At 49.7% G+C, this 57,671-nt stretch carries 46 protein-coding genes, 1 pseudogene and 1 other annotated feature (1 of these 48 only partly in view); of the genes and pseudogenes, 22 read left to right on the top strand and 25 right to left on the bottom strand.

Annotated elements, in window-relative coordinates:
• Positions 1 to 313, bottom strand: the beginning of a protein-coding gene (locus A8F97_RS08985) for a LysO family transporter (RefSeq protein WP_033071359.1). The gene continues 587 nt to the left of window position 1, outside the view; 313 of the gene's 900 nt are visible here — the first part of the coding sequence; it begins with the start codon at positions 311 to 313; the stop codon falls past the left edge of the window.
• A gap of 233 nt (positions 314 to 546) precedes the next feature.
• Between A8F97_RS08985 and A8F97_RS08980 the strand changes: the two genes are divergently transcribed.
• Positions 547 to 2,211 (top strand): ATP-dependent endonuclease, encoded by a 1,665-nt coding sequence (locus A8F97_RS08980; protein ID WP_014699640.1) that lies wholly within the window; start codon positions 547 to 549, stop codon positions 2,209 to 2,211.
• A gap of 114 nt (positions 2,212 to 2,325) precedes the next feature.
• On the opposite strand, the gene cspD is transcribed toward A8F97_RS08980, so the two are convergent.
• Positions 2,326 to 2,547 carry a cold shock-like protein CspD gene (gene cspD / locus A8F97_RS08975; RefSeq protein ID WP_005967383.1) on the bottom strand — a complete coding sequence of 74 codons (222 nt, stop codon included), beginning with the start codon at positions 2,545 to 2,547 and terminating at the stop codon, positions 2,326 to 2,328.
• Between the two features lie 548 nt (positions 2,548 to 3,095).
• On the opposite strand from cspD, the gene clpS reads away from it, so the two are divergent.
• Positions 3,096 to 3,416, top strand: coding sequence for an ATP-dependent Clp protease adapter ClpS (gene clpS / locus A8F97_RS08970; RefSeq protein WP_005967385.1), 321 nt, complete (start codon positions 3,096 to 3,098; stop codon positions 3,414 to 3,416).
• 29 nt (positions 3,417 to 3,445) lie between these two features.
• Positions 3,446 to 5,719, top strand: coding sequence for an ATP-dependent Clp protease ATP-binding subunit ClpA (clpA, locus tag A8F97_RS08965; protein ID WP_014699641.1), 2,274 nt, complete (start codon positions 3,446 to 3,448; stop codon positions 5,717 to 5,719).
• A gap of 111 nt (positions 5,720 to 5,830) precedes the next feature.
• Here the strand turns inward: clpA and A8F97_RS08960 are convergent, their stop codons facing one another.
• The 6 genes from A8F97_RS08960 to trxB form a co-directional block, all read right to left on the bottom strand.
• Positions 5,831 to 6,211, bottom strand: a complete 381-nt coding sequence (locus tag A8F97_RS08960) for a VOC family protein (RefSeq protein ID WP_014699642.1) — start codon at positions 6,209 to 6,211, stop codon at positions 5,831 to 5,833.
• Between the two features lie 585 nt (positions 6,212 to 6,796).
• Positions 6,797 to 7,015 (bottom strand): translation initiation factor IF-1, encoded by a 219-nt coding sequence (infA, locus tag A8F97_RS08950; protein WP_002211347.1) that lies wholly within the window; start codon positions 7,013 to 7,015, stop codon positions 6,797 to 6,799.
• A 113-nt stretch (positions 7,016 to 7,128) separates the two neighbouring features.
• Complete coding sequence (aat, locus tag A8F97_RS08945; RefSeq protein WP_014699644.1) at positions 7,129 to 7,833, bottom strand: leucyl/phenylalanyl-tRNA--protein transferase; 705 nt, start codon at positions 7,831 to 7,833, stop codon at positions 7,129 to 7,131.
• A 34-nt stretch (positions 7,834 to 7,867) separates the two neighbouring features.
• Positions 7,868 to 9,607: a heme ABC transporter ATP-binding protein/permease CydC gene (cydC, locus tag A8F97_RS08940; RefSeq protein ID WP_033071361.1), complete on the bottom strand. Its 1,740-nt coding sequence runs from the start codon at positions 9,605 to 9,607 to the stop codon at positions 7,868 to 7,870.
• Positions 9,607 to 11,373: a heme ABC transporter permease/ATP-binding protein CydD gene (gene cydD, locus A8F97_RS08935; protein ID WP_033071362.1), complete on the bottom strand. Its 1,767-nt coding sequence runs from the start codon at positions 11,371 to 11,373 to the stop codon at positions 9,607 to 9,609. The genes cydC and cydD overlap by 1 nt, the downstream gene beginning before the upstream one ends.
• Positions 11,374 to 11,610: 237 nt before the next feature.
• Positions 11,611 to 12,573 (bottom strand): thioredoxin-disulfide reductase, encoded by a 963-nt coding sequence (trxB, locus tag A8F97_RS08930; protein ID WP_014699647.1) that lies wholly within the window; start codon positions 12,571 to 12,573, stop codon positions 11,611 to 11,613.
• 584 nt (positions 12,574 to 13,157) lie between these two features.
• On the opposite strand from trxB, the gene lrp reads away from it, so the two are divergent.
• From lrp to A8F97_RS08900, 6 genes are all read left to right on the top strand, one after another.
• Positions 13,158 to 13,652 carry a leucine-responsive transcriptional regulator Lrp gene (lrp, locus tag A8F97_RS08925; protein WP_005967536.1) on the top strand — a complete coding sequence of 165 codons (495 nt, stop codon included), beginning with the start codon at positions 13,158 to 13,160 and terminating at the stop codon, positions 13,650 to 13,652.
• Positions 13,653 to 13,766: 114 nt separating this feature from the next.
• Positions 13,767 to 17,204, top strand: coding sequence for a DNA translocase FtsK 4TM domain-containing protein (locus A8F97_RS08920; protein WP_033071363.1), 3,438 nt, complete (start codon positions 13,767 to 13,769; stop codon positions 17,202 to 17,204).
• Positions 17,205 to 17,452: 248 nt separating this feature from the next.
• Positions 17,453 to 18,064, top strand: a complete 612-nt coding sequence (lolA, locus tag A8F97_RS08915; RefSeq protein ID WP_014699649.1) for an outer membrane lipoprotein periplasmic chaperone LolA — start codon at positions 17,453 to 17,455, stop codon at positions 18,062 to 18,064.
• A gap of 7 nt (positions 18,065 to 18,071) precedes the next feature.
• Entirely contained in the window at positions 18,072 to 19,415 is a 1,344-nt protein-coding gene (locus tag A8F97_RS08910) for a replication-associated recombination protein A (RefSeq protein ID WP_014699650.1), read from the top strand.
• A 103-nt stretch (positions 19,416 to 19,518) separates the two neighbouring features.
• The gene (gene serS, locus A8F97_RS08905) at positions 19,519 to 20,814 is read left to right on the top strand and encodes a serine--tRNA ligase (protein ID WP_014699651.1); all 1,296 of its coding nucleotides are present in this window, start codon (positions 19,519 to 19,521) and stop codon (positions 20,812 to 20,814) included.
• Positions 20,815 to 21,129: 315 nt separating this feature from the next.
• Positions 21,130 to 22,284 carry an MFS transporter gene (locus A8F97_RS08900; protein ID WP_033072006.1) on the top strand — a complete coding sequence of 385 codons (1,155 nt, stop codon included), beginning with the start codon at positions 21,130 to 21,132 and terminating at the stop codon, positions 22,282 to 22,284.
• Here the strand turns inward: A8F97_RS08900 and A8F97_RS08895 are convergent.
• A complete protein-coding gene (locus tag A8F97_RS08895) occupies positions 22,270 to 23,211 on the bottom strand; it encodes a LysR family transcriptional regulator (RefSeq protein ID WP_033071364.1) in 942 nt (313 codons plus the stop codon). The genes A8F97_RS08900 and A8F97_RS08895 overlap by 15 nt on opposite strands.
• Positions 23,212 to 23,484: 273 nt before the next feature.
• Between A8F97_RS08895 and A8F97_RS08890 the strand changes: the two genes are divergently transcribed.
• From A8F97_RS08890 to A8F97_RS08880, 3 genes are read left to right on the top strand one after another with little or no spacing between them, the layout of a single operon-like run.
• Positions 23,485 to 24,816, top strand: a complete 1,332-nt coding sequence (locus tag A8F97_RS08890; protein ID WP_033071365.1) for a cytosine permease — start codon at positions 23,485 to 23,487, stop codon at positions 24,814 to 24,816.
• A 26-nt stretch (positions 24,817 to 24,842) separates the two neighbouring features.
• Positions 24,843 to 25,952, top strand: coding sequence for a DUF917 domain-containing protein (locus tag A8F97_RS08885; RefSeq protein WP_014699656.1), 1,110 nt, complete (start codon positions 24,843 to 24,845; stop codon positions 25,950 to 25,952).
• A gap of 10 nt (positions 25,953 to 25,962) precedes the next feature.
• Positions 25,963 to 27,531, top strand: coding sequence for a hydantoinase/oxoprolinase N-terminal domain-containing protein (locus tag A8F97_RS08880; protein WP_033071366.1), 1,569 nt, complete (start codon positions 25,963 to 25,965; stop codon positions 27,529 to 27,531).
• A gap of 86 nt (positions 27,532 to 27,617) precedes the next feature.
• Here the strand turns inward: A8F97_RS08880 and pflA are convergent, their stop codons facing one another.
• From pflA to ycaO, 4 genes are all read right to left on the bottom strand, one after another.
• Complete coding sequence (pflA, locus tag A8F97_RS08875; protein WP_033071367.1) at positions 27,618 to 28,358, bottom strand: pyruvate formate lyase 1-activating protein; 741 nt, start codon at positions 28,356 to 28,358, stop codon at positions 27,618 to 27,620.
• A 269-nt stretch (positions 28,359 to 28,627) separates the two neighbouring features.
• The gene (pflB, locus tag A8F97_RS08870; RefSeq protein ID WP_005967554.1) at positions 28,628 to 30,910 is read right to left on the bottom strand and encodes a formate C-acetyltransferase; all 2,283 of its coding nucleotides are present in this window, start codon (positions 30,908 to 30,910) and stop codon (positions 28,628 to 28,630) included.
• Positions 30,911 to 30,966: 56 nt separating this feature from the next.
• The gene (gene focA / locus A8F97_RS08865) at positions 30,967 to 31,827 is read right to left on the bottom strand and encodes a formate transporter FocA (protein WP_014699658.1); all 861 of its coding nucleotides are present in this window, start codon (positions 31,825 to 31,827) and stop codon (positions 30,967 to 30,969) included.
• A gap of 427 nt (positions 31,828 to 32,254) precedes the next feature.
• Positions 32,255 to 34,018: a 30S ribosomal protein S12 methylthiotransferase accessory factor YcaO gene (ycaO, locus tag A8F97_RS08860; RefSeq protein WP_014699659.1), complete on the bottom strand. Its 1,764-nt coding sequence runs from the start codon at positions 34,016 to 34,018 to the stop codon at positions 32,255 to 32,257.
• A 388-nt stretch (positions 34,019 to 34,406) separates the two neighbouring features.
• Here ycaO and serC point away from each other — a divergent pair, with 388 nt between their 5' ends.
• The 5 genes from serC to ihfB all read left to right on the top strand — a co-directional run bounded on the left by serC (position 34,407) and on the right by ihfB (position 39,917).
• Entirely contained in the window at positions 34,407 to 35,492 is a 1,086-nt protein-coding gene (gene serC / locus A8F97_RS08855) for a 3-phosphoserine/phosphohydroxythreonine transaminase (RefSeq protein WP_033071368.1), read from the top strand.
• Positions 35,493 to 35,574: 82 nt separating this feature from the next.
• A complete protein-coding gene (gene aroA / locus A8F97_RS08850; protein WP_033071369.1) occupies positions 35,575 to 36,864 on the top strand; it encodes a 3-phosphoshikimate 1-carboxyvinyltransferase in 1,290 nt (429 codons plus the stop codon).
• Between the two features lie 209 nt (positions 36,865 to 37,073).
• Positions 37,074 to 37,751, top strand: coding sequence for a (d)CMP kinase (gene cmk / locus A8F97_RS08845; protein ID WP_014699662.1), 678 nt, complete (start codon positions 37,074 to 37,076; stop codon positions 37,749 to 37,751).
• A gap of 116 nt (positions 37,752 to 37,867) precedes the next feature.
• A complete protein-coding gene (gene rpsA / locus A8F97_RS08840; RefSeq protein WP_025918975.1) occupies positions 37,868 to 39,541 on the top strand; it encodes a 30S ribosomal protein S1 in 1,674 nt (557 codons plus the stop codon).
• A 91-nt stretch (positions 39,542 to 39,632) separates the two neighbouring features.
• A complete protein-coding gene (gene ihfB / locus A8F97_RS08835; RefSeq protein WP_005967571.1) occupies positions 39,633 to 39,917 on the top strand; it encodes an integration host factor subunit beta in 285 nt (94 codons plus the stop codon).
• A gap of 116 nt (positions 39,918 to 40,033) precedes the next feature.
• On the opposite strand, the gene hisIE is transcribed toward ihfB, so the two are convergent.
• From hisIE to hisL, 9 genes are all read right to left on the bottom strand, one after another.
• The gene (gene hisIE, locus A8F97_RS08830; protein ID WP_033071370.1) at positions 40,034 to 40,666 is read right to left on the bottom strand and encodes a bifunctional phosphoribosyl-AMP cyclohydrolase/phosphoribosyl-ATP diphosphatase HisIE; all 633 of its coding nucleotides are present in this window, start codon (positions 40,664 to 40,666) and stop codon (positions 40,034 to 40,036) included.
• Positions 40,660 to 41,436: an imidazole glycerol phosphate synthase subunit HisF gene (gene hisF, locus A8F97_RS08825; RefSeq protein WP_005967575.1), complete on the bottom strand. Its 777-nt coding sequence runs from the start codon at positions 41,434 to 41,436 to the stop codon at positions 40,660 to 40,662. Before hisF ends, hisIE begins: the two co-directional genes overlap by 7 nt.
• Positions 41,418 to 42,155, bottom strand: coding sequence for a 1-(5-phosphoribosyl)-5-[(5-phosphoribosylamino)methylideneamino]imidazole-4-carboxamide isomerase (hisA, locus tag A8F97_RS08820; RefSeq protein WP_014699664.1), 738 nt, complete (start codon positions 42,153 to 42,155; stop codon positions 41,418 to 41,420). Before hisA ends, hisF begins: the two co-directional genes overlap by 19 nt.
• 6 nt (positions 42,156 to 42,161) lie before the next feature.
• Entirely contained in the window at positions 42,162 to 42,752 is a 591-nt protein-coding gene (gene hisH, locus A8F97_RS08815) for an imidazole glycerol phosphate synthase subunit HisH (RefSeq protein WP_014699665.1), read from the bottom strand.
• Positions 42,752 to 43,819, bottom strand: coding sequence for a bifunctional histidinol-phosphatase/imidazoleglycerol-phosphate dehydratase HisB (hisB, locus tag A8F97_RS08810; protein WP_014699666.1), 1,068 nt, complete (start codon positions 43,817 to 43,819; stop codon positions 42,752 to 42,754). The genes hisH and hisB overlap by 1 nt, the downstream gene beginning before the upstream one ends.
• A gap of 15 nt (positions 43,820 to 43,834) precedes the next feature.
• On the bottom strand, positions 43,835 to 44,908 hold the full coding sequence (hisC, locus tag A8F97_RS08805; RefSeq protein WP_033071371.1) for a histidinol-phosphate transaminase: 1,074 nt from the start codon (positions 44,906 to 44,908) through the stop codon (positions 43,835 to 43,837).
• Positions 44,905 to 46,233 (bottom strand): histidinol dehydrogenase, encoded by a 1,329-nt coding sequence (gene hisD / locus A8F97_RS08800; protein WP_033072007.1) that lies wholly within the window; start codon positions 46,231 to 46,233, stop codon positions 44,905 to 44,907. Before hisD ends, hisC begins: the two co-directional genes overlap by 4 nt.
• Positions 46,234 to 46,238: 5 nt before the next feature.
• A complete protein-coding gene (gene hisG / locus A8F97_RS08795; RefSeq protein WP_014699669.1) occupies positions 46,239 to 47,138 on the bottom strand; it encodes an ATP phosphoribosyltransferase in 900 nt (299 codons plus the stop codon).
• Positions 47,139 to 47,187: 49 nt separating this feature from the next.
• Positions 47,188 to 47,308 (bottom strand) — a sequence feature (His leader region).
• On the bottom strand, positions 47,284 to 47,331 hold the full coding sequence (gene hisL, locus A8F97_RS24080; protein WP_106389040.1) for a his operon leader peptide: 48 nt from the start codon (positions 47,329 to 47,331) through the stop codon (positions 47,284 to 47,286). Its footprint overlaps the feature before it by 25 nt.
• A 278-nt stretch (positions 47,332 to 47,609) precedes the next feature.
• On the opposite strand from hisL, the gene A8F97_RS08790 reads away from it, so the two are divergent.
• From A8F97_RS08790 to A8F97_RS23855, 5 genes and pseudogenes are all read left to right on the top strand, one after another.
• Complete coding sequence (locus A8F97_RS08790; protein ID WP_033071372.1) at positions 47,610 to 48,452, top strand: SDR family oxidoreductase; 843 nt, start codon at positions 47,610 to 47,612, stop codon at positions 48,450 to 48,452.
• A gap of 349 nt (positions 48,453 to 48,801) precedes the next feature.
• Positions 48,802 to 51,063 carry a type VI secretion system Vgr family protein gene (locus A8F97_RS08785; RefSeq protein ID WP_033072008.1) on the top strand — a complete coding sequence of 754 codons (2,262 nt, stop codon included), beginning with the start codon at positions 48,802 to 48,804 and terminating at the stop codon, positions 51,061 to 51,063.
• A 12-nt stretch (positions 51,064 to 51,075) separates the two neighbouring features.
• Positions 51,076 to 51,405, top strand: coding sequence for a hypothetical protein (locus tag A8F97_RS08780; RefSeq protein ID WP_014699672.1), 330 nt, complete (start codon positions 51,076 to 51,078; stop codon positions 51,403 to 51,405).
• Between the two features lie 235 nt (positions 51,406 to 51,640).
• Positions 51,641 to 52,027 carry a DUF3592 domain-containing protein gene (locus tag A8F97_RS08775; RefSeq protein WP_033071373.1) on the top strand — a complete coding sequence of 129 codons (387 nt, stop codon included), beginning with the start codon at positions 51,641 to 51,643 and terminating at the stop codon, positions 52,025 to 52,027.
• A 57-nt stretch (positions 52,028 to 52,084) separates the two neighbouring features.
• A pseudogene (locus A8F97_RS23855) lies at positions 52,085 to 52,216 on the top strand (IS630 family transposase); the annotation flags it as partial.
• 67 nt (positions 52,217 to 52,283) lie between these two features.
• Here the strand turns inward: A8F97_RS23855 and A8F97_RS08770 are convergent.
• The 3 genes from A8F97_RS08770 to A8F97_RS08760 all read right to left on the bottom strand — a co-directional run bounded on the left by A8F97_RS08770 (position 52,284) and on the right by A8F97_RS08760 (position 57,632).
• Complete coding sequence (locus A8F97_RS08770; RefSeq protein WP_015730342.1) at positions 52,284 to 54,236, bottom strand: methyl-accepting chemotaxis protein; 1,953 nt, start codon at positions 54,234 to 54,236, stop codon at positions 52,284 to 52,286.
• A gap of 283 nt (positions 54,237 to 54,519) precedes the next feature.
• Positions 54,520 to 56,454 carry a methyl-accepting chemotaxis protein gene (locus A8F97_RS08765; protein WP_015730343.1) on the bottom strand — a complete coding sequence of 645 codons (1,935 nt, stop codon included), beginning with the start codon at positions 56,452 to 56,454 and terminating at the stop codon, positions 54,520 to 54,522.
• A 476-nt stretch (positions 56,455 to 56,930) separates the two neighbouring features.
• Complete coding sequence (locus tag A8F97_RS08760) at positions 56,931 to 57,632, bottom strand: response regulator (RefSeq protein ID WP_014699677.1); 702 nt, start codon at positions 57,630 to 57,632, stop codon at positions 56,931 to 56,933.
• Between the last annotated feature and the right edge of the window lie 39 nt (positions 57,633 to 57,671).

Raw genomic sequence — 57,671 nt, 5'->3', positions numbered from 1 at the left:
TCATATGCAGGCGGGAAAGCGGGGCGGCGTTTTTAAATTTGCTGTGCCATACGCTACGTTTTTCCCACAGCCACAGTGCAATGCCGTTTGCTACGAGAATGCAAAATGCGAAGACGGCGGCGTAGCGAAAGATCAGTAATAAATTGCTGCTGAGGTCTTCCAGAAAGGCCAGGCTCATTCCCATCAAAAACAGAATAACGTACACCATCCAACCCAGTAATTGGTTAACCAACTGTAATGCTTTTTTGGCACGCAGCGGCACCAGATAGCCAATGATGAGCGGCAATAAAATAATTAATAATCCTGAATACATCACAGAATTGATGTCCTTACGCGAGAAAAACGGTGTTAACCCGTATGTTAAGGTTGCCGGGGTTGCCGCCGTCAGACATGGGATTCATCGGCTACACTTGGCGGGAAGAAATACGATAATCTATTAAAATTAAACAAATTATCGGAGTGAGTAAAGCGCTGTTTGGCAGGATGTTCTACACAATGGCCATCCTGACAGCAGAAAACCGCAGGCAGTCGCTACAGGAGAGAAGGATGCATCTGGAAAGTATTGAAATCCTGGGATTTCGGGGAATCAATCGTCTGTCACTGATACTGGACGAGAATAATGTGCTGATTGGTGAGAACGCCTGGGGGAAATCCAGTCTGTTGGATGCGCTTTCGCTGCTGCTGGCACCCACATTGCCGCTTTACCATTTTGATATGCAGGACTTTCACTTCACCCCGGGGGATGAAAACAGTCGGGAAAAACACCTTCAGGTTATTTTCACTTTTTGTGAAACCGCTCCCGGTCATCATCTCTCTCCTCGTTATCGTTCGCTGAGCCCCGTTTGGGTGGAAGGCGACGCGTCGCTATATCGCGTTTTTTATCGGCTGGAGGGGGAGGTGGATGAAAGCCAATCGGTATTCACCTGGCGCAGCTTTCTGGACGCCAATGGGCACCCGATACCGCTAGATGATATTGATGAACTGGCCAGAGAAATCGTCCGCCTGCATCCAGTACTGCGGCTGCGCGATGCGCGTTTTATGCGGCGTTTGCGTTCTGGGACGTTGGCGGCGACGTTAGATAACAGTAATGAAAAACTGGCCCAGCAGTTTGAGCAACTGATGCGAGAGTTGGTGCAAAATCCGCAGAAATTGACGGATAAAGAATTGCGTCAAGGCTTGGTGGCGATGCGGCAACTGCTGGAGCACTATTTTTCCGAGCAGAACGCCACGGGTAACGATCGCCGTCATCATCGTCATGCGCGAACACACAATGGTAAATCGTGGCGATCGCTGGACAACATTAACCGCCTGATTGCCGATCCCAACAGCCGCAGTCGCCGAATTATCCTGCTAGAACTGTTCTCCACGCTGTTACAGGCGAAAGGTTCCGTAGCGTTGGATCCGCACGCGCGTCCGCTCTTGCTGATTGAAGACCCGGAAACCCGGCTGCACCCGATTATGCTGTCCGTTGCCTGGGGACTCCTGACGCAACTGCCGCTCCAGAAAGTGACGACGACCAACTCAGGGGAATTACTGTCGTTGGTGCCGATGGAACAGGTGTGTCGTTTGGTGCGGGAATCTTCACGCGTTGCGACATATCGTATTGGCCGTCAGGGAATGAGCGCGGAGGACAGTCGACGTATCGCTTTTCACATTCGCCTGAATCGACCGGCTTCGCTTTTTGCCCGTTGCTGGCTGTTGGTTGAAGGAGAGACAGAAGTCTGGATGTTGAATGAACTGGCACGCCAGTGCGGCCATCATTTTGAGGCGGAAGGGGTGAAAGTGATTGAGTTTGCCCAGTCAGGTATCCGGCCATTGTTGAGGTTCGCACACCGTATGGGAATTGAATGGCATGTGCTGGTCGATGGCGATGATGCAGGGAAAAAATATGCGGCGACGGCAAGAAGCCTGCTATCTGCGCAGAACGAGAGTGAACGCGATCATCTGACCGTCTTGCCAGCATCGGATATGGAGCACTATATGTATCGCGAGGGATTTAGCCAAGTTTATCACCGCATCGCACAGTTGCCGGAGAAAGTACCGCTGTCGATGCATAAAATCATCATCAAGGCGATCCATCGTTCATCCAAGCCTGATTTGGCGATTGAAGTCGCGATGGAGGCGGCGGCCATGGGCAGCGATGCGATCCCTCCGCTCATTCGTAGCATGTTCTCTCGCGTGCTGTGGCTGGCTCGTGGGCGTGCAGATTAATGTGATGCAATGATAAAAATGCCGTTCAGTAGGTGAACGGCATTTGTCGCATCGTATTAATTTTTACTGGTTATCGTCGCGTGTTCTGTATAGATGTGTAGGGTGTGGAAGGAGTCAGGATATGGCCTCGACGATTTGTGGGACGATCAGGCAAGCGTGATTGCCTTTCGGCCCTTGATGTACGTCAAACCTGACAACCTGTCCGGCTTTTAGCGTTCGGTAGCCATCCATCTGAATAGTTGAGTAGTGTGCGAAGATATCGTCACCGCCCCCTTCTGGACAGATAAAACCAAACCCTTTGGCATTATTGAACCATTTAACAGTACCTGTCTCCATGCATTGACATCCTTCGCAAGAGTATTCTTTTTCAGTAAGGTGTGGTTATTTGGTTACTACGAATACGAATTGATTAAAACCTCATCAATTCATCCGTACACTTTAGTGAAATCGATCCCGACGTCAAGCAATCTACCGTGTGGTGGGTGAGGGAGTTTGTCAAAGTTTGATGCAGATAACGCTATTGGCGTCCCCGCGATCGCGGGGCGTAATCACGATATCGAGTGTTGCCCTTGAATTTTACTTTCCGGGAACCATTTATTCCCTCAGGTGGTAAAATAAAAAGTAGACGTGCTACTGTAAATGTAGAGATACCCGTAATGTCGATCGTTTAAGGATCGAGATACCGGGGGCTACCACGGTGCGAGGCATCCCTACGGGAGCCTCATCCCCGTGTTTCCCCCTAAAACCAGACTTAAATGGCCAGCATTAAGAGATACCCGTCATCTTTCAAGTCGCAGGTGCTCATTTCCTGCTTCTCGGATTTATTGGGAATAAACAGACCAATGTCGTGAGTCACGATATTCGTTACATGATGTGGATAGAGAATGGGAAACAACAGCACGTGGTCACAATCTGAGAACCTGACCGCTGATAAACAGAAAGAAAAATTGCAGCCGCCATCCATGTATAACGTGGTGTTGAATAATGATGATTACACCCCGATGGAATTTGTTATTGACGTTCTGCAAAAGTTCTTTTCTTATGATATTGAACGTGCCACACAGCTTATGTTAACTGTGCATTATCAGGGTAAAGCAATTTGTGGCGTATTCAGCGCTGAAGTGGCTGAGACCAAGGTCGTACAAGTCAATCGTTATGCCAGAGAAAACGAGCACCCGCTGCTCTGTACGCTGGAAAAAGCCTGAAGTCAGGCGATTTATTGGGAGAGGTGCCTATGCTCAATCAAGAACTGGAACTCAGTCTCAACATGGCTTTCGCCAGAGCGCGTGAGCACCGACACGAGTTTATGACCGTGGAGCACCTGTTGCTGGCTCTGCTCAGTAATCCGGCCGCGCGTGAAGCGTTGGAGGCCTGTACGGTAGATTTAGCCGCACTGCGCCAGGAACTGGAAGCCTTCATTGAACAGACCACACCAACATTACCGCAGAGTGACGATGAGCGTGAGACTCAGCCGACGCTCAGCTTCCAGCGCGTATTGCAACGCGCCGTCTTTCATGTGCAGTCTTCTGGCCGCAGCGAAGTGTCTGGTGCCAACGTTCTGGTTGCCATTTTTAGCGAACAGGAATCTCAGGCCGCCTATCTGCTGCGCAAGCATGACGTTAGCCGTCTGGATGTTGTGAACTTTATTTCTCACGGTACGCGTAAAGAAGAAACCGATCAGGCACCGAACCCTGAAAGTCCCGTCAATGAAGAGCAGGCAGGAGGGGAAGATCGTATGGAAAACTTCACCACCAATCTGAATCAACTGGCTCGCGTTGGCGGTATCGATCCGCTCATTGGCCGGGAGAAAGAACTGGAGCGCACGATTCAGGTATTATGCCGCCGCCGTAAGAATAACCCGCTGCTGGTCGGTGAATCCGGCGTGGGTAAAACCGCGATTGCAGAGGGGCTGGCCTGGCGTATTGTGCAAGGTGATGTACCGGAAGTGATGGCGGAATGCACTCTGTATTCGCTGGACATTGGTGCGTTGCTGGCAGGCACCAAATATCGCGGTGACTTTGAAAAACGATTCAAGGCGCTGTTGAAACAACTGGAACAGGATAAAAATAGCATCCTGTTCATTGATGAGATCCACACAATTATCGGTGCGGGTGCCGCATCAGGTGGTCAGGTGGATGCCGCAAACCTGATTAAACCGCTACTCTCCAGCGGTAGGATCCGCGTCATTGGATCCACCACCTATCAGGAGTTCAGCAATATCTTTGAAAAGGATCGGGCGCTGGCGCGTCGTTTCCAAAAAATCGATATCACTGAACCCAGCGTGGAAGAAACCATACAAATCATCAATGGCCTGAAGCCGAAATATGAGTCTCACCATGATGTCCGCTATACCTCAAAAGCCGTTCGTGCTGCGGTAGAGTTGGCGGTGAAATATATCAATGACCGCCATTTGCCGGATAAAGCCATCGATGTGATTGATGAAGCAGGTGCGCGTAGCCGTCTGATGCCAGCCAGCAAACGTAAGAAAACGGTCAACGTGAGCGATATCGAATCGGTCGTCGCCCGTATCGCCCGTATTCCAGAGAAAACGGTTTCTGCCAGCGATCGTGACGTGCTGAAGAATCTCAGCGATCGCCTGAAAATGCTGGTGTTTGGACAGGATAAAGCAATTGAAGCGCTGTCTGAGTCCATCAAAATGAGCCGTGCAGGGTTAGGCCAGGAGCGTAAGCCGGTAGGGTCCTTCCTGTTCGCGGGCCCTACAGGTGTCGGTAAGACGGAAGTGACGCTGCAATTGGCGAAGGCGCTGGATATTGAGCTGCTGCGCTTTGATATGTCCGAATACATGGAGCGTCATACCGTCAGTCGCCTGATTGGTGCGCCTCCAGGTTATGTTGGCTACGATCAGGGCGGTCTGCTGACGGATGCGGTGATCAAGCATCCTCATGCGGTGCTGCTGCTGGATGAGATCGAGAAAGCGCACCCTGACGTCTTTAACCTGCTGTTGCAGGTGATGGATAACGGTACGCTGACGGACAACAATGGTCGCAAAGCGGATTTCCGCAATGTCATTGTTGTTATGACGACCAATGCGGGCGTGCGGGAAACACAGCGTAAATCCATCGGTATCATCCATCAGGACAACAGTACGGATGCGATGGAAGAGATCAAGAAGGTGTTTACGCCGGAATTCCGTAACCGTCTGGATGGAATTATCTGGTTCAACCACCTATCGACCGACGTTATCCAGCAGGTTGTCGATAAATTTATCGTTGAACTTCAGGCGCAGTTGGATGCGAAAGGCGTATCACTGGAAGTCAGTGATGAAGCGCGAGATTGGCTGGCCGAGAAAGGCTATGACAAAGCGATGGGTGCCCGGCCAATGGCGCGCGTGATGCAGGAAAGCCTCAAGAAACCGCTGGCCAACGAGCTGCTGTTTGGTTCGCTGGTGGATGGGGGTTCTGTTACGGTGGAATTGGATAAAGAAGCGCAACAGTTGACGTATGGCTTCCAGAGTGCGCAGAAACGTAAAGCGGAAAGCGTTAATTAATTGATACTGCGTGTTACCTAAAAGGGATGCTGATGCATCCCTTTTTTATTGGCAGATGCGCATTGTCATAGAATACACAGAGCAATACACCTATCTACAGGTTGCCTCTGGCTAGGAAATGTTGCTTGTATCCGTCGCGCAGACTCTCAGTCGATGCCCATCAGGATCTATGGCAACAAAGGTATAACCGAACTCAAGATTTATTGGTTCGAGTTCAAATTTTACGCCTAACTTTTTCCATTCCTGATATATCGTGTCTACAGCATCAGGGGTGACATCTGACAGGCAAATTTCAAACCCACCAAATTGGGCTTGAGGTTTTGGATCAATTCCCGATTTAGACTGAATGCCTAAAATAAACTCGGAGGCGAGAGGAAAAACAGAAAATTCCTCATAGGTTTCTAATGGGTCTGATTTTAATATTTTTTTATAAAATTCAGTACTTAATGAAACATCTTCAACATAAATGATTAAGCTATTCGGTTTAAACATGTCACGTCCTTATATGAGCATTTCATCAATCGTATCGTTAATTTATATCCATACTAACTATACTCGTCATACTTCAAATTGCACGTGCGTTGGCTACGTTCAAATACTCGCCCCGAAGGGCCGCCGCAAGCAGCGTTCAAATCTGCTCCCGGCAGATTTGTCACCTGAATCACTTACTTGAGTAAGCTCATCGGGATGAAATGAGAGATATCCTGTCTCTCACCGGAGGCCAGCCGTTGGCTGGTCAAATTCGTTCCCGACGAATTTGTCCTTCTCTTGCCGCGTTACGATGCTCATGGCTGAGCATCGCCCTAAAGGGCCAACGCTTCGCGTTGTTCAAAACGTTAACGTTTTGTCCTGAAACTCGAATTATTTGGAGTATATATGCCAATTATGTTTGCAAAAGAGATGATTTTATTTGGCACGATCGTTGAGTCAGGATTGAAAGGCGATGGGCAAGATGACGCTAGCGTGAAGATAGGGACGGAAAATGTCTCAGAAAACAAAAGCCCTTACCACGAGGGAAAGGGCTGGAGAAGGAGTCACATCCTCATTTATCGCTGTTATGAGCGATGAGCGAACCGGTTAACGGCTGCGGAAGACAATGCGGCCTTTACTCAGGTCGTACGGGGTTAACTCTACAGTGACTTTGTCACCCGTCAGGATGCGGATATAGTTTTTACGCATTTTACCGGAGATATGAGCGGTAACCACGTGCCCGTTTTCCAATTCAACGCGGAACATGGTGTTGGGCAGCGTATCAAGCACGGTGCCTTGCATTTCAATATTGTCTTCTTTGGCCATCGAATCCTCTAGGTCTAACTACCTTTATTTTTTAACCGCAAGATAATGCCGAAAAACCGACATTATGTAAAGAAGCGTTCACGTTTGGAGCGTTATTTACCCGGTTTCCTTTATCACCATGTCGGTTCGGCGAGCTGTTGTGGTAACCAACAACCGCCATCGACTGCGATATCCTGCCAGTGGGAAAGCTGCTGCAGAAAGCGATCTCGGGGAATTTCACTCACGCCCAGCGAGGCTGTGTGGGAATTTAACACCTGACAGTCAATCAACTGGCCGCCATGGCGAAAAAAATGCTGCTGAAACACCAACAGCGCGTATTTTGAGGCGTTATCCGTGCGGCTGAACATTGATTCGCCGCAAAATAATCGCCCTTGTTCAATACCATATAACCCACCAACCAGTGCGCCATTGTGCCACACTTCGACGGAATGTGCTTTCCCAACCTGATGAAGTTGACGATAAGCTGAAATTATATCCGGCGTAATCCAGGTGCCGTCATGGTGCTCGTGCGCACAAGCGTGAATGACATCATCAAATGCCTGATTTAGCGTGGCGATAAAAGCGTGGCGCTTCAGAAATTTTTTCATACTACGGCTGAGGTGAAATTCGCCGGGAAACAGGACTGCGCGCGGATTTGGAGACCACCATAAGATCGGTTCACCGGGGGAGAACCAGGGGAAAATTCCCTGCCGATAGGCCGCGTTTAGCCGGGGGACGGAGAGATCGCCGCCAACGGCCAGCAGGCCATTGGGGTCGTCCAGCGCATGATTCGGGTCAGGAAACTGAAGCGATTGAGACGATAGCTGATATAGGCGCATGTTTTTCAAACGTTGTATTGCAACGACGCTTCCCTTAAACGTGTTGGCGGAATTGCCAATAACGACCTTGTTGTGCCATCAACGTCTGATGGCTGCCCTGTTCGAGCACTTTACCATCGTCCAGAATACAGATGCGATCCATTGATTCTAAACCGTATAACCGATGGGTGATAACGATCAGCGTCTTATTGGCACAGTGCTGGCGGAGTAGCTGCAGAATACGTTTTTCTGTTTCTGCGTCCAGCCCCTCTGTGGGTTCATCCAACAGAACTAATGGCGCATCATGCAATAGCGCACGCGCTAACGCGATGCGACGCTGTTCACCACCGGAGAGTTGACGACCGCCTTCTCCTAGCCAAGCATTCAGCCCCTCATTTTCCAGCAGCTTTTCCAACCCGACCTGTTGTAATACCTCTGCCAGTTTTTCATCTCGTGCAGTCGGTGCTGCCAGTAACAGGTTATCACGGAGCGTTGCGCTGAAAATGTGCACACGCTGTGGTACGACGCTCATCATGGCGCGGAGATCGTCTTCCCGCCAATTGGCAAGCGGGTGTCCATTGAGCGTAATGTCTCCGTATTCACAATCCCATGCCCGAGTCAGCAATTGTAATAGCGTCGATTTCCCGCATCCGGTGCGCCCCAGCAGCGCCAGATGTTCGCCTGCTTGAATCGAGAGCGTGATATTTTGCAGCACGGGCTGTGGCTGACCGGGATAAGTGAAGTTGACATGTGAGAGTTCAAGTAAAGCTGTGCGAGAGGTTTCCGGGCCACGCGTTGGGAACGTGACGTCAATAGGCTGACGAATGATTTGATCGACCCTTGCGGCGGAAGCAATGACTTGTCCCATATGCTGGAAGGCCACTGTGACCGGTGCCAGTGCTTCGAAGGCAGCAAGTGACGCGAACACGAACAGGGCGATTAACGCACCGGGCTGTGTGTTGCCGCCAACACCATCGGCGGCGAGCCACAGAATCAGCGTAACGGTTAGGCCACTGCATAAAATCATCACCGCCTGAGACAGACCGGTAAGGTTGGCCTGCTGGCGCTGGCGACGCAGCCAGTTAATTTCCACCAGTGCCAACTGTTGACGGACGCGATCTAGTGCGCCAAAAACGGTTAACTCCGCCTGACCTTGCAGCCAGGTGGTTAGCAGCAGGCGGTATTGCGCGCGCAGTGCGGTCAAATCCTGCCCAATGCCGTTACCTGCCCGATAAAACACCATAGGCAGACAGAGCAAGAGCACCAGCATGATGGCACCAAGCGTCAGAGCCAATGCGGCATCAATGAAGCTCAGACCGTAACAGACGATGAGAATGACGGCCAACGCGCTGACAATAGGTGAAATAACGCGAAGGTAGAGGTGGTCAAGTGTATCAACGTCTGCCACAAGTCGGTTTAGCAGTTCAGCCTGACGAAACTGTGCCAGCCCGCCTGGAGAGAGCGGCAGAATGCGAGAAAAGGTGAAAACGCGCAGACGTAGCAGAACACGAAATGTCGCATCGTGGCTGACGACTCTTTCCCCATAACGCCCTGCGGTACGGGCGATAGCGGCACCCCGCACGCCTGCAGCGGGTAGCATGTAGTTAAAAGTGAGTAGCCCGACAATCCCTGCCAGTGCGGCCCCAGCGAGAAACCAGCCGGATAGGGCGAGCAGGCCGATGCTGGCCAGCAATGTGGCGATTGCCAGTACCACGCCTAAGCTTAAGCGCCAAATGTGCTGACGATAAAGTGCCAGAAATGGTTTTAATACTCGCATCGTTTTTATCTGAGCCATTACAGCACCCCCTGTCGTTGTGCCAGCAGTGCCGCGAAAGGGCCTGTTTCGGCGCGAAGTGTTTGATAGTCCCCCTGCTGGACCAGGCGACCCTCGTCCATCACCCAAATCGCGTCATACTCGGTGATATCGTTGAGTTGGTGCGTGACCAGCAGCGTGGTCTGGGAACGTGCTGCCGTGTTCAGTGCGGCCATAACCAACTCCTCACTATGGGCATCGAGGCTGGCTGACGGTTCATCCAGTAGTAATAAGTTGCAAGGATGGATAAGCGCACGGGCGACGGCGATGCGCTGCGCCTGACCGACGGATAAACGGGCAGCACCATCGCCGATCGTTGTTTCCAGCCCTTGTGGGAGTTGCAGTAGAAATTCCTGCACATAGGCACGCTCAATCGCCTGCTGTAACGCCACAATGCTGGCCTGCGGGTTACCGAGCAGAATATTGCTGCGCAGCGTTGGTTCCGGCAAATGGGGATTTTGCCCGACCCAGCTCAATTGTTTACGCCACGATTCAGGCGTAAGTGTGTTTAGCGCTTTGCCATTAACGGTTAATGAGCCGCGATAGGGCAGGAACCCTAGCAGAGCATTAAGCAGTGAACTTTTTCCTGCTCCGCTGATACCGACCAACGCGATACGTTCGCCAGCACGGATATTGAACGTTAACGGTTGGGTTAATGGCGTGCCATTGGGTGCGAGTACAACCAAGTCTTCCGCGCGGATGGCAATCGCGGTATCGCTGCTGAATTCATGTGTGCCAAAGCCAACCGATTCGCCTTCCTCGGCTAAAAAGGTCACCAGTGATTCCGCTGCACCGATAGCTTGAGCTTTGGCATGGTAGAAGGTGCCCAGATCGCGTAAAGGTTGAAAGAATTCCGGCGCAAGAATCAGCACGAGAAAACCGGCGAAGAGCGTCACGCCCATTCCATAATGGCCAAAATCCAGCTCACCGAGATAAGAGAAACCGAAATAGACGGCGACAACCGCGATCGAAATAGAGGCGAAAAATTCCAGCACGCCCGAGGAGAGAAATGCCATACGCAGCACTTCCATGGTGCGGCTACGGAAATCTTCGGAAGCATGGCGGATTTGTTCGGTTTCAGCCTGACCGCGATGAAACAGGCGTAGAGTTTCCATCCCGCGCAGGCGATCGAGGAAGTGCCCGCTCAGGCGAGCCAACGCCAAAAAATTACGGCGGTTGGCATCCGCTGCGCCCATGCCGACCAGTGCCATAAACAGAGGGATGAGCGGTGCAGTCAGAAACAGAATCAGACCCGCAGCCCAGTTGAGCGGAAAGATGGTGATCAAGATAAGCAGCGGGATCAGTGCGGCAAGATACATTTGCGGCAGATAGCGGGCGTAATAGTCCTGCATATCATCCACCTGTTCAAGGATAATCGTTGCCCAACTGCCGGCGGGCTTACCCTGAACCCAGGCTGGGCCAAGCTGTTGTAGTCGATCCAGTACCAGTTTGCGAATGTGCTGCCGAACCGCTTGTCCGCAAAGAAAACCGACACGCTCACGTAACAGGCTGTTAAGCGCACGCAGAATAAATGTAGCGATCAGCAGAAGGAAAGGAGAAAACAGGGACTCTCGGGGGGCATGTTCAATGATCAAGGCATGAAGCAGAGTAGCTAATAGCCAGGCTTGCGCCACGATTAACGCACCGCTCAGGAACCCAAGCAGCAGTGAAAGGCGTAACCAACGTTGTGCCAGCTTGCTTTGTTGTTTCAGCCAAGCGGTTAGTTCTTGCTGTCTGGTTTTTTTCATCGGGGACCAGTTCGTTATGTTGCAGAAATGGACTTAATAGAAAATAACGCTTATGTAACCGTTGGGTAACAAAATTATCTTCTATCATACAGAATGCCGCCATGTTACCGCGACAGGAACGCGCTGCAAACGAAAAGGAGAGGGGAAATGAGGGAGGCGATCAATTTTTGTGTTGCGACAGGCAAATCGGAAGGAAGAAAACGGAACGGCCGCCGCCGCTCCGTTTCAGCTATCGTTCTACTTGTTGATGGTCAATCCATCCAGATAACGTTCAGCATCCAGTGCAGCCATACAACCGGTACCTGCGGAGGTAATAGCCTGACGGTAAATGTGATCCATTACGTCGCCTGCGGCAAAGACGCCAGGAATGCTGGTTTGCGTCGCGTTACCATGAATACCGGATTGCACTTTGATATAGCCGTTTTCCAGTGCCAGTTGGCCACCAAACACGGCAGTATTCGGGCTGTGGCCGATAGCGATAAACACGCCAGCCAGCTCCAATTCTTCAGCGGCATCGCTTTGCGTATCACGGATACGCACACCCGTTACGCCCATGTTATCGCCCAGCACTTCGTCCAGCGTGCGGTTGGTGTGTAGGATGATGTTGCCGTTTTTGACTTTGTCCATCAGACGGTCGATCAGGATCTTCTCTGAACGGAACGTCTCGCGACGGTGGATCAAATGGACTTCCGCAGCGATGTTAGACAAATACAGGGCTTCTTCGACAGCGGTATTCCCGCCGCCAACGACGGCAACTTTTTGATTCCGATAAAAGAATCCATCACAAGTCGCACAGGCGGAAACGCCTTTGCCTTTAAACGCGTCTTCAGACGGTAGGCCAAGGTAGCGAGCTGATGCGCCCGTGGCGATAATTAGTGCATCACAGGTGTATTCATCGCTGTCGCCGAATAAACGGAATGGACGGTTCTGCAAATCAACACGTTCAATATGATCAAAAATCACTTCGGTATTGAACTTGGTCGCATGTGCGTGCATACGCTCCATCAACAGCGGGCCGGTTAAATCGTCGGCATCGCCCGGCCAATTTTCTACTTCGGTCGTGGTCGTCAGTTGACCGCCTTTTTCCATACCCGTGATTAATACTGGCTGTAAATTCGCGCGTGCAGCATACACTGCGGCGGTGTAGCCAGCGGGGCCTGAGCCCAGAATCAATAACTTGTGATGTTTAACGGTACCCATGCTTTCCTCATTTCATGACGGCGGATAATGTTCATAGAACCAGCCTTTACGACAAACACGTTTCTTTAGCAACGAACATATCTACCACGAACAATGAGAACGATTGTAAGGAAATTACAAGAGTAAAAAAAGTATGCAGAAAAGTTGCTGGCTATTTGTTTAATCGTTAATGACGATGGAGATAATAAATTGCTGAAAAATCAGACGCATTCATAAGTAAAATGATTGAGCTTACCCCAGTGAATGGCTCTGGCTTATCGAATCTGGCAGTTTCTTCTGATTTTCGTTGTTTTACTTTGACAATCGGCTGTGCATTTGCGAAAACATCTAGGTAAGAGGAAATTTTTTGTATGTGGACAGTTAAAAGCTCGGCTTTTTTATTCGTTTTTGCGCAGGTAGGCCTTTGGGCCACGGATATGACGTGATGGTCTTCTTCGCGGGTGAGCAATACGTGGGGCGAGAGCGAAAAGTTAATGACTGTTGATAGACAAAATAGGCAGCGTGTCTTCTTTAAGGGTAACTCTGATACATGAGGTCTATCGGGGTAAAGCGGGTGCAGGGAAAAGTGAAGAGAGACAATAATAATGGTAGACACTAAAAAGCGACCAGGAAAAGATCTCGATCGTATTGATCGTAACATCCTGAACGAATTGCAAAAAGATGGGCGTATTTCCAATGTCGAGCTTTCCAAACGGGTTGGGCTGTCGCCAACACCTTGTCTGGAGCGTGTGCGTCGTCTGGAAAGACAGGGTTTCATTAATGGCTACACAGCGCTGCTAAACCCGCATTATCTGGATGCGTCACTGCTGGTTTTCGTTGAAATAACGCTAAATCGCGGTGCGCCTGATGTGTTTGAACAGTTTAACTCTGCGGTGCAGAAGTTGGAAGAAATTCAGGAATGCCATCTGGTTTCCGGTGATTTTGACTACCTGTTGAAAACGCGCGTACCGGACATGTCCGCTTACCGTAAACTCCTGGGCGAAACGCTGCTGCGTTTGCCGGGTGTAAACGACACCCGTACTTACGTGGTGATGGAAGAAGTGAAGCAAAGCAACCGTCTGGTCATTAAGACTCGATAAACGCGTGGGTGCAAAACCCGATAAATTCAGCTACACTCCTGTGAATTTATACAGTCCCAGCGCCGGGTTTTCTCGGCGCTTTGTCATAAACCTTACAGGCCCCTGGAGAGACTCTTGAGCCAGGAATATACAGAAGATAAAGACGTTACCCTGAAAAAACTCAGCGGAACACGTCGTTTGCTTGAAGCGATTTTAATCGTTGTGGCACTTTTTGCAGTTTATCTCAGTGTCGCATTGCTTAGTTTCAGCCCCTCCGATCCCAGTTGGTCGCAGACTGCGTGGCATGAGCCTATCCATAACGTTGGTGGTGTGGCAGGTGCCTGGCTGGCGGATACGCTGTTCTTTATTTTTGGTGTTCTGGCCTATGCCATTCCGCCGATTATGTTATCCCTGTGCTGGGTGGCTTTCCGCCAGCGCGATAACCACCAATCCATTGAATACTTTACTTTTTCACTTCGCCTGATTGGAACGTTGGCGCTGATCCTGACCTCTTGTGGTCTGGCGGCGTTGAATATTGACGATCTCTACTATTTTGCTTCCGGTGGTGTATTGGGAAGCCTATTGAGCAGCTCAATGATCCCACGTTTTAATAGCATGGGGGCGACGCTGGTTCTGCTGTGTGTCTGGGGCGCAGGGTTAACGTTGTTTACCGGCTGGTCATGGTTAACGATCGCCGAAAAAATTGGCGCTGGTGTATTGGGTTGTCTGACATTCATGTCAAACCGTTCACGTCGCGATGAGGACTATCGTGATGAGGATTATCGCGAAGAGGATGAGAACGATGTGCTTAACCTACCTCACGATGAAACCTCCCGTGAGGCGATAACGCAACCGCGAGATGACGATGACGTTCTGTTTTCTGCGCCTTCCGTTGCTGATGCCGTACACGACACGGTAGCGGACAACGCGATAGAAGAAGCATCATCTTTAATTGAAAACGTGCCGACTGCTACACAACCGATGCTCTCGGCAGAAACGCCAGTAGCATTGTCTGATTCGCCATTGCCTGGCATTGTGCCGCCCGTTACCCCATCTGTGATTGACTCAACGCCATCGCTGAATCCGCCGCTGTATTCGTTTGAGATCCCTGAACCTCCTGTAGCGGTGCAGGAGAACGTAACCACGCCTGAGCCCTACGGTAGTGCGTCTATGTCTTACGGGAGTGCTTACGGAAATAGTGTCGTACCGGCGATCGTAACGCCGCCAGTGGTTCAACCGTCTGCTGAGCCGTCACAATCTGCACACGATATCGATTTCAACGCGAATAACACCTTTATGCCGGCGTTCAGCGCTGATGCAGATGATAATCCGCAGATTAAACGCGGTGTAGGGCCGGAATTGCCACGCCCTAATCCGGTACGGATTCCAACTCGGCGCGAGTTGGCATCATATGGAATAAAGTTACCGTCGCAGCGACTGGCCGAAGAGCAAGCAAGGCTACAGGCGCAGAGCGATAGCGTAGAAACGGAATTGACGAACGACGTGTATCAGGAAGAGACACCGGATGACATCGCGCAGCAAGAAACTGCGCTGCAACAAGCGTATCTGGACCAGCAGCGTCAGCGCTATGGTGAAGCATACCCGTTACAGGAAGACGATGAAGACGCACTTCTGCAAGCACAGTTAGCCAGAGATTTCGCTGCACAGCAGCAGTCCCGTTATGACGCCAGCGCGTCGCAGCCTGATGAGGAAACCCCTGTTTCGCTAGCGTCACCTGCGGTCAGTGAGCCTGTTCATCCAACCCCTCTGGCTCCGCATAACGCCTTTTCGTTCTCGCCGTTTAGCGCGGAGAATGAGCACGAATCTGCACCGCATACGTTTAGCGAATCCGAATCCCCGTATTCACAGCAGTCCTATCGTGCCGAGCCAACGTTCCCGCCGATGCATGCTGGTGAAGATGAGGATGACGACGATGAGCGCAGCCCGCAGATGTTTGGTCAACCAGTGCAACCGACGTCAGCGCCTGTTGAGGACGTGAAACAGGAAAATACACTAGCGCACCATCCAGCAATGGATGGCCTGATTCATCCGTTCCTGGTGCGTAATGAACAACCGCTCCAGAAACCGACAACACCGCTGCCAACGTTGGATTTGTTGACCCCGCCTCCCGCCAGCGAAGCGCCTGTTGATAATTTCGCGTTGGAACAGACTGCGCGATTGATTGAAGCGCGTCTGGCTGATTTTCGGGTAAAAGCGGATGTGGTCGATCACTCTCCGGGTCCGGTAATCACGCGTTTTGAACTAGATTTAGCACCGGGCGTTAAAGCGGCGCGTATCTCGAATTTGTCACGCGATTTGGCACGGTCACTGTCAGTTGTTGCAGTGCGTATTGTTGAGGTGATTCCTGGTAGACCGTATGTTGGGCTGGAATTACCAAATGCGCATCGTCAGACGGTGTATCTGCGAGAAGTGCTGGACTGTGACGCATTCCGACATAACCCTTCACCGCTGGCAATCGTGTTGGGGAAAGATATTGCAGGCGAACCCGTCGTTGCCGATCTGGCGAAAATGCCGCACCTACTGGTTGCAGGTACCACGGGATCGGGTAAGTCAGTCGGCGTCAACGCTATGATCATCAGTATGTTGTATAAAGCCACGCCAGAAGACGTGCGCTTTATCATGATCGATCCAAAAATGCTGGAACTTTCCGTGTACGAAGGCATTCCACATTTGTTGACGGAAGTTGTGACCGACATGAAGGATGCGGCAAATGCGCTGCGCTGGTGTGTCGGTGAAATGGAGCGTCGCTATAAGCTGATGTCAGCGCTTGGTGTGCGTAATCTGGCGGGATACAACGAACGCGTGATGACAGCAAATGCGATGGGGCGTCCAATTCCCGATCCGTTCTGGAAACCGGGCGACAGTATGGATATGACGCCGCCAGTGCTGGAGAAACTGCCGTATATTGTCGTCATGGTCGATGAATTTGCCGATCTGATAATGGCGGTGGGTAAGAAGGTTGAAGAACTGATTGCCCGATTGGCACAAAAAGCGCGAGCCGCGGGGATTCACCTGGTACTGGCGACGCAACGTCCTTCCGTTGACGTGATCACTGGGCTTATCAAAGCAAATATCCCGACACGTATCGCATTTACCGTTTCCAGCAAAATCGACTCACGGACTATCCTCGATCAAGGGGGGGCTGAATCGCTCTTGGGAATGGGGGATATGCTTTATATGGCTCCCAACTCCTCGATCCCTGTCCGTGTGCATGGGGCTTTTGTGCGCGATGAGGAAGTCCATGCCGTGGTTCAAGACTGGAAAGCACGTGGTCGCCCTCAATATATTGATAATATCGTCAGCGGTGGCGACGATGGGGAAGGTGGGGGGCTCGGTCTTGATGGCGATGAAGAACTCGATCCTTTGTTCGATCAGGCCGTAGGATTTGTGGTCGATAAACGTCGTGCATCAATCTCCGGCGTACAGCGTCAGTTCCGAATCGGCTATAACCGCGCCGCGCGAATCGTTGAGCAAATGGAGGCACAGGGCATCGTCAGCTCTCCTGGACACAATGGTAACCGCGAGGTGTTGGCACCACCATCAATGGAATAACCACGCGGTATCCGTTGAAATCACTCCATCATAAGGGCTGCGTGTGCAGCCCTTATGCAAAGAAGCGTAAAAGCGCTAATAAGCAGATAATTCATCTACCATTGTCCGAGTGGGTTCAGATAACATAGATTCATAAATATCAATGGTTCACAAATAACCGTGATCTACAAAGAACATCGGCGTAACACTAAGCGTTTGGCCTTGACAAAAAAGGTCTGTTATATCAGGAAATTCAAAGGATTATGCGTATGAAAAAGTGGTTAGCTATCAGTTGCCTGATTACGGGAATGACGTCAACCGCTGTCTATGCAGACGCGGCAAAAGATTTGCAGGGACGACTCAATAAAGTAAACAGTTTCCATGCAAATTTCAGCCAGACCGTCACCAGCGCGGATGGCGCAGCGGTGCAGGAAGGGGAAGGGGAACTGTGGTTAAAACGCCCTAACTTATTTAACTGGAAAACGATATCACCTGATGAAAGTGCATTGATTTCTGATGGAAAAACGCTCTGGTTCTACAATCCCTTTGTTGAGCAAGTCACCGCGACCTGGTTGAAAGATGCGACGGGTAATACGCCGTTCATCCTGATTACGCGTAACGATACCGGCGATTGGGATAAATACGATGTACGGCAGAAGGGCGATGATTTCGAGCTTACACCGAAGTCAGCGAGCGGTAATCTGAAGCAGTTTGCGATTAATGTGACGACAAACGGCACGATCAAGCAATTTACTGCGACGGAACAAGATGGGCAGCGCAGTACCTATGTGCTGAAAAATCAGCAAAATGGCGCTGTTAATGCCGCGCGATTTACATTTACGCCACCGAAAGGCGTCACGCTGGACGATCAGCGTCAGTGAGGCCAGCGTGAGCAACCTGTCACTTGATTTTTCCCATAATGAATTCCAACCGCTGGCCGCGCGTATGCGGCCAGCAACATTGGCGCAATATATTGGTCAACAACACCTATTAGGCGCTGGTAAGCCACTGCCACGAGCCATTGAGGCCGGGCAGTTGCACTCGATGATCCTCTGGGGGCCGCCAGGAACGGGAAAAACCACGCTGGCAGAATTAATTGGGCATTACGGGCAGGCGGATGTCGAGCGCATTTCTGCCGTGACGTCCGGCATCAAAGAAATTCGTGAAGCGATTGAGCGTGCTCGGCAAAATCGAAATGCAGGGCGACGTACCATTTTGTTTGTTGATGAAGTTCATCGTTTCAACAAAAGCCAGCAGGATGCGTTTCTGCCACATATTGAAGATGGGACAATCACCTTCATTGGCGCAACAACGGAAAACCCTTCTTTTGAACTCAACTCCGCGTTGTTATCACGCGCCCGCGTCTATTTACTAAAAGCGTTGACGGCAGAAGATATCGAACAGGTGTTATTACAGGCAATGAATGACCGCGAGCGCGGATATGGTGAGCAGAATATTGCCCTGCCTGCTGAAACCGGTCGAATGCTGGCTGAGTTGGTCAATGGTGATGCCAGACGTGCGTTGAATAGTCTGGAAATGATGGCGGATATGGCGGAAATTGATGCGCAGGGGATGCGTGTCCTGACGCCGGCTCTCCTCAATGAAATTGCTGGCGAACGCAGTGCCCGTTTTGATAACAAGGGCGATCGCTATTACGACCTGATTTCGGCTTTGCATAAATCGGTGAGAGGGTCTGCGCCGGATGCAGCACTTTATTGGTACGCTCGAATCATCACCGCGGGCGGCGATCCGCTGTATGTTGCGCGGCGACTGTTGGCGATTGCCTCAGAAGATGTCGGTAATGCCGATCCGCGTGCGATGCAGGTGGCTATCTCTGCCTGGGATTGTTTCACTCGCGTTGGGCCGGCAGAGGGGGAACGTGCTATCGCACAGGCTATCGTTTATCTCGCCTGCGCCCCTAAAAGTAACGCGGTATATAGCGCTTTCAAAGCAGCGATGCAGGATGCGCGTGAGAAACCAGATTATGATGTTCCCGAACATTTGCGCAATGCGCCTACCCGGTTGATGAAAGAAATGGGACTTGGAGCTGAGTATCGGTACGCGCACAACGAACCTAACGCCTATGCGGCAGGAGAGAGTTACTTTCCCCCGGAAATGGCTGATACGCACTATTACGTGCCTACCTCGCGTGGCCTTGAGGGCAAAATTGGTGAAAAGCTCGCCTGGCTAGCGACTCAGGATCAAAATAGCCCGACAAAACGCTACCGTTGAACTAAGCGTTGCGGTAAGGTTGTCGAGATATTTTCTGAAGCCGGCCGCGTAGCGCGCCGTGTACGCCACCATTTCATTTGATAATCATAAGCACAGGATTAGCATGCTCGATCCCAATTTACTGCGTAATGAGCTAGACGCAGTCGCCGAAAAGTTACTGGCTCGCAGGGGCTTTAAGCTGGATGTTGAGACCCTGCGTAAGCAGGAAGAACGTCGTAAAGTATTGCAGGTAGAAACCGAAAATCTGCAAGCCGTGCGTAACTCCCGATCGAAAGAGATTGGCGCAGCGAAAGCGCGCGGTGAAGATATCGAGCCTTTACGTCGTGAAGTTAACACATTAGGCGAAGAACTGGATGCCGCGAAAGCAGAACTGGATCAGTTGCAGAATGAAATTCGCGATCTGGCGCTAACGATCCCAAACCTGCCGGATGATTCTGTGCCGTTAGGTAAAGATGAGACACAAAATCAGGAAGTTGCCCGCTGGGGTGAGCCGCGTAAATATGATTTCCCTGTACGCGATCATGTTGAACTCGGTGAGATGGCTGCCGGACTGGATTTTGCTGCCGCAGTGAAACTAACGGGTGCGCGTTTTGTCGTGATGAAAGGGCAGATTGCTCGTCTACATCGTGCGCTCGCTCAGTTCATGCTTGACTTGCATACACAACAGCATGGTTATCAGGAAGCGTATGTACCCTACCTGGTAAACCACGCCACGCTATACGGCACGGGCCAGTTACCTAAGTTTGGTGAAGATCTGTTCCACACCAATCCTTTAAGCGAAGAAGCAGACAGCAGCCAATATGCGCTGATCCCGACGGCTGAAGTCCCGCTGACTAATCTGGTGCGTGACGAGATTCTTGATGAAGAATCCTTGCCATTGAAAATGACCGCACACACGCCTTGTTTCCGTTCTGAAGCAGGGTCGTATGGTCGTGATACGCGTGGATTGATCCGTATGCACCAGTTTGACAAAGTTGAACTGGTACAAATCGTCCGCCCTGAAGATTCTATGCAGGCCTTGGAAGAATTGACGACCCATGCTGAAACGGTGCTGCAACTGCTGAAGTTGCCTTACCGTAAAGTTTTGCTGTGCACGGGGGATATGGGTTTTGGTTCCACCAAAACTTACGATCTGGAAGTGTGGTTACCAGCGCAGGACACGTATCGTGAAATCTCTTCCTGCTCTAACATGTGGGATTTCCAGGCACGTCGTATGCAGGCCCGCTGCCGTAGCAAGTCCGATAAGAAGACTCGGCTGGTTCACACGTTGAATGGTTCTGGTCTGGCAGTCGGTCGGACACTGGTGGCTGTTCTGGAAAACTACCAGCAGGCTGATGGCCGAATTGAAATTCCTGAAGCGCTGCGTCCGTATATGGGCGGGTTGGAATTTATTGGCTAAACTGCGGTTATCTGAATCAAGCGCCTTAGGGCGCTTTTTTTACGTCCCGTGTTCGGTAATATTTTTTTATCGTAAAAATAGCTTATCTATCCCATATCGCTTTTGTTACTTAATGTCTAAGCTGAAAATGTTTTAAAATCAGATGAGTAGTAACCTTCTGTTTTCAAAACAATGGCCCTTTTTGTGAGTATTGATTAATTCTTTCAATCCATAATCTAAGAAAGAAGTTTTAGCACTTTTGCCCGGATTGACTTTTATAGTCGCAGTGTCATGATGCGCTCACTCTTCTCCGGTTGTTTGGTTATCCACTTCGCTATGTCTGCTTATTCCCGCCCAGTGCTGTTATTGCTCTGCGGACTTCTGCTGCTGACGGTTTGTATTGCGGTATTAAATACACTGGTTCCACTTTGGTTGAGTTATCAGGCTCTGCCCGTCTGGCAGGTGGGCCTGGTTGGCTCATCCTATTTCGCTGGCAATCTGATTGGAACGCTATTCGCCGGCAAATTAATCAAACTTTATGGGTTTAACCGCAGCTATTATTTCGCAGCTTTATTATTTAGCGTTGCGATTGTGGGGCTTGGCATTTCTACGGATATTGGCAACTGGTTATTCTGGCGTTTTCTTGCCGGGATTGGTTGTGCATTGATCTGGGTTGTGGTCGAAAGTGCCTTGTTGTGCAGTGGAACATCTGCACAGAGAGGGCAACTACTGGCTGCTTATATGATCGCTTATTACCTCGGCAGTGTGATTGGACAACTGTTGCTTAGCGTGTTGCCTACGTCATTATTGAGCGTGCTGCCGTGGATGGCTGCATTAGTTATTTTAGCGGTATTACCGCTGTTGTTTACTCGTCTCCCCGCTCCGCCAAAACAGCATGAAAAACCTGTCAATATGTGGAAAATGCTGTCGTATCGCAGTGCACGTTTAGGCATACACGGTTGTATTATTTCCGGCGCAATTTTAGGCTCATTGTATGGCCTGATGCCGCTGTATCTTTCCCATCAGGGAATGAATGATGCACAGGTTGGATACTGGATGGCGCTGTTAATCAGCTCCGGTATCATCGGTCAATGGCCTGTTGGGCGACTGGCGGATCGCTATGGTCGATTGTTGGTTCTGCGGGTGTTGGTTTTTGTGGTGATTGTGGGTTGCATTGCCATGCTAAGTATCAGCCACTATGCGATGGCTCCGTCGCTGTTCCTGCTGGGATGCGCGGGGTTTACGCTGTACCCCGTTGCCATGTCGTGGGCATGCGAAAAAGTGAGCCCTGATGAACTCGTGGTCATGAACCAAGCGCTGCTCCTCAGCTACACGCTTGGCAGCCTTTGTGGGCCAAGCGTTGCTGCAGTATTGATGCAAAGCTACTCCGATCGGTTGCTGTTTGTTCTGATTGCAGCCATTGCCATGATCTACCTGATGCTGTTGCTCAGAAAAGCCAATCACCATCCAACGCCGTTAGCTACTGCTTGAGTCAGCGGCATCGAGGCTGGCCAGCGAACTTTGTCCCGCTTCGACCATATTATTCCACAGCGCTTCGGCTACTGGGCTAAGGCGCTGTTTTGCATTTCGCACTAGATAAAATGTGCTGGTTAGCTTTAAGCGATCCGGAGCAACTACCGCTAGTTTCCCTTTTTCCACCCAAGATGCGGCATAATGGTCGGGAAGATAACAAATATGCGTTCCCGCTAGCACGAGTAATAGACTACCTTCAAGATGCCATGCTGTTTGGTGGTAGCCTTGTTTTGCTACGGGACCGAGTTGTTTAGATATTTCGTTGAAGGCATGCCCACCGATTATTACTCTACGAGGATTTAATTCACCATTGAGCCATTCGCGCTCTATAATTTCAGCATTTTCTGCTAGTGAATAAAAGTAACTGTGTTCAACGAATACAGGTTCATAAAAAATATCTGCCGGAATGTCATCAGGCAAAGCGCTTAGAACAATATCGAGATGTCCATTTTTCAACCGTTCCATGAGCGGCAGGTATTCCATAATATCAAGTTCGACATTGACTTCGGGACTTTGGGCATAAAGCCGGGTTATCGCCTGAGATATAACATTATTGGGGTGGGTAGCGACATTATCTAGACAGCCTAACTTTACTTTACCTATAAGCTGATGCTTTATGCGGGCTAACCTGTTAGCAAAATCATCAAGTGTGGAAATGACAGACTTTGCTTCCTGGTAGACAACCTCCCCCTCAGTTGTTAAGGCAAAGCCACCACGTCCGCGTTCGCACAAAACAAGACCAAGCGTATCCTCAAGGCGAGATAGATAGTGGCTTAACACGGGTTGGCTCAGACCCGTTGCAGTTTGTGCGTTGGTAATTCCTTGTTTTTCAACGATTTTGCAAAATAGCTTTAACCAGCGAATCTCCAGTTTATCTAAGCGCATAGCATTTCCTTCGCATACATTACATATCTGAATGTTAACATCAAAATATATCTGTATTAATCGATATGAAACCCATTTATCGTGTTGTTACGCCGCACCATTGGTGTGGTTGCCACAAAAGAGCGTGGTTTTATGCGTCACATCAGGGTCTCCCATAGACACAATGGTGTTGTCAGCTTGCTGACGACACCATTGTTCTATACGCCGCCAGGCAACCTCTATAAAATATCACACGATACAATAATTATTTGCTGCTTATTTGATGGAGGGATGATGTCTCAAGGAAATGTTGTACCTGGAAAACAACAACAGGAACGGAAAATCTATGATTATGAATACGAACCTGTCCCTGTAGAAGTGAGAAAAAGCTGGTATGTCATTGCTTTAATATGGTTGGCTTTGGGAATCGATATTTCTGGCTTGTTTCTAGGGTCTTTTCTAAGTAGTGGGCTGCCGTTTTCTCAGGCTATCAGCGCCACGATTATCGGCTCCGTCTTGCTGGGTATTCTCGCCGCATTATGTGCTAACGTCGGTTATGGCTGCGGGTTATCAACAACGCTGCTCAGCATCTCCGTTTTTGGGCGACTAGGTGGGAAAATGATTGGCGTATTTTCCGCCATCTCGATGGTTGGTTGGTTCGCTTTTCAACTCGATTTTTTTGGCGTAATGCTGCAAAAAGCGCTCTTACATTATCAACTTGAACCTGGGCGTTTTTTTGTCTTGCTGTTCGGCATGGCATTAATGGCACTGACAGCCATTTGGGGAGTTAGGTCGCTAGGGAAATTAAGTATATTAAGCGTCCCGCTAATGCTCATACTCATTGTCTCAGGTATATATCTCGCAGCCAGCGGCCATTCTTCGCCCACTGAGGTTGCCATTAAAAACCCAATAAGCTTAGGAAGTGCGGTTTCTTACGTTGTTTCTATCTGGATAGTGGCGGCAAGTATTGTATCACCGGATATTGCCCGTTATTCCAGAACACGTAAAGACGCTATGCTAGGGTCAGGTTTGGGTTTTTTACTGGGGAACAGTTCCACGATTCTTGTTGCACTCATATTAACCCATATGGTTGGTAGCGACGATTTGGTTGAAATATTTTTTAGTATTGGACTTGGTGTGTCAGCCATTGTGATTTTAATTTTTGCTCAATGGACGACGAATAGTTCTAATCTAATTTCAGCTTCACTAGGTTTATCTGTCGTCATCAGAGCAATACCTCGACCAATACTCGTTGTGGTGATGGCATTTGCTGGTTTGCCTCTTGCCTATAACGGCATGATTAATAATTTTACTCAATTTTTGTCGCTAATAGGCGTTCTGATTTCCCCTATTGCAGGGGTTTACCTTGCTGAATATTACTTTTTTGATTCCTCGCGTCTCAAACAGGACGAATCACCACCGCCATTGCTGAATATTTGTGCATTCATCGCGTGGCTCTCCGGCAGTTTTGTAAGCTTAGCAACGGCTACAGATTTCTTTGATTTGTTTACAATCACATCCGTTTCTACATTGGATGGCATAATAATCAGCCTGGTGATGTATATCGCTATGCGGAAAATGTTCCCGCAGTTGGTAACGTCTGCCCATTCGTTCTCTAAATCCTAGGTTATTCAGTGGTTATTGGGTAAGTAATGAACCGTTATATTGATTCTGAAACAATAGATGATATTGCACTGGGGGCGTCAGTTCTCGGTACTGGGGGTGGGGGCGACCCTTATCTTGGTTCGCTGATTGCCAAGAATGCATTACGTAATACTCGGCCTGTTGTTCTGATGAATCTCGATGATGTCGAAGATAATTCGCTTTTTTTTCCATGTAGCGCAATGGGCGCGCCTACGGTTTCTGTGGAGAAAATTATTTCACAGCGCCAAATTCTGTTGGCCTTCGATACGATGGAATCGGTGTTAGCGGAATCATCTTCAGGAACATTTTCAATCGAAGTTGGTGGAATTAATTCCCTCATTCCATTTGTTGTTGCGGCTAAAAAAGGGTTGCCGGTTATTGATTGTGATGCAATGGGGAGAGCCTTCCCCGAAGCACAGATGGTGACCTTTTTCCTTGATGGTTTATCTTCGGCACCCAATACGCTGGCTGATGAGAAAGGTAACTCGGTTATCCTCAATCCGATTGATGGAGTGTGGTCTGAACGGCTAGCCAGAGTCATTACGGAGCAGATGGGGGGAGCCTCCGCGATGTGTGATTATCCGCTCCGTGGACACGAACTCAAACGTAGCGCGATTAAAGGGACACTTACACTGGCGCAGAATATCGGGAAAACGCTGCGGGAGTCTCATCAGTCGGGCAGCCATCCGGTACAGTCTCTGCTTACCGTGTTGAATGGCCATGTTGTTGCATCAGGAAAGATTGTTGATGTTGCTCGGCGTACAACCGGCGGTTTTGCACGGGGTAAAGTGGTGCTGGATGGTATGGGGAGCGACAAAGGCGAATCGTTTACGGTGCTTTTCCAGAACGAGCTATTGTTGGCGTATCGTTCATCACAGACGGCCGACCCTACGCAGGATAATCTGCTGGCGGTGGTTCCTGATTTAATTTCTATAGTCGACAGTGAAACCGGACGCCCGATTATTACGGAGCATTTACGGTATGGGCAGCGAGTTGATGTTATTGCCTATCCGTGCAATGACAAATGGCGAACGCCGAAAGGGATTGACGTTGCAGGACCTGGATATTTTGGTTATCCGGTGCAGTATGTGCCGATAGAACAGCTTGCAAATCGCTAAGGCTTTCCCGATGTTACATAATCATGATTACCGACTCGGGATTGATGTCGGCGGCACAAACACGGATGCGGCAATTTTAGATGCTGACCTACGCTGTATTGCGACGGCCAAATGCCCTACCAGTATAGATATCTACAGCGGTATCGAACGGGCGATTGCTGAAGTATTGGCGCAGTCTGGCATCGCGTCGCAGCATATTCGCTATGCGATGTTAGGTACAACACAATGTACTAATGCGATTGTTGAGCGGAAAGGGCTGGATCGCGTCGGATTATTGCGCCTGAATTTGCCAAGCAGTGATAGCGTCCCACCGCTGTTTGGCTGGGATGACGAGTGGCAAAAGACGTTAGGCAAACATTTCTACCAGCTTCACGGCGGCTATGAATTTGATGGTCGTGAGATCCATCCCATACTGAGGGATGAGGTGCTGGCGGTTTGTGACAAGATGCGTGGTCATGTCGATAGCGTGGCAATCTGTGGCGTATTTTCCCCTGTAAACAATGAGCAAGAGTTGCGGGTTGCCCAGTGGGTGAACGCGGCATTGCCTGATGTTTCTCTGTCGTTATCCCACCGGATAGGCAGCACGGGATTACTGGAAAGAGAAAATGCGACAATCCTGAATGCGTCGTTGCAAAGCACCGCCATCCGTTTTGTTAACGGCTTTACGCAAGCGTTAATGCGGCACGGTATCAAAGCTACGCCATTCTTTGGGCAAAATGATGGCACATTGATGTCCGAAAGTATGGTGAAGCAATATCCGATTCTGACGATGGCCTGTGGGCCAACGAACTCTATTCGTGGAGCGTGCCACCTTTCGGGATTGGATAATGCATTGATTATTGATGTCGGCGGTACGACAACCGATATTGGCGTGTTGGTGAATGGCTTTCCGCGTGAGTCGGCAATCGCCGTTGAAGTGGGTGATGTGCGGACGAATTTCAGGATGCCGGATATCATTTCTATCGGTATTGGTGGTGGAACCTGTGTTCGCCAGTCTCCGGATGGGGCGCTCATCCTTGGGCCTGACAGCGTCGGCTATCGTCTTCTTGAGCAGGGCATCAGCTTTGGCGGGGAGACGTTAACGCTCAGCGATATCATGCTGCGCCTTCATCGTGAGCGATGGACATCCACACTTCCTCGTCCGCTACCTGAACTGGATAAAGCGCTTTGCCAGCAGGCTTATCGTCAGATGATTGATAAAGTGGAAAGTGCTATCGACCGGATAAAATCGTCAAGTGCGGCTATTCCTGCGGTGCTTGTTGGCGGCGGAAGTATTTTACTGCCTGACGTTTTATCTGGTGTCAGCCAGGTTATGCGTCCGTTGAATTTCGATGCGGCAAATGCGGTGGGGGTGGCGTTAGGGAAGGTGGGGGCGCAGATCGAGCGTGTGGTTAAAATGCCGGATCACGATCGTGAAGAGGTAAAAAAGGAATTACAGCAGCAAACTATTTGTCTTGCTGAAGAGACGGGAGCCATGCCGGGTAGCGTTGAGATCATCGACTATCAGGAAATTCCTTTGGCCTATCTGCCGGGGAATTCGGTGCAGGTAAAAATCAAAGCGGCAGGGAATCTGGCTTAGCGCAGTGTAACGATTTAATGATGGTAATCTGCTGGAATGAAAATAGCGCGCCGTGAGCGCGCTATTTTTGCAGAAAGCATCAAAGGTTAGTAGATTACTTTGTGGCCGTAGCTTTCAAGAATTGATTTAACGCGATCCATCGTATCGGCCTTCGGCGGTTTAACACCGTCCAATTTGTACTCTTCGCCCATTGCGATCCACTTATGTTTGCCAAGCTCGTGGTAGGGCAGAAGTTCAATTTTCTCGATGTTCGTCATATCCTTAGTGAACTCACCCAGTTTGTGCGCGGACGCATCGTCGTCAGACCAGCCAGGCACCACCACATAACGTATCCAGGTACGCTGGTTACGTTTTGCCAGATAGCGAGCGAAATCCAGAGTTCGGTGATTCGATACGCCAACTAAATTCTGATGTATATCATCGTTCATTTGCTTCAGGTCGAGCATCACTAAATCGCTGACGTCCAATAGCTCGTCGATGACGGGATCGTAACGGCGCACGAATCCGTTAGTGTCCAGACAGGTATTGATACCTTCTGCTTTACAGGCGCGGAACCAGTTGCGTACAAACTCAGCTTGCAGTATGGCCTCACCGCCCGATGCTGTTACGCCGCCGCCGGATGCATTCATAAAATGGCGGTAGGTCACGACTTCTTTCATGAGTTCTTCAATTGTCACTTCTTTGCCACCGTGTGTATCCCAAGTATCACGGTTATGGCAATACAGACAGCGCATCAGGCAACCCTGGAAGAAGATGATGAAGCGGATGCCTGGGCCATCGACAGTGCCGCAGGATTCAAAGGAGTGGATGCGACCGATTACTGACATTGCGAGGTTTTCTCCAAATTTGACCGGACAATAGCGGTCTTTATGAGCGCAGTCATAAGAAAGCGGGTATCGATCTGGCAGACGTTTCCTGGCAGAAAAACACCGTATGACAGATGCTGCGTCGAATCTGTTTTGCCAGCCCGCCACATGATAGGGCAGCATGGCGAGCTGGCAAAACAGGCTAACAGTCTGAACGACAAGCGAGGGTAAGAAAAAGGCCCCACTGACGTGGAGCCTTCATTTTACGTCTTTTCAGACAGTCATGGAAATTAGATTGACTGTGTGAAGGTACGGGTGATGACGTCTTGCTGCTGTTCTTTCGTCAGTGAGTTGAAACGCACTGCATAGCCAGATACACGGATAGTCAACTGCGGATATTTTTCCGGGTTTTCCATCGCATCAAGTAGCATTTCACGGTTCATGACGTTGACGTTCAAGTGCTGGCCGCCTTCGATGCTGGCTTCATGATGGAAGTAACCATCCATCAGGCCTGCAAGGTTAGCTTTACGCACGTTATCGTCTTTACCCAACGCGTTAGGCACGATGGAGAAGGTATAAGAAATACCATCTTTCGCGTAAGCAAACGGCAGTTTGGCAACAGAAGTCAGAGAAGCAACGGCACCTTTCTGGTCACGACCGTGCATTGGGTTAGCACCTGGTCCGAATGGTGCACCTGCGCGGCGACCGTCTGGCGTGTTACCTGTTTTCTTACCATATACCACGTTAGAGGTGATGGTAAGAACAGACTGAGTCGGGGTTGCGCCACGGTAGGTATTCAGTTTCTGAATTTTCTTCATGAAACGTTCAACCAGGTCACAAGCCAGTTCATCTACGCGAGCATCGTTGTTACCGAATTGCGGATATTCGCCTTCGATATCAAAGTCGATAGCCAGGCCATCTTCATCACGAATCGGCTTAACTTTGGCATATTTGATGGCAGACAGGGAGTCAGCAGCAACAGACAGACCTGCGATACCACACGCCATGGTGCGGAACACGTCACGGTCGTGCAGTGCCATCAACGATGCTTCGTAGCTGTATTTGTCATGCATGTAGTGGATGACGTTCAGCGCGGTGACATATTGCTTAGCCAGCCAATCCATGAAGTGATCCATGCGATCCATCACTTCGTCGAAGTTCAGAACGTCGCCTTTGATTGGTTCTGATTTAGGACCAACCTGCATTTTCAGTTTTTCGTCCACGCCGCCATTGATAGCGTACAGCATGGTTTTCGCCAGGTTTGCACGGGCACCGAAGAACTGCATTTGTTTACCAACGATCATCGGGCTTACGCAACACGCAATCGCGTAGTCGTCGTTGTTAAAGTCAGGGCGCATCAGATCGTCATTCTCGTATTGCAGAGAAGAGGTATCGATGGAGACTTTAGCCGCATAGTTTTTAAAGCTTTGTGGCAGTTTTTCAGACCACAGAATGGTCATGTTCGGCTCTGGAGACGGCCCCATGGTGTACAGGGTGTTCAGGAAGCGGAAGCTGGTTTTGCTCACCAGTGTACGACCATCCAGACCCATACCAGCCAGAGATTCTGTTGCCCAGATTGGGTCACCAGAGAACAGCTCATCATACTCAGGTGTACGCAGGAAACGCACCATACGCAGTTTCATGACCAGGTGGTCAATCATTTCCTGAGCTTCTTCTTCCGTGATTTTGCCGGCTTTCAGATCGCGATCGAGGTAGATATCCAGGAAGGTGGAGACACGTCCGAAGGACATTGCCGCACCATTCTGTGATTTCACCGCAGCCAGGTAACCGAAGTAAGTCCACTGAACGGCTTCTTGGGCTGTCGCTGCTGGGGCAGAAATATCGCAGCCGTATTTCGCTGCCATTTCTTTAATTTGGCTCAGTGCATGGTGCTGATCGGCAATTTCTTCACGCAGACGGATTGTTGCTTCCAGATCTTCGCCGTTTTCCAGTTTGGATTGCAGAGAAGTAAACTGAGCAAACTTGTCTTTCATCAGATAGTCGATACCGTACAGCGCAACGCGACGGTAGTCACCGATGATACGGCCACGGCCGTAGGCATCTGGCAGACCAGTCAGAACGCCAGACTTACGACAACGCAGGATGTCTGGGGTGTAAACATCGAATACGCCCTGGTTGTGCGTTTTGCGATATTCAGAGAAGATTTTTTTCAGTTGAGGATCCAGTTCACGGCCGTAAACTTTGCATGACCCTTCAACCATTTTGATACCACCAAACGGAATCAACGCACGTTTTAACGGCGCATCAGTCTGCAGACCAACGATTTTTTCCAGACCTTTGTTGATGTATCCCGCGTCGTGAGACGTGATAGTCGCAGCAACATGGGTATCAAAATCAACAGGGGCGTGAGTGCGGTTTTCCTGTTTGATGCCTTCCATGACGCTGTCCCACAGCGCTGAGGTCGCTTTGGTTGCGCCAGCAAGGAAAGACTCATCACCTTCATACGGCGTGTAGTTTTTCTGGATAAAGTCACGAACGTTGACGTTATCCTGCCATTCACCTTTGCTAAAGCCTTGCCATGCATTGGCCAATTTTTCATTCAGCTCGGTCATTTTACACCTACCTTTGATATGGATTTCTTAAACCCGACGTTGCGGCCGATTGCACCTTAGTGGTGCTTGTCTCCACCGCGCAAATAAATTACCCAATATGTTAAACCAACCATTATACCGCCGCCGATGATATTCCCTAGGGTGACGGGAATCAGATTATCGGTAATGAAGTGACTGACGGTTAAATGTTCAAACTGAGACGGCGCCATGCCAATGGCATTCCAGAATTCTGGGGCCGCAAAATTTTTGATAACGATGCCCATAGGAACCATGAACATGTTGGCGATACTGTGCTCAAAACCACTAGAAACGAACATGGCGACTGGCAGGATCATGGCAAACATTTTATCGGTAAGCGTGCGGCCTGAATAGCTCATCCACACAGCCAGACAGACTAGCAGGTTGGCCAGGATCCCCAGACACAGTGCTTCAACAAAGGTGTGTTCAAGTTTGTGTTCCGCTGTTTGCAGGACGTTAAGGCCCCATGCGCCGTTTGCGACCATATGCTCGCCAGAGAACCAAATAAGCCCAACGAAGAAAAGCGCACCAATCAGGTTGCCGACATAAACATTAGCCCAGTTACAGGCTAGTTGCTTCCAGGTAATACGTCCACTGGCTTTGGCAATTACGATGAGAACGGTCGAGGTAAACAAGTCCGCACCGCAGACGACAACCAACATGAGGCCAAGGGAGAAACAGATACCTCCGATCAATTTCGCGATACCAAAAGGAATCGTCGATGTTCCTGTCGTGGCCGTAATATAGAAGACGAAGGCGATCGAAATAAATACACCCGCAGTGATCGCTAAATAAAACGTCGTACACGGTTGTTTGGTCGCTTTATAGACTCCGGCGTCTTCAGCAACTTTTGCCATCGCGGCCGGTAGTAATAGAGTGAAGGGGTTGTCAGCTTTCACACTAACTCTCTCTTAAAATTTATCAGCGTTGAGATACTAACAAAGCAGTATACGGCAAAATTTGACGTGGATCATATTGCAAGAAATTAATAGGTCGGTAGGTAGGGCGGAATACCTAGGTTTTGTGGTTAATTCATTGAATTGTATAATGAAAAAATATTTTAATTTTTGCAAAAAGAGTTGAATGGCATAGGTTAAACCTACCGATTTAGCGTTAATAAAAATCATGTTTTGTAGAATTTCAGTACCACCTTGTCGAGGTAATTTAATTAAAAATTCACCATTCAATAACAATATTCTGATGATGTATCACGAATAATAAATTATTGTCCTTTGGACAATAAAATAGCCCTTTAAAATAAAGGGCTATTTGCAACAGATCGCTGTCATCAATATAAGGCTGCACGATGACTGCATCACGTAGACATTATTTTGACTGCCAATAACGACGTTTGGCCTGCTGCAGCTTTTCATAAGCAGCCAGCAACGACTGATGCGCAGGTAAAGAGGTAAAGGTATCGTCTATGGCAAACAGGCCGTAGAAGCACGCTTCTCCAGCAACGGCGGCACTGGCGGCATCGACTGTCTCACTGCCGTACATTTTAGTGAAGGCATCGTAGTATTCAGCGGGATCGCGCTCAGGCTCGAGTGCCAGCAGCAGCAGGGTTTGCAGGCAACGGTAGTAATTGCTGCGCTGTGCGCTGAAGACCGAATCGTTGAAATCCTGTGTCCATTCTGTCCAGGTCAGCGCCTGCTCCAGGTCGCCGCCGGCCAGCGCCAACATAGCTTTTAATTCTCCAACGCGTAGAGTAAGCCAGCCATTATCTTTGCCAGTGGCAATACCAAGCAGCTCGCGCACGCGGGTGAAGTCATCCAATCCTTCGTCATCCAACTGTTGCAACAGCGCCAGGTAGTCTTCTTGTTCCCATTTGTTGTTTGGTAGCGTCAGCAGCGTGTCGCGCAGGTGAGCACCCATGCTGTTATTGGCCAACAGCAGATCGTCGGCAGGGTAGATGTCTGACATGCCTGGAACGATGATGCGACAGGCATAAACGGCCAGATGCTCATAATCGGCAATATAAACTTCTTTATCTTCCTGCTTGAAGATCGCCATCAGCGTTGCAAATTCTTCTTCTGTCGACCCTTTAAAGCTCCAGTCGGCAAATTCATAATCAGCCTGCTTCTTGAACATATCCCAAGAGATCAGACCGCTAGAATCGATAAAGTGGGTTTCCAGATTAGCGTGCTCAGCCACTTCCTCATCATCAAACGTCGGTGGGGTGAACACGTCCAGATCTTTCAGGCCGCGTCCCTGCAACAGTTCGGTGACGGTACGCTCCAGCGCTACGCCAAAGTCAGGATGCGCGCCGAAGGAAGCAAAGCAGGTGCCGTTAGCGGGGTTAAACAGCACCACGCAGATGACCGGATATTTCCCGCCCAGTGAGGCATCGTAAGAGAAGATTGGGAAACCTTCTTTTTCCAGTGTTGCAATGGCTTCGACCACGCCCGGGTAGCGGTTCAGCACCTCCTGCGGGATTTCTGGCAGGCTGATGGATTCAGCAATGATACGGTTTTTGATGCTACGCTCAAATACTTCTGACAGCCCCTGAACGCGGGCTTCGTTGGCGGTATTCCCAGCGGACATCCCGTTAGAGACGTACAGATTACCGATGATATTCATCGGAATATAGACGGTTTGCTGATCGGACTGGCGGGTAAACGGCAGCGCGCAAATGCCTCTGTCGGCATTGCCGGATTGCAGATCGATCAGATCGCTGGCGCTCAGTTCCTGCTCAGGATCGTAAAACTGGTGCAGACGGGCATCCAGAATGCCTTCCGGCAGTGCATCGTCTTCCGGAATAGGGAACCATTTTTCATTCGGATAGTGGACGAAATCGCCGTTAGCGATAGTTTTGCCGAGGTAGAAGTCAGCAAAGAAATAGTTAGTGGACAGACGCTCGAAATACTCGCCTAACGCCGAGGCCAGTGCTGCTTTCTTACTGGCACCTTTACCGTTCGTGAAGCAAAGTGGGCAATCTCGGTCTCGGATATGGACAGACCAGACGTTTGGCACCGGGTTCAGCCATGACGCTTCTTCGATGTTAAACCCCAGGTCCTGGAGTTGCTGTTGAAAACGGGCGATGGAATCTTCCAGGGCGGCGTCTTTGCCTGGGATAAACGTTTGAGTCATGGTGTTCACTCTTATCGAGATTAGCGGAAGCGGCATGATACGGATTTTTCTGTCCGGACTCTATTTATTCATAACAGATCGGCAACAGCGAAAAAGAACAGACTGGGTAACGTGCCGTTTTGCATAATGAAAGCGCAATAAGCGTTGCAGCCGCGATGGACGAGTGATAAAACCGATAGCAGGGTAAAAGTAGTGTGGTTATGGCGGTCGTTCCGTTATAACTACAATCGTGTAACAGCGGTGTTTTTATAACCGGCAGGCTTATATACTCCAAATAATTCGAGTTGCAGTAAAGCTAACGCACATGCAGCTTTATGAAGGGTATAAAAATAGTATTGGTAACAACGGTGATAAAACAGCCGCTATTTTTCAGGTGTGGTGAGGGGAAATGACTCAGATTTTTAATTTTAGCGCCGGTCCAGCAATGCTGCCGGTTGAAGTACTGCGTCGCGCTGAACAGGAATTATGTAATTGGAATGGCTTGGGTACATCGGTCATGGAAATCAGCCACCGTAGTAAAGAGTTTATGCAGGTCGCTGCTGAATCCGAACAGGATCTGCGTGACTTGCTGAAAGTCCCCTCCAACTACAAAGTGCTCTTTTGCCATGGCGGTGCTCGTGCGCAATTTGCCGCCGTGCCGTTAAATCTCTTGGGCGAGCGTTCAACGGCGGACTACATCGACGGCGGATATTGGGCGCATAGCGCAATCAATGAAGCAGAAAAATACTGCACGCCAAACGTGATTGACGTGAAAACGCGTGTAGGCGATCTGCGCGGCATTAAGCCGATGCGTGAATGGCAATTGTCTGATGATGCTGCGTTTGTACACTATTGTCCGAATGAGACCATTGACGGTGTTGCGATCGAAGAAGAGCCCGATTTCGGCGATAAAATTGTGGTTGCCGACTATTCTTCCAGCATTTTGTCTAGCCGCATTGACGTCAGCCGTTACGGCGTGATCTATGCTGGTGCGCAGAAAAATATCGGCCCCGCGGGTTTGACGCTGGTTATAGTGCGTGAAGATTTGCTGGGTAAAGCACGCCGCGAACTGCCATCGATTCTGGATTACAAGATTCTGGCGGACAATGACTCCATGTTTAACACGCCGCCGACCTTTGCCTGGTATCTGTCTGGCATGGTCTTCAAATGGCTGAAAGAGCAGGGCGGTTTGGCTGAAATGGAAAAGCGTAACCAAGATAAAGCTGACCTGTTGTATAGCGCGATTGACGGTAGCGACTTCTATCGTAACGATGTCGCGGTGGCAAACCGCTCTCGTATGAACGTACCATTCCTGTTGGCGGATTCTGCGCTGGATAAAGTCTTTCTGGACGAGTCTGTTGCCGTTGGCCTGCACGCACTGAAAGGCCATCGTGTTGTAGGCGGCATGCGTGCCTCCATCTACAATGCCATGCCGTTGGAAGGCGTGAAAGCGCTGACTGAATTTATGGCCGACTTCGCACATCGCCACGGTTGATTCACGACAACCTCGCTACACATTTTGATCAACCCCGGACTTTCCGGGGTTTTTATGTCCACGTTGAAAGAATAGGCTTCACATGCAGGAATCCCTGACCTTACATCCCATCAAGCTGATTAACGGTACGCTTAACCTCCCCGGTTCAAAAAGCGTCTCTAATCGTGCGCTGTTGCTGGCTGCCTTGTCCGAAGGCAAAACCCGACTCACTAATCTGTTAGACAGTGATGATGTTCGCCATATGCTTACTGCGTTAACGGCGCTGGGCGTGGAATATCATCTGTCATCTGACCGGACAATCTGTGAGATTACCGGCCTGGGTGGCGCGTTTACGGCAACGCAACCGCTGGAACTGTTTTTGGGGAATGCGGGTACGGCGATGCGCCCGTTGGCTGCCGCGCTATGTCTGACGGCTGGCGATATTGTGTTGACTGGCGAACCTCGCATGAAAGAGCGTCCGATCGGGCATCTGGTCGATGCACTACGCCAGGGCGGGGCAAAAGTTGACTATCTGGAGCAGGAAAACTACCCGCCGCTTCGTCTGCACGGTGGTTTTCAGGGCGGCGAAATCAGCGTAGATGGTAGCGTATCCAGCCAGTTTTTGACTGCATTGTTGATGACCGCGCCGTTGGCCACACAAGATACGCACATCAGTATTCAGGGCGATCTGGTTTCTAAACCGTATATCGATATCACGCTACATATGATGAAAGCGTTTGGTATTGAGGTACGTAACGAGAACTACCAGCGCTTCTTTATCGCAGGTCGCCAGCAGTATCACTCACCGGGCGATTATCTGGTGGAAGGCGATGCATCGTCGGCTTCTTACTTTCTGGCCGCGGCGGCGATTAAAGGCGGTGTTGTACGCGTGACCGGCGTAGGCCGTAACAGCGTACAGGGTGATATCCGCTTTGCTGATGTCCTGGAAAAGATGGGCGCGATTGTGCGCTGGGGTGACGATTATATCGAATGCGAGCGCGGCGAACTGCGTGCGATCGATATGGATATGAATCACATTCCTGATGCGGCGATGACTATCGCGACGGCAGCGCTTTTTGCCCAGGGCGGTACGACCACGCTGCGTAACATCTATAACTGGCGCGTGAAAGAGACTGACCGTCTGGCAGCCATGGCGATTGAATTGCGTAAAGTGGGCGCGGAAGTTGAAGAAGGTAACGATTATATTCGCATTACGCCGCCAGTTAAGCTGAAAGCGGCAGAGATCGGTACATATAACGATCACCGTATGGCGATGTGTTTCTCGCTGGTGGCGCTGTCGGATACGCCGGTCACCATTCTGGACCCGAAATGTACGGCTAAAACTTTCCCTGACTACTTCGAGCAACTGGCACGTCTCAGCGAGCTAGCTTAATTTCTTGCTAAGGCACGGTTTCCGTGCCTTTTCTTCCATTCTACGCGCCACTTTCTCTTCTGAGCTTGCGTACCGCGTTCAGATAATGTCTTATTTTTCCCGCCATTCCGGCATTAGGGTAACCTTTCTCTGTATTGATGCGTATAATAAGGCTCCGTGACGCCATAAAACGGCGTAAGCGGAACTTCCCAGTATTAAAGGAGAGAGAAATGACGGTGATGGCACCGGTAGTTACGGTTGACGGACCGAGCGGCGCAGGCAAAGGTACATTGTGTAAGGCATTGGCTGAAGCTTTACAATGGAACCTGCTGGACTCGGGGGCTATCTATCGTGTTTTGGCTCTGGCGGCGTTACACCACCATGTGGATATCAGCTCGGAAGACGCGCTGGTTCCGCTCGCTTCACATCTTGATGTGCGTTTTGTTGCAGAAGATGGGCAGTTGAAGGTTATTCTTGAAGGCGAAGATGTTAGCCACGAAATTCGTACTGAAGCGGTGGGCAACACGGCTTCTCAGGCAGCGGCTTTCCCACGTGTTCGTGAAGCATTATTACGTCGGCAGCGTGCATTTCGTGAGGCTCCGGGGCTGATTGCCGATGGCCGTGATATGGGAACGGTGGTCTTTCCTGATGCACCTGTAAAAATTTTCCTGGATGCCAGTGCGGAAGAACGCGCACAACGACGCATGCTACAGTTGCAGGGGAAGGGCTTTAATGTTAACTTTGAACGTCTTTTGTCTGAGATAAAAGAACGGGACGAGCGCGATCGTAGCCGCCCTGTTGCGCCGTTGGTGCCTGCTGCCGATGCATTGGTGTTGGATTCAACGGAAATGACGATCGATGAAGTGATAGCGCGCGCGTTGGCTTATGCCCGCGAAATTTTAGCGTAATCACAGAAAACTGAATTTTTACCTCGCTGTAAGGATGCACAGCGGGGCATGTTAAACAACCCCATCGAGCAGGATGCCAGATGGACGTTAAATTGAAACCCTTAAGATTATCAAACATGACTGAATCTTTTGCTCAACTCTTTGAAGAATCCCTGAAAGAAATCGAAACCCGTCCTGGTTCCATCGTGCGCGGTGTTGTTGTTGCTATTGACAAAGATGTCGTACTGGTTGACGCCGGTCTGAAATCTGAATCTGCCATTCCGGTAGAGCAATTCAAGAACGCACAGGGCGAACTGGAAATTCAGGTTGGTGATGAAGTTGACGTTGCTCTGGACGCTATCGAAGATGGCTTCGGTGAAACGCTGCTTTCTCGCGAAAAAGCTAAACGTCATGAAGCATGGCTGACGCTGGAAAAAGCTTACGAAGAAGCTGCAACAGTTACTGGTATTATCAACGGTAAAGTTAAAGGCGGTTTCACTGTTGAGCTGAACGGCATTCGTGCGTTCCTGCCAGGTTCTCTGGTAGACGTTCGTCCGGTTCGCGACACGCTGCATCTGGAAGGCAAAGAGCTTGAGTTCAAAGTTATCAAGCTGGATCAGAAACGCAACAACGTTGTTGTTTCTCGCCGTGCAGTTATCGAATCTGAAAACAGCGCTGAACGCGATCAACTGCTGGAAAACCTGCAGGAAGGCATGGAAGTTAAAGGTATCGTTAAGAACCTTACTGACTACGGTGCATTCGTTGATCTGGGCGGCGTTGATGGCCTGCTGCATATCACTGATATGGCTTGGAAACGTGTTAAACACCCAAGCGAAATCGTCAATGTGGGCGACGAAATCACTGTTAAAGTGCTGAAGTTTGACCGCGAGCGTACTCGTGTATCTCTGGGCCTGAAACAACTGGGCGAAGATCCATGGGTCGCTATCGCTAAGCGTTACCCAGAAAGCACGCGTCTGACTGGCCGCGTAACTAACCTGACTGATTACGGCTGCTTCGTTGAAATCGAAGAAGGCGTTGAAGGTCTGGTACACGTTTCTGAAATGGATTGGACCAACAAAAACATCCATCCGTCCAAAGTTGTTAACGTTGGCGATGTAGTGGAAGTGATGGTTCTGGATATCGATGAAGAACGTCGTCGTATCTCTCTGGGCCTGAAACAGTGTAAATCCAACCCATGGCAGTTGTTCGCAGAAACCCACAACAAGGGCGACCGCGTTGAAGGTAAAATCAAGTCTATCACTGACTTCGGTATCTTCATTGGTCTGGACGGCGGCATCGACGGTCTGGTACACCTGTCCGACATCTCTTGGAACGTGGTTGGTGAAGAAGCCGTTCGCGAATACAAGAAAGGTGATGAAATCGCCGCTGTTGTTCTGCAAGTTGACGCAGAGCGCGAGCGTATCTCTCTGGGCGTGAAACAACTGGCTGAAGACCCGTTCAATAACTACCTGTCTGTTAACAAGAAAGGTGCTATTGTTACTGGTAAAGTTACAGCGGTTGACGCCAAAGGTGCTACAGTTGAATTAGCGGATGGTGTAGAAGGCTACCTGCGTGCTTCTGAAGCCTCTCGCGATCGCATTGAAGACGCAACGCTGGTACTGAACGTTGGTGACAGCGTTGAAGCGAAATACACCGGTGTTGATCGTAAAAACCGCGTTGTTAGCCTGTCTGTTCGTGCGAAAGACGAAGCTGATGAGAAAGATGCAATCGCAACTGTTAACAACAAGCCGGAAGAAAACAATTTCTCCAGCGCGATGGCAGAAGCATTCAAAGCAGCTAAAGGCGAGTAATCACAACGGTAGAATGAGCAACGTAAGTTGCTCATTCTTGTAACGGTAGTCAGTTATCCTGGCTATTGATAGCCACGCATTTGGAGGCGCTATGACCAAGTCTGAACTTATTGAAAGGCTTGCTGGACAGCAATCTCATATCCCGGCCAAAGTGGTTGAGGATGCAGTGAAAGAAATGCTTGAACAAATGGCCTCTACGTTAGCCGAAGGCGACCGTATTGAAATCCGTGGGTTTGGCAGTTTTTCACTTCACTACCGTGCACCGCGTGTAGGTCGTAATCCGAAAACGGGTGATAAAGTTGAGCTGGAAGGTAAGTACGTCCCTCACTTTAAGCCGGGCAAGGAACTCCGCGACCGCGCTAATATTTATGGCTAATTATTAGTCCTAGATACCAGCCTTATAAAAGCACCCATCTTGGGTGCTTTTTTACATTTATCGATCTTATCTTTCCGCGTAACGCGTTATCAATTACTGATAACGCGGGGAACGACTTATTTATTGTGACGCTCTTTCAGGCGGTTGATGATGGTTGCCAGATCTAAATCCTGATCCTGCAGCAGCACCAGCAGATGATACATTAAATCCGCAGCTTCGTTGGTCAGCTCTTCACGGTCGTGCACCGTTGCCGCTAATGCCGCTTCCAATCCTTCTTCACCGACTTTTTGCGCAATGCGCTTGGTGCCGCTGGCGTATAGACGGGCGGTGTAAGAGCTATCCGGGTCAGCATGTTTGCGCGCGGCCAACAGTTGCTCTAACTGATAGAGGAACGTCCAGTCGCTGGCAGCAGGCGAGAAGCAACTGCTGGTGCCCAGATGACAGGTTGGCCCGATAGGATTAACCAGGATCAGCAGAGTGTCGTTATCGCAGTCAGGCGTGATAGAGACGACATTGAGGACGTGGCCGGAGGACTCGCCTTTCGTCCACAATCGCTGCTTGGTACGCGAGAAAAACGTCACCTTGCCGCTCTTTTCGGTAGCCTGCAACGCGCCCTGATTCATATAGCCCAGCATCAATACTTCACCGGATACTGCATGTTGCACGACAACCGGCAGCATGCCGTCCGTTTTTTCCCAATCGAGTTGGTTTCGTTGTTCGTCGTTTAGAAAGCACTCTTCGCTTAACACACTCGAATCTCCACACCTTGTTGCTTAAGATATTGTTTCAGTTCGCCAATATTAATAATTTGCTTGTGAAACACCGATGCTGCCAGCGCGCCATCAACGTGGGCGGTTTGGAACGCATCCAGAAAATGTTCCATGGTGCCTGCGCCGCCGGAAGCAATCAGCGGGACATTGCAGACATCACGCACCAGATTTAACTGGTGTAAATCGTAGCCGTTACGCACGCCGTCCTGGTTCATCATGTTCAGGACAATCTCACCCGCACCGCGCTTTTGCACTTCTTGTACCCAATCCAGTGTTTCCCAAGTGGTGACCTTCGTGCGCGTTTCATCGCCCGTATATTGGTTCACATGGTAGCGACCGGTAGCAGCATCATGCCAGGTATCAATCCCGACGACGATGCACTGCACGCCATAGCGATCGGCCAATCGGGTAATTAACTCTGGGTCGGCCAGCGCCGGTGAGTTGATGGAAATTTTATCTGCGCCGAAAGAGAGGATCTGACCTGCTTCTTCCACGCTTTTAATACCGCCCGCCACACAGAAGGGAATATCGATGACTTCGGCAACGCGGGATACCCAACTTTTGTCGACCACGCGACCGTCGGAAGAGGCGGTGATATCATAAAAAACCAGCTCATCAGCCCCCTCCTGCGCGTAACGTTGTGCCAGCGGCACGATGTCACCAATGATTTCGTGGTTGCGGAACTGCACGCCTTTGACGACCTGACCGTTACGCACGTCCAGACAGGGGATTATCCGTTTTGCCAGCATGAAATAGCCTCCGCGACGTTAAATTTACCTTCCAGTAGCGCACGGCCAACGATAACGCCCTGCACACCGCTGCCGCGCAAATTGGCGATATCAGCCAGGTTACCGATGCCGCCGGATGCCTGAAAGGCAATCTGCGGGTAGCGCTGGCTGATTTCACGATAGAGTTCGACGTTGGAGCCGCTCAGCGTACCGTCACGGGAAATATCGGTGCACAGCACATGTTTCAGGCCAAACGGCAGATATTGCTCAACGACCTGCTCAAGCGTGGCATCTGAATTCTCCTGCCAGCCGCTGATGGCGACAAACTTCGTGCCGTTGGTGTCGATACGTACATCCAGCGCCAGCACCAGTGCTTCTGCACCGTAACGGGTGAACCATTGCTGCACGAGTTCCGGCTGCTTAACGGCGGTAGAGCCGATGACAACACGGCTGGCACCGGCTTTTAATAACGCTTCCACGTCCTGCTCGGTACGAATGCCGCCGCCGATCTGAACCGGTACGTTAACGCCAGCCAACAGCGTGGTTAACAGTGGAATCTGTCGGGCTGATGGGTCTTTTGCTCCAGTCAAATCCACTAAGTGCAGCACGCCTGCACCTTGTTGTTGGTAATCCTGCAAGCGAGGAAGCGGATTGCTGCCGTACTGGCGCTGTTGACCATAATCACCCTGATGTAGACGGACAACCTGTCCATCAATCAGATCTAATGCGGGAATAATCATGACGCTCTACATCTCCAGAAAGTTTTTCAGCAGTTGCGCGCCTGCAGCACCAGAACGCTCAGGGTGGAACTGCACGCCAAAGAAATTATCTTTTTCCAGCGCGGCGGTGAAGGCTTCGCCGTAGTTGGCTTGCGCGATCGTGTTTTCGCAAACTGGCATGGCATAGCTGTGAACGAAATAGAAATAGGCACCGTCATCGATATCGCGGAACAAACGATGTCCGGTTTTTGGAATCACCTTATTCCAGCCCATGTGCGGCAGCGGCAAGCCGTGATCAACCATCTTTTTCACTGGCGCATCGACAATCCCCAGCGTGGGAATGCCACCATTTTCGTCGCTATTTGTGCCCAGTAGCTGCATACCGAGGCAAATACCGAGAACGGGCTGAGTGCAAGCCTTGATCAACGCAATCAGGTCACGTTCTTCCAGTTGATTCATTGCGGCCTGCGCAGTGCCGACGCCGGGCAGAAATAACTTGTCTGCCTGCAGGACAATCTCGGCCTCGCGGCTGACAACGGGCGTATACCCCAACCGCTGCACGGCGTAGGTCACCGAAGAGAGGTTGGCGCAGCCGGTATCAAGAATGACGACCTTCATCAGAGCACTCCTTTCGAGCTCGGCAGCGTGTCGCCTTCAACGCGAATAGCCTGACGCAGCGTGCGCCCGAAGACTTTAAACAGGCTTTCTACACGGTGGTGATCGTTACGGCCCTTGGTTTTCAGGTGCAGCGTACAGGCCATGGAATAAGACAGTGAGCGGAAGAAGTGTTCGACCATTTCCGTACTCAGATCGCCGACGCGCTGATAGTTGAATTCGGCTTTATATTCCAGATGCGGACGTCCTGAAATATCCAGCGCACAGCGTGCCAGGCACTCATCCATTGGCAGAACGAAACCAAAGCGGCCAATACCGCGTTTGTCGCCCAGTGCTTTATTCAGGGCTTCGCCCAGCGCCAAACCGGTATCTTCCACCGTGTGGTGATCGTCAATGTACAGATCGCCTTTTACTTCAATGTTCATGCGGAACCCGCCGTGAGTGGCGATTTGATCCAGCATGTGATCGAAGAAACCGACACCGGTGTTGATTTTGCTGCCACCTTCCTGATCCAGCCAGACGTTCACATCAATCGCGGTTTCACGCGTGACGCGGTTGACGTGCGCATGACGGTTTCGTTTGGTCAGTTGGTTGGTAATCGCTTGCCAGTTCAGGCCGCCACGCTGGTAGAGCAGGCCTGCGATCCCCATATTTTGTGCCAGTTGGATATCGGTCTGACGGTCGCCGATGACGTAGCTATTTGCCACATCCATCAGGCCGTCGTTCAAATAGGCTGTCACCAGTTCGGTCTTGGGTTTGCGGCAGGTGCAGTTATCGGCCGGTAAATGTGGGCAGATCAGCACGTGCTCAAAATGGATGCCCTGCGATGTCAGAATCTGCATCATCAGGTTGTGCGGCGGATCGAAGGTTTCCTGTGGAAAGCTATCGGTCCCCAGCCCATCCTGATTCGTAATCATCACCAGCGTATAACCGGCCTTTTGCAGCGCCAGCAGCGAGGGAATGACATCTGGTTCCAGCGCCAGTTTATCCAGACGGTCAACCTGAAAATCCTCAGGCGGTTCAGCAATCAATGTTCCGTCACGGTCGATAAAGAGGTATTTCTGGCCCACGTGAGCTCCTTAAAATTAAGCGTTGATGCCCGGTAATGATTGTAATGCAGCAACAACGCGTTCACATTCGTAGCGGTTGCCGATAGTAATGCGCAAACAGCCTGCGAGGCTGGGTTGCTTATTTTGGTCACGCAGAATAATGCCCTGATCCCATAGCGTTTTGAATACGGCAGGGGAGGCGGTAAAGCGCACCAGCAAGTAATTACTCTCGCTGTTGAAGACCTCTTCAATGCAGGGAATATTTTTCAGGGTATCGCTCAGCCAGCGGCGATTGGTTGTAACCTCTGTCACATTCGCCTTCATTTTGGCGATCCCTTCGCGGCTCAAGGCCTGTGCAGCGATATCTGCCACGGGAGTGGACAACGGATAAGGGGCAATGACTTTCAGAAGTAGCTGAATCACTTCAGGGTTTGCCAGCGTAAAGCCACAGCGCAATCCAGCGAGTGAAAAGGCTTTGGACAAGGTACGCAGAATGACCAAATGAGGGAATTCAGCCAGCCAGCCCGCGGTGGATGCCTGCGGACAAAATTCAATGTAGGCTTCATCGATAACGACCAGCGCTTTTCCCTGTGCCAGCGTGAGCAACTGGCGTAAATCTTCCCGTGCAATCAGGTTGCCAGTCGGGTTGTTCGGGCTACAAACGTAAATGACTTTGGTGCCATCCAGTTGCGCCTCAATCGCCTCAAGATCCAACTGCCAGTCTGATTTGCTTGCCGCCGTGCGACGTTCGACGCCAAACGTCTCGGCGCTGACGGCGTACATGCCGTAAGTTGGGGGACAGAAAAGAATCGCATCTTTCCCCGGTTCGCAGAATGCGCGAATCAGTAGTTCGATTCCTTCATCAGCGCCGCGGCTGACCAAAACTTGTTCTGGCGTTACGCCTGCATACTCGGCGTAGCGGTTGATGACCGTTACTGGCTGACATTCTGGGTATCGGTTCAACGTTTGCAACGTTAACTGAAATTCCGGTGCTTCAGGGTATTCATTGGCGTTCAACCAGACATCGCCATTGCCGCCCAGACGACGGGCAGATTGGTACGGGGTCAGCGCACGGACATTCGCGCGTGCCAGTTCTTCAATGCTGCTCATGCTTGCTCCTTCAGTGCTGCAACACGTAGGGTAACGGCGTTTTTGTGGGCGGTCAGTTGTTCGGCCTGTGCCAGGGTTTCTATTGTTGGTGCCAGTTGCAGTAACCCCTGTGGCGTGAGCTGCTGTACGGTCATGCGCTTCTGAAAATCGGCCAAACCCAGGCTCGAATAGGTCGAGGTATAGCCATAGGTCGGCAGAACATGGTTAGTGCCGGAGGCATAGTCACCAGCGGATTCCGGCGACCAGTCGCCAAGAAACACGGAACCGGCGCTGGTAATGCTGTCGACTAATGACTCTGCATCGCGCGTCTGAATGATAAGATGCTCTGGGCCATATTGATTGCTGATTTCAACACACTGCGCTAAATCACGCGCGACAATGACGCGGCTGCTGGCAAGCGCCTGGCGTGCGATGTCGGCACGAGACAGGTGTGTGAGCTGCACTTCAACGGCGTCTGCGACGGCTTTGGCCATGGCGGCATCAGGTGTGAGTAGGATGACCTGTGAATCAGGGCCGTGCTCTGCCTGTGACAATAGGTCGGAGGCGACGAACGCCGGTGTGGCACCGCTGTCAGCGATAACCAACACTTCGGATGGCCCTGCGGGCATATCAATCGCTGCACCATCAAGCTGCTGGCTGACCTGGCGCTTAGCTTCCGTGACGTAGGCATTGCCGGGGCCAAAAATTTTATCCACTTTCGGCACACTATCGGTGCCAAACGCCATGGCAGCAATCGCTTGCGCGCCACCAAGCTGAAAGACTTCTTTAATGCCGCACAGTTGTGCAGCATACAGAATTTCATCGGCGATCGGCGGTGGTGAACACAGCACCACACGGCCACAGCCGGCGATGCGTGAAGGCGTTCCCAGCATCAGCACGGTTGACGGCAGCGGCGCAGATCCCCCGGGAATATACAGACCAACGGTCGCGATAGGGCGAGTAATCTGCTGGCAACGCACGCCTGGCTGCGTTTCGATATCGACAATCGGCAGTTTTTGCGCGTTGTGGAATGTCTCGATATTACGCACGGCGATTGCCATGGCCTGTTTTACTTCATCACCCAGACGGGCAGATGCGGCGGTAATCTCAGCATCGGTGACGCGAATTGCATTCACCTGAACCTTATCGAACTGTGCGCTGTAGTCGCGTAAAGCGCTATCACCACGGCTTTTCACGTTGGTCAGAATATCGCTCACGACGGCGGTAATGCGGTCTGACGCGGAAATAGCCGGGCGTGTCAACAACTGACGTTGTTCTTCTGCTGAACAGCGCTGCCAGTCAACGATCGAGCTGAAATTGCCGATGCTTTTGGTGTTGTCAGCCATCGTCATCACTCCATCATTTTTTCAATGGGCAGGACCAGAATAGAGCTGGCGCCTAATGATTTCAGCTTTTCCATGGTTTCCCAGAACAGCGTTTCGCTGCTGACCATGTGCATCGCAACACGGCTTTGATCGCCAGCTAGCGGCAGAATGGTCGGGCGTTCGGCACCTGGCAGCAGGGCGATAACTTCGTCCAGACGTTCGCTAGGCGCGTGCAGCATAATGTATTTGGATTCACGCGCCTGAATCACGCCTTGCATACGGGTCAGCAGTTTATCGATCAGTTGCTGTTTCTCTTCTGGCATCTCGCCATCGCGCTGAATCAGGCAGGCCTTGGAACGGTAAATGACTTCGACTTCGCGCAGGCCGTTGGCTTCCAGCGTGGCACCGGTTGAGACCAGATCGCAGATGGCATCGGCCAGACCCGCACGCGGTGCGACTTCGACGGAACCGTTCAGCAGACAGGATTTGAAATTGACAGATTTTCTGTCGAGATATTGTTTGAGCAGGTGAGGATACGAGGTGGCAATACGTTTATTTTGCAGGCACTCAGGGCCAGTATAAGCCTCGTCCAACGGCATTGCCAGCGACAGACGGCAGCCACCAAAATCTAAACGGCGCAGCGTGAAGTAACGTGGATCTTCACCCTGTGCGCGGCGGTTTAACAGCTCTTCTTCCAGCACGTTTTCGCCGATGATGCCTAGATCGACTACGCCATCCATCACCAGACCGGGGATATCGTCATCACGCACACGTAAGATATCAATCGGCATATTTTCTGCGAATGCGATTAGGCGCTGTTGCTGCAAATTGATTTTTATCCCGCAGCGTGCCAGTAGTTCGCGTGAATCGTCGCTCAGGCGGCCTGACTTCTGCATTGCTATCCGTAAACGTGTTTTATCCAGCATGGAAACCTCATTAACCTGTCAAATTTAAATTTCTAGAAATAGAGCGAGCATAAAAAAACCCTCGGAAGATGATCTTCCGAGGGCTCTCTTTGTGTTCTGCGCCACTGGAAGATCTGAACGTCTTCCAGCACCAACTGCCCGAAGACTAATCAGGATGATGGTGATGATGGTGGTTAAACAGAACGCGTGTCATAAAATGTCTCTTTGTAGTGTCAGTGTTTATTAAATCAATATCGATTTATCTGTCGAATAACCTAAACCATGTGCGGGCCGTTGTGCAACATTTTTTTAGCAGAGAGGGACAGTTCGTTTTGAATGCGTGATGTGCCAGCATAATTGCGCTGGATATCGGCTCTTGATAGGCAGAAAAGCCTGCTGAAATCGGACAGGCTTCGTAGCGACGGAGGTAAAAGCCGTTTACTCTGTAGGCGTGGGTGTTAATAACAGGCTCCTTGCAGGGGAGAACAGCAGATGAAGAAAGTATCGATTGTGGGATTGGGCTGGTTGGGTATGCCGTTGGCTCTGGCGCTGAATGGGCACGGTTACCACGTGGTTGGAACGAAAACCACGTCAGATGGCGTCGAAGCGGCGCGGATGAGCGGGATTGAATGCTATCAACTGACTCTGACGCCTGAACTGGAATGTGACGCTGACGAGCTTAGGGCATTATTACAGGTTGACGTATTAATCGTGACGTTACCTGCCAGTCGAACGGTGGAAGGGGGGGAGGGGTATGCGCAAGCGGTACAGCAACTGGTAAATATGGCACGCGTGTATCATATCCCGCGTATCATCTTTACCAGTTCAACCTCGGTCTATGGCGATGGGAGCGGCTCGGTAAGAGAAAACTCGCCGCTACAGCCGACGACGGTCGCAGGGAAGACGCTGGTGTCCCTCGAACAGTGGTTGCAACACTTACCGGATATCTCTGTGGATATCTTGCGCCTTGCGGGGCTCGTGGGGGGCGATCGCCATCCCGGCCGTTTCCTGGCGGGTAAAACCAATCTTCCGCGCGGCAATCATGGTGTGAATCTGGTGCATCAGGAAGATGTGCTGTCGGCTATCCTGTTGCTGCTTAAGCTACCTAACGGTGGGCATGTCTATAACCTGTGTGCGCCAGAACATCCTGCCAGGCAGGTCTTTTACCCTGAACAGGCGCGCAGATTACAGGTGTCTCCGCCGCAGTTTGCGCCCGCGATCGATAGCGCTCAGGGTCGGATTGTTGATGGGCAGCGTATCTGTCATGAACTTGGGTTTGACTATCAGTATCCTAATCCTTCAACGATGCCGTTGAACGAGGGGTCACCGCGTTAAGAACGAACATTGTGATTCGCCCGGATGAGCGGATGCTATCCGGGCGAGAGACGCTAAAACGACGTCCAGTCGCTTTCTGACGAAGCCGCTTTTTTGTCTGTTGTTGACACTCTGTTTGGCAACGCGTGCCGTGGCGTGGTGGGTGACGCGAGTGAGCCAGCGCGGTTGCTGGAAGCTTCCGTATACCTATAATTCTTACCGTGATGATCGCTGCTGTAAATGACACCCACGTTAACCCCGTTACCCTATCTGAACTATCGCGGCTATTAAGAATTAGCTTATACATCCGACGGAAACATTAGACTATCTTACCAGTAAAACGCGACAAATGACGAAAGGCGACGAGCATATGGCTAACCGAATATCCGTTAATACCACTGAAGGTGATGGACTTCGTTTCTGGAAACTGGAAGGGCGGGAAGCCATATCCGAGCCTTTTGTCTGGACCCTGACGTTACTCAGTGAAAACACCCAGATCAACCGCAGTAAACTGCTGAGCCAATCCGTCACTATTACCATACCGACTCAAAACGTAGTAGCGCCCCGTTATCTTAACGGCAAAATAACCTCGGTTGGCGCAACTCCGATTGAACATGGCGGAACTCGTTATGCGGTTTATACACTAACTGTCGAATCCGATCTCTGGCCCATGAAGCGCAATCGCGACATGCGGATTTTTCAGGGAAAAACGGTGCCTGAAATTATTAAAGAGATTATCAGTGAACACAACGTTAATGTGGATGAGAGACTGACGGAAAACTATCGCATCTGGGAATATTGTGTTCAGTATCAGGAGAGCTCTCTTGATTTCATCAGCCGCTTAATGGAACAGGAAGGCATAGCCTTTCATTTCCTGCACGATATTGATAGCCATACACTTGTACTGACTGATTCAGGAACAGAGTTACAACCTTTCTCTGGTTATGAAATTATTCCCTATCATCAAACCCCGTCAGGAGGAGTAACGGGTGAAGAGGGTATCAGTCAGTGGTTCGTTCAGGATAATATTACGCCGGGATTATACAGTCTGGATGACTATGATTTCCGTAAACCTAATGCTTGGTTGTTTCAGGCCCGGCAGAACAACGTGGCCCCTCAACCAGGTACTGTGAGCGTCTATGACTGGCCAGGCCGTTACGTTGACCACAACCATGGTGATAGGTATGCCCGGATTCACCAAGAACGCTGGCAGGTCGAACATCAGCAGACATCCGGAACATCAAACGCCAGCGCAGTCGCGCCGGGACATATATTCCGGCTTAAAAACGCTCCATTCCCCGATCATAACAGCAGCTATCTGATAACCAATGCGACTTATCAGTTTGAGGAAAACCCGTATTCAACATCCGACACCAGCAGCAGTACGCAAAAGACGGATTTTACCGTTATTCCAGCGGTTACTCCTTACAGACCAGAACAGACAACACCATGGCCAAGAACATACGGTCCACAGACGGCAAAGGTAGTAGGGCCGACCGGAGAGAGTATTTGGACAGACAATTATGGTCGGGTAAAAGTGAAGTTTCACTGGGATCGACAGGCGAAAGGGGATGATACCAGCTCATGCTGGATACGGGTTTCCAGCGCTTGGGCCGGACAGGGGTTTGGTGGGGTGCAGATTCCACGAATCGGCGATGAAGTCGTGGTGGATTTTATCAACGGTGACCCTGACAGACCGATTATCACCGGACGAGTCTATAACAAATCCAGCATGCCACCATGGGAACTCCCTGCTGCTGCCACTGTGATGGGCTTTATGACCCGTTCAAAAGACGGTAACAACGATAACGGTAGCCACCTGCTGTTTGAAGACAAAGCGGGTTCAGAAAAAATTGCGCTTCACGCTGAAAAAGATATGACTATTTCCGTGGAGAATAATAAAACTGTTGAGATTGATGGCTCCCGTGTGACTACAATAAAAGGTGAGCAGAAAGACGATGTAACCAGTGCTGCCACGTTTCATTATCGGGCTGCACACACCACGACCGTGGAAGGAGAAGAGACCTCCGTTTTCAATAACACCCAGACAGAAACCATCAAAAACGGACGTAAACTGGATATTACCAGCGGTGGAGATAACGTTACCATCAAGGGAGAAAGGAATACTGACATTTACGGAACAGAAATTCATCATGTTACGGAAAAGCTCACTGAAAATTATGACAGTGGGCAGGTAACGACAATCAAGGGCGGAGGACGGAAGGATACTATTGATGGTGGAGTGACAATTGATGTAAATGGTGGGGACTGGATCCAGAATATTGAAGGTAAAACAGAATTAAACTCTAAAGATGAGATGAATATAAACAGTAAAGCGACAATTAAAATTAAATCACCTAGTGTGATAATTGATTCGCCATCTGTGACCTATACACACAAAAAAGAAAAAAGTTATTGGGACGATATTTCCAGTGTTAAATTACTATCTGTGTCATTAAAAGGACTTGATATTTCTATTAGTGATTTTTCCGCCGGACTTAAAGGCGTTAACTACAGTAAAACTGCTTTTGACATCTCAACCAAAGACGGTCAGATAGAATTTATAAACGCTATAAAGCTAACAAAGAGTGCAGTGAAATCTTACATTAACGGATTGACGACTTTTTTTTAAGTGGTGGCTTGTATGTCAAAATACACGGTAATAGTAGTTGTTACATGCTTTTTATTTTTTATTTTTTATCAATTTTACAATGCATATAAAATTGATAAAAATGGTGTTATTGTTAAGGTTAAAATAGATTACGTTAATTTCATTAGCTCCAATGAAGGTGGGAGTTCAAATATATCATTTATATTACTGGCAAATATTAATGGAAAGGATAAGGTTTTGGAGGGGTATGATACAGTGCCAACATTTTATTCAAGTCAATTAATGGCTGGTGAGTATATAGAGATAAAGTATATTGATGAGAAGAATTATTCTTTCATTTTTAAAAATGAGAAAAAAAATTAAATTAATAATTTTACATATTTTTCGTGAGCTGAAGCCATTAAGGGATGGCAGTCAGGTAAATCGGCAATAAACCACCCGATACATTATCTCATGCTAATGTTTCAGCTTCTTATAATCCTTTCGGATATATCAATAGCCTGATGGAAATTGAACAAATAAAATCACTAATTAACTCAGGATTCTTGTTGTTACATTCTAAATCATTAACTTTATTTTTATAACAAGGATTCAATATATGAGTAACATCTTCATTTTTATCCCGATCGTTATCGGGATTGTGTTTGGTATAATCCCATTTGCCAGATTTATACATACAGATCTTTACCCATATATTAAAAGCGGGAGCTCCCAACAGAATGCATTAAAAAATGGAATAACGGCAGATGCGAACATTATCAGCAGCATTCAAACAAGTGCGTGGTCTGGGAATATGCCGATATATAAAATAACCTTAAAATTCATGACGTCAGATAACGAAAATATCGAAACATCAATAATGACGGCGTTAAGTTCTAAAGAAATAAAAAGACTTAAAGAAGGTAATATGGTGACAATAAAATACGACCCAAAAAACCCAAGGAAAATAACAATATATGATAAACCATTAATCTTAGGGGAATAGCACCTGCCATCTATATAGGTGTTGTTCAACAAGACCTGAGTAATGGAACGGTTATGACAGGCATTGCACAGTATGATAACCAGAAATTATCACCGTCGTTCAATGTTGCAGTTATTGATCAAGGTACGCCACTTTATGAAAGCGGTAAGCCCATTCCTAGGCAGGAAGCACGGTCAGGCAAAAGTGTAGCGGTATTAGAAGCCGCTATTTAGGTAAATACGCCCGGATGAGCGTGACGCTATCCGGGCGGGAGGCGCTAAAACGACGTCCAGTCACTTTCTGACGAAGCCGCTTTTTTGTCTGTTGTTGACACTCGGTTTGGCAACGCATGGCGTGGCGTGGAGGAGGATGTGCGTGAGGCCGCGCGGTTGTCGGATTGAGACACGCGGAAGTGTTCAAGCAACTTCTCTAACAGCACCGCCTGTTCTTCCAGTGAATTGGCGGAAATGGAGGATTCCATTACCAGCGAGGCATTCTGCTGCGTGGTGGTGTCCAATTCACCAATGGCCTGCGCGATTTGCCCAATTCCTCGGCTCTGTTCCTCAGAGGCGGAGGAAATTTCCCCCATAATGTCGTTCACGCGGGAAACGGAATCGACGATCTGCTCCATGGTTTCTCCGGCAACTGCAACAAGATGGCTACCCGCATTGGTACGTTCGACCGATTCTGCGATCAGCGCCTCAATGTCTTTGGCTGCCTGAGAGCTGCGTTGTGACAAACTGCGCACTTCGCCTGCGACTACGGCAAAACCACGGCCTTGTTCACCGGCCCGCGCGGCTTCTACTGCGGCGTTTAGCGCCAGAATGTTGGTCTGGAAGGCAATACTGTTGATGACAGTGGTGATATCGGCGATTTTCCTGGAGCTGGCCGCGATATTGTCCATCGTCGTCACCACTTGTTTCACGACTTCGCCGCCTTTAAGCGCGTTTTTGGAGGCATCGGCAGCGATCTGGCTGGCATGCTTGGCATTGTCGGCGTTGTTTTTCACCGTTGAGGTGAGTTCTTCCATACTGGCTGCGGTTTCAACGACGGCCGCCGACTGTTGCTCGGTACGTGACGAAAGATCGCTATTGCCTGTGGCGATTTTACTCGCCGATTGGCTGACGCTACCTACGCTGTCCCGTACTTCGGAAATAACGTGGCGTAGCTGTTCATTCATCGTCCCCATCGCGTGGGTGAGTCTTCCTAGTTCATCGTGGCGATCGGTCTGAATCGAGGTGGTGAGGTCGCCACTGGCAATTCGCTCCGCGAGAGACAGATTATGGATGATGGGTCTGGTGATAATCCGGGTAATGTAGATTGAAATGATGATGCCGATAATGACGGCAATGAGACCGATAATCATCGTGATGGTGGCAGAGTTATAGGCTAATTCATCGTTTTTCGCTTTGATAATGGCAGTCAGTGCGTTGATGTCTGCACTGCTTTTTGTTCCTGCTCTCATGACCAGATATTCTGCTTTTTTCACGTCATCGAAAGCGGTGTAATAGTCTGTATTAAGCTGTTGGTATTGTTTAATGTTGTTTCGTAATGCATCCGCCTGGCCTTTCAGATCGGCAGGTAAAATCGGTAATGCCTGATAGGCTGATTCCGTTTCTGCATAACGTGTATTCAGCGCGGTTAATGTTTTCTCATCTTTTGTTATTTGCAGCTCATAACTCAGTTTTTGCACTTCACTTAACAAGAAAGCCAGCTTGCTAATAGCGTAATAAGCATCATTATCGGGGAATGCGCTGGTGTTATGAATGGTCTGAGCAACGGGTTCCAGTGTAGCTTGTGCATGTAGCTGATTCACTTTCCTCTGAATCTCAACCGCTTTTTGTGTTGCAACGGACATGGCAGAGACTGCTGTCTGAAAGCCTTCTAGATTTTCTTTTAAGCTGTTGATGTGACCCAATTCATCGGTGCTCCAGGCCAGCGTTTTTGCACTGTCTGTTAAGTCTGTTGCACTTTTAACAAATTTAGCCAGAATATCTTTTGTATTTTCATCGGGTGCGTAGAAATATTTAACACGATTTATTTTTGCCTGAAAGACCTCAATATTTACGCTATAGATAAGATTGGTTTTTTCATAAATATCTTTAATGTCTCTGAATCTTGTTGTACTAAGCGATGAAGCGATAATAACGAGTAATAAAATAATGCCAAATCCCGCATACAGTTTATGTGCGATTTTTGTGTTACGAATTCGACGAGCAAGATGCTGCATTATAACTCTCCATGTATGACGCTTTTTAATAAAAAACTGACTACGATTACATTTTTACCTACTAGGAGTTATCGGGCTTTGCTATCGCTATGTTAGTGTCAATGTCGGAGATAATAACGTTCTGTGACGAGGTTCAAAATGGATTGTGCAAATGCATAATGTTTTGTGTGAATACTGCCCAAATAACGTAACTTTATGATTATTTGCCGATTTATTTGTTGGCTAAATACTGTTAACGCATTGTGCCAGCCCTGACGTCATATCAGGGCTGAAAGGTTGAATGTTAGAACGTTGTCCAACTGGAATCCTGCGATTGTTTTGATGCAGGCAGTAGGGGCTTCTGCTGCTGCGATAAACCGTGAATAGCCGCTTTTGGCTTACGCCCCTCGTTATCCGACAGGCGGAAGTTAGCTACCATACTTTCCAATATCGCAGACTGCTCTTCCAGAGAGTTAGCGGAGATTGATGATTCCATCACCAGCGCCGCATTTTGCTGCGTAGTGGTATCAAGCTCGCTGATGGCGCGGGAGATTTGCTCAATGCCACGGCTTTGCTCGTCGGAGGCGGAGGCGATTTCCCCCATGATGTCGTTAACCCGCGAAACGGAGGAGACGATCTGATCCATCGCCGTTCCCGCATTGGCTACCAACTGCGTTCCCACATTGATACGTGATACTGATTCGGATATCAGGCTGGCGATCTCTTTCGCAGCTTGAGACGTGCGTTGGGAAAGCGTCCGTACCTCGCTGGCAACTACGGCGAACCCACGACCTTGTTCCCCGGCTCGCGCGGCTTCTACGGCGGCGTTAAGCGCTAAAATATTGGTCTGGAAAGCGATGCTGTTGATAACGGCGGTAATGTCGGCAATTTTCCGTGAACTGTCTGAAATGCCTGACATGGTATCCACCACATCCCGTACCACTTCACCGCCTTTGTGCGCATTTTGTGAGGCTTCGGTACTAATTTGGCTCGCCTGTTTGGCGTTCTCGGCGTTGTTTTTAACGGTCGATGTCAGTTCTTCCATGCTGGCGGCAGTTTCTACTACGGCAGCAGACTGCTGCTCGGTGCGGGACGAGAGGTCGCTATTACCGGCGGCAATCTTGGCCGCCGAGGTTGAAACACTATCCACACTGTCCCGTACATCGCTGATCATATGGCGCAGTTTTTCATTCATTCTCCCCATTGCCGCCGTTAATTGGCCCAGTTCATCATCGCGGTCAACGGTGATCGTTGAGGTCAGATCGCCCGCGGCGATTTTTTCCGCCAGCGAGAGATTATGGATCACGGGGCGGGTGATTTGGCGGGTAATCAGCAGTGAAATGATGATGCCGATGACCACCGCAATAAGGCCAATGATCATCGTGATGGTAGCGGAACCGTATGCCAGTGCGTCATTCTTCTCTTTGACGATAGTGATAAGCGCTTTAATGGAGGCGCTGCTTTTATCTCCGCCAACCTTCACGCCGTCTTCCGCTTTTTTCAGGTCGTTGATGCTCTGGAAATAGTCATTATTGAGTTTTTTATAGCGGGTGACATAGCTTTGCAGGCTCTCTACGATGACCTTTTGTTCCGGCGTTAGTACTGCAGCGGCGGCCTGATAGTTGCTGTCAAAGCGGCTAAAAGACTCATCGAGATTCTTTGCAGCATCGGCATTTTGCTTAAGCTGCAACTCATAGGATAACTGCTTCAGTTCTGAAACCTGCGTTGCCAGATCTTCAGCCTGATACTGCGTCGTGCTATCAGAAGGCTGCTGGCGTAGTCTGGCATAAAAGTCAGTCGTCACGTTTTGTCCGTTGGCGGCGCTGATTTTGTCGCGGTTTTCTACCACGCGTAGCGTGGCTTTCCCCATCTCGGTGATAGCGTTCTGGAATTCGGTCAGGTGCTGGCTGAGGTCATTGATGAGCGTTAACCCTTCCTGACTCCACGAAAGTGTTTTCGCTTCAGTCGTTAATTCTGATGCGTGTTTAACAAAACCCGCCATGGTTTCACGCGACTTTTCATCATACGAGTAAAAATACTTCAGGCGGTTTATTTTTGCCTGAAAGACCTCGATATTGATGTTGTAAATAAGGTTGGTTTTCTCATAGATATCACGAATTTCCCTGAAGCGCCCCGCGCTAAGTAACGATGCAACGATGACCAGTAGCAGGATGACCCCGAACCCAAGATAAAGCTTTTGGGATATTTTAAGATTTCTGATTTTTTTGGCTAAGAACATGATGTCTCTCCGGGGATAAATTACTGGTGTCGGGTAACAAATAAATAAAGGTATGACCCATAGTACTTATCGGATTTGGGGCGATTTTTTTTAGTGTGAGAGAAGAAACTAATAATAATTTGTGAGGTTTCTCTCTCTCCGTTGGACAACTGCACAGCAGGCACCGGGTGAATTACCAATCCGCGTTACGTCAGTCGTTATAAGAATAAACACAGAAAATTGTCATTGTTTTTTTAATTTTTAAAAAACAAAGAAGAAAATGGTTGGTTTAGAAATGAATTGAAATACAAATAGTGTGAAAAATAACGAATGATTAGGTTTTTTCTTGCTGCTGATGAAGTAAATCGATTAACTAATAACGTTATTATTTTATCGGGTTTTTTATCTCACCTTTTATCGTATATCGATGTCTGTCGCTGACGGCATTGATACCCTATGGCGGCGAGATTTGCCGACATAGGGTACGTCTGCCGCATCTAATTGGCGCTCTTTGTACGATACAACCGACGCGGGTGACCGATTTTTCCGTAACGCATTTCGATATCGAGGAATTGGTTCTCGACGCAGAATTCGAGATAGCGGCGCGCGGTGGTTTTACTGAGCCCTGTCTTTTCGACGATATCGTCGACGGAATAAAACGTCTCGCCTCCATCAGTGGCAAAAATCTGTTTGATCAATCCCAGCGTGTTCTCCTCAATACCTTTTGTGGAGGCGGAGGGGGCAGCACCAGATGATTGCAACTGATAAAGGATATCGACATTCTGCTGATCGACAACTTTGTATGTGTGCTGGGTTTTGACAAATTGAATAAAGCGCTCCAGCGAAGAACGCAGTCGCGGGTAAGAGAGTGGTTTGATGATGTAGTCAAAGGCACCGCAGCGAATCGCCTGGGCACATGTATTCATATCGCTGGCGGCGGTAATAAAAATGACGGAACAGTCCATTCCTTTGAGTAATTGGCTTTCAATCAGCGAAACTCCCTCGCCATCGGGCAAATAGTTATCAAGCAGGATCAAACGTGGTTTGTGTTGCTGAAGGAGTTTTTTGGCTTCAAAAAGCGTAGCGGCAATACCAACGACATGCATATTGAAATGTTTTTCAATAAATTCAGCATGAATATTTGCCAGCTTACCTTCATCTTCAACGATTAAGACATCGAAATGTTCAGTGTGCTGCATGGTATGAATCCCTGTTAGTATCTGAAAGATAAAGAAGAT

It is taken from the genome of Pectobacterium parmentieri, from assembly GCF_001742145.1.
In the GTDB taxonomy this organism is placed as follows: Bacteria; Pseudomonadota; Gammaproteobacteria; order Enterobacterales; family Enterobacteriaceae; genus Pectobacterium; species Pectobacterium parmentieri.
The sequence above is the reverse complement of the archived record's forward strand: the minus strand, read 5'-3'. Positions and strand labels throughout refer to the sequence as shown.

Excerpts from the sequence above, each read along its gene's own strand:
- hisC (WP_033071371.1), bottom strand. The coding sequence starts at position 44,908 with ATGAGCAGCATTGAAGAACTGGCACGCGCGAATGTCCGTGCGCTGACC.
- A8F97_RS08980 (WP_014699640.1), top strand. The coding sequence starts at position 547 with ATGCATCTGGAAAGTATTGAAATCCTGGGATTTCGGGGAATCAATCGT.
- A8F97_RS08775 (WP_033071373.1), top strand. The coding sequence starts at position 51,641 with ATGAGTAACATCTTCATTTTTATCCCGATCGTTATCGGGATTGTGTTT.
- cydC (WP_033071361.1), bottom strand. The coding sequence starts at position 9,607 with ATGGCTCAGATAAAAACGATGCGAGTATTAAAACCATTTCTGGCACTT.
- hisG (WP_014699669.1), bottom strand. The coding sequence starts at position 47,138 with ATGCTGGATAAAACACGTTTACGGATAGCAATGCAGAAGTCAGGCCGC.
- A8F97_RS08895 (WP_033071364.1), bottom strand. The coding sequence starts at position 23,211 with ATGCGCTTAGATAAACTGGAGATTCGCTGGTTAAAGCTATTTTGCAAA.
- hisF (WP_005967575.1), bottom strand. The coding sequence starts at position 41,436 with ATGCTGGCAAAACGGATAATCCCCTGTCTGGACGTGCGTAACGGTCAG.
- A8F97_RS08780 (WP_014699672.1), top strand. The coding sequence starts at position 51,076 with ATGTCAAAATACACGGTAATAGTAGTTGTTACATGCTTTTTATTTTTT.
- lrp (WP_005967536.1), top strand. The coding sequence starts at position 13,158 with ATGGTAGACACTAAAAAGCGACCAGGAAAAGATCTCGATCGTATTGAT.
- cydD (WP_033071362.1), bottom strand. The coding sequence starts at position 11,373 with ATGAAAAAAACCAGACAGCAAGAACTAACCGCTTGGCTGAAACAACAA.
- A8F97_RS08890 (WP_033071365.1), top strand. The coding sequence starts at position 23,485 with ATGTCTCAAGGAAATGTTGTACCTGGAAAACAACAACAGGAACGGAAA.
- cspD (WP_005967383.1), bottom strand. The coding sequence starts at position 2,547 with ATGGAGACAGGTACTGTTAAATGGTTCAATAATGCCAAAGGGTTTGGT.
- ihfB (WP_005967571.1), top strand. The coding sequence starts at position 39,633 with ATGACCAAGTCTGAACTTATTGAAAGGCTTGCTGGACAGCAATCTCAT.
- aroA (WP_033071369.1), top strand. The coding sequence starts at position 35,575 with ATGCAGGAATCCCTGACCTTACATCCCATCAAGCTGATTAACGGTACG.
- pflA (WP_033071367.1), bottom strand. The coding sequence starts at position 28,358 with ATGTCAGTAATCGGTCGCATCCACTCCTTTGAATCCTGCGGCACTGTC.
- pflB (WP_005967554.1), bottom strand. The coding sequence starts at position 30,910 with ATGACCGAGCTGAATGAAAAATTGGCCAATGCATGGCAAGGCTTTAGC.
- A8F97_RS08880 (WP_033071366.1), top strand. The coding sequence starts at position 25,963 with ATGTTACATAATCATGATTACCGACTCGGGATTGATGTCGGCGGCACA.
- A8F97_RS08765 (WP_015730343.1), bottom strand. The coding sequence starts at position 56,454 with ATGTTCTTAGCCAAAAAAATCAGAAATCTTAAAATATCCCAAAAGCTT.
- clpS (WP_005967385.1), top strand. The coding sequence starts at position 3,096 with ATGGGAAACAACAGCACGTGGTCACAATCTGAGAACCTGACCGCTGAT.
- hisA (WP_014699664.1), bottom strand. The coding sequence starts at position 42,155 with ATGATTATTCCCGCATTAGATCTGATTGATGGACAGGTTGTCCGTCTA.
- trxB (WP_014699647.1), bottom strand. The coding sequence starts at position 12,573 with ATGGGTACCGTTAAACATCACAAGTTATTGATTCTGGGCTCAGGCCCC.
- serC (WP_033071368.1), top strand. The coding sequence starts at position 34,407 with ATGACTCAGATTTTTAATTTTAGCGCCGGTCCAGCAATGCTGCCGGTT.
- clpA (WP_014699641.1), top strand. The coding sequence starts at position 3,446 with ATGCTCAATCAAGAACTGGAACTCAGTCTCAACATGGCTTTCGCCAGA.
- ycaO (WP_014699659.1), bottom strand. The coding sequence starts at position 34,018 with ATGACTCAAACGTTTATCCCAGGCAAAGACGCCGCCCTGGAAGATTCC.
- A8F97_RS08760 (WP_014699677.1), bottom strand. The coding sequence starts at position 57,632 with ATGCAGCACACTGAACATTTCGATGTCTTAATCGTTGAAGATGAAGGT.
- cmk (WP_014699662.1), top strand. The coding sequence starts at position 37,074 with ATGACGGTGATGGCACCGGTAGTTACGGTTGACGGACCGAGCGGCGCA.
- A8F97_RS08885 (WP_014699656.1), top strand. The coding sequence starts at position 24,843 with ATGAACCGTTATATTGATTCTGAAACAATAGATGATATTGCACTGGGG.
- A8F97_RS08900 (WP_033072006.1), top strand. The coding sequence starts at position 21,130 with ATGTCTGCTTATTCCCGCCCAGTGCTGTTATTGCTCTGCGGACTTCTG.
- A8F97_RS08960 (WP_014699642.1), bottom strand. The coding sequence starts at position 6,211 with ATGTTTAAACCGAATAGCTTAATCATTTATGTTGAAGATGTTTCATTA.
- serS (WP_014699651.1), top strand. The coding sequence starts at position 19,519 with ATGCTCGATCCCAATTTACTGCGTAATGAGCTAGACGCAGTCGCCGAA.
- rpsA (WP_025918975.1), top strand. The coding sequence starts at position 37,868 with ATGACTGAATCTTTTGCTCAACTCTTTGAAGAATCCCTGAAAGAAATC.
- A8F97_RS08785 (WP_033072008.1), top strand. The coding sequence starts at position 48,802 with ATGGCTAACCGAATATCCGTTAATACCACTGAAGGTGATGGACTTCGT.
- hisH (WP_014699665.1), bottom strand. The coding sequence starts at position 42,752 with ATGAAGGTCGTCATTCTTGATACCGGCTGCGCCAACCTCTCTTCGGTG.
- A8F97_RS08790 (WP_033071372.1), top strand. The coding sequence starts at position 47,610 with ATGAAGAAAGTATCGATTGTGGGATTGGGCTGGTTGGGTATGCCGTTG.
- lolA (WP_014699649.1), top strand. The coding sequence starts at position 17,453 with ATGAAAAAGTGGTTAGCTATCAGTTGCCTGATTACGGGAATGACGTCA.
- hisD (WP_033072007.1), bottom strand. The coding sequence starts at position 46,233 with ATGGCTGACAACACCAAAAGCATCGGCAATTTCAGCTCGATCGTTGAC.
- infA (WP_002211347.1), bottom strand. The coding sequence starts at position 7,015 with ATGGCCAAAGAAGACAATATTGAAATGCAAGGCACCGTGCTTGATACG.
- A8F97_RS08770 (WP_015730342.1), bottom strand. The coding sequence starts at position 54,236 with ATGCAGCATCTTGCTCGTCGAATTCGTAACACAAAAATCGCACATAAA.
- aat (WP_014699644.1), bottom strand. The coding sequence starts at position 7,833 with ATGCGCCTATATCAGCTATCGTCTCAATCGCTTCAGTTTCCTGACCCG.